This window comes from Nocardia sp. 2TAF39 (assembly GCF_052114905.1).
Lineage (GTDB): Bacteria > Actinomycetota > Actinomycetes > Mycobacteriales > Mycobacteriaceae > Nocardia.
The window spans coordinates 1-51,845 of sequence record NZ_JBFRFQ010000050.1; the positions used below are offsets into that span (position 1 = coordinate 1).

37 protein-coding genes are annotated in these 51,845 nt (G+C 67.6%); 19 read left to right on the forward strand and 18 right to left on the reverse strand.

Features of this window, described 5'->3' with window-relative positions; genetic code table 11:
• Positions 1-279 precede the first annotated feature (279 nt).
• The 3 genes from AB4Z47_RS25320 to AB4Z47_RS25330 are packed head-to-tail and all read left to right on the forward strand — an operon-like array spanning position 280 to position 3,499.
• Entirely contained in the window at positions 280-957 is a 678-nt protein-coding gene (locus AB4Z47_RS25320) for a TetR family transcriptional regulator (protein WP_441954226.1), read from the forward strand.
• Entirely contained in the window at positions 954-1,865 is a 912-nt protein-coding gene (locus AB4Z47_RS25325) for an ABC transporter ATP-binding protein (protein ID WP_441954228.1), read from the forward strand. The genes AB4Z47_RS25320 and AB4Z47_RS25325 overlap by 4 nt, the downstream gene beginning before the upstream one ends.
• Positions 1,862-3,499 carry an ABC transporter permease gene (locus tag AB4Z47_RS25330; protein WP_441954230.1) on the forward strand — a complete coding sequence of 546 codons (1,638 nt, stop codon included), beginning with the start codon at positions 1,862-1,864 and terminating at the stop codon, positions 3,497-3,499. The genes AB4Z47_RS25325 and AB4Z47_RS25330 overlap by 4 nt, the downstream gene beginning before the upstream one ends.
• A 101-nt stretch (positions 3,500-3,600) precedes the next feature.
• Here AB4Z47_RS25330 and AB4Z47_RS25335 read toward each other — a convergent pair whose 3' ends face one another.
• Positions 3,601-4,278 (reverse strand): phosphatase PAP2 family protein, encoded by a 678-nt coding sequence (locus AB4Z47_RS25335; protein WP_441954232.1) that lies wholly within the window; start codon positions 4,276-4,278, stop codon positions 3,601-3,603.
• A gap of 129 nt (positions 4,279-4,407) precedes the next feature.
• On the opposite strand from AB4Z47_RS25335, the gene dcd reads away from it, so the two are divergent.
• Complete coding sequence (gene dcd / locus AB4Z47_RS25340) at positions 4,408-5,007, forward strand: dCTP deaminase (protein WP_441954234.1); 600 nt, start codon at positions 4,408-4,410, stop codon at positions 5,005-5,007.
• A gap of 116 nt (positions 5,008-5,123) precedes the next feature.
• Here the strand turns inward: dcd and AB4Z47_RS25345 are convergent, their stop codons facing one another.
• Positions 5,124-5,681, reverse strand: a complete 558-nt coding sequence (locus tag AB4Z47_RS25345) for a hypothetical protein (RefSeq protein ID WP_441954236.1) — start codon at positions 5,679-5,681, stop codon at positions 5,124-5,126.
• Between the two features lie 125 nt (positions 5,682-5,806).
• Between AB4Z47_RS25345 and AB4Z47_RS25350 the strand changes: the two genes are divergently transcribed.
• The 3 genes from AB4Z47_RS25350 to AB4Z47_RS25360 all read left to right on the forward strand — a co-directional run bounded on the left by AB4Z47_RS25350 (position 5,807) and on the right by AB4Z47_RS25360 (position 10,125).
• Positions 5,807-7,147, forward strand: coding sequence for an XRE family transcriptional regulator (locus tag AB4Z47_RS25350; RefSeq protein ID WP_441954237.1), 1,341 nt, complete (start codon positions 5,807-5,809; stop codon positions 7,145-7,147).
• A gap of 88 nt (positions 7,148-7,235) precedes the next feature.
• Positions 7,236-8,492 (forward strand): pyridoxal phosphate-dependent aminotransferase, encoded by a 1,257-nt coding sequence (locus AB4Z47_RS25355; RefSeq protein ID WP_441954239.1) that lies wholly within the window; start codon positions 7,236-7,238, stop codon positions 8,490-8,492.
• 361 nt (positions 8,493-8,853) lie between these two features.
• Complete coding sequence (locus tag AB4Z47_RS25360) at positions 8,854-10,125, forward strand: YibE/F family protein (protein ID WP_441954241.1); 1,272 nt, start codon at positions 8,854-8,856, stop codon at positions 10,123-10,125.
• Between the two features lie 77 nt (positions 10,126-10,202).
• Here AB4Z47_RS25360 and AB4Z47_RS25365 read toward each other — a convergent pair whose 3' ends face one another.
• Both AB4Z47_RS25365 and AB4Z47_RS25370 read right to left on the reverse strand, forming a co-directional pair.
• The gene (locus AB4Z47_RS25365; protein ID WP_441954243.1) at positions 10,203-11,513 is read right to left on the reverse strand and encodes an Hsp70 family protein; all 1,311 of its coding nucleotides are present in this window, start codon (positions 11,511-11,513) and stop codon (positions 10,203-10,205) included.
• 150 nt (positions 11,514-11,663) lie between these two features.
• Positions 11,664-12,986 carry a UDP-glucose dehydrogenase family protein gene (locus AB4Z47_RS25370; RefSeq protein WP_441954245.1) on the reverse strand — a complete coding sequence of 441 codons (1,323 nt, stop codon included), beginning with the start codon at positions 12,984-12,986 and terminating at the stop codon, positions 11,664-11,666.
• Positions 12,987-13,129: 143 nt separating this feature from the next.
• Here AB4Z47_RS25370 and AB4Z47_RS25375 point away from each other — a divergent pair, with 143 nt between their 5' ends.
• Entirely contained in the window at positions 13,130-13,669 is a 540-nt protein-coding gene (locus AB4Z47_RS25375) for a YdcF family protein (protein ID WP_441954247.1), read from the forward strand.
• A 265-nt stretch (positions 13,670-13,934) separates the two neighbouring features.
• Here the strand turns inward: AB4Z47_RS25375 and AB4Z47_RS25380 are convergent, their stop codons facing one another.
• Positions 13,935-17,012, reverse strand: a complete 3,078-nt coding sequence (locus tag AB4Z47_RS25380) for a heterodisulfide reductase-related iron-sulfur binding cluster (protein ID WP_441954249.1) — start codon at positions 17,010-17,012, stop codon at positions 13,935-13,937.
• 448 nt (positions 17,013-17,460) lie between these two features.
• On the opposite strand from AB4Z47_RS25380, the gene AB4Z47_RS25385 reads away from it, so the two are divergent.
• Positions 17,461-18,198, forward strand: a complete 738-nt coding sequence (locus tag AB4Z47_RS25385; protein ID WP_441954251.1) for a hypothetical protein — start codon at positions 17,461-17,463, stop codon at positions 18,196-18,198.
• A 68-nt stretch (positions 18,199-18,266) separates the two neighbouring features.
• Here AB4Z47_RS25385 and AB4Z47_RS25390 read toward each other — a convergent pair whose 3' ends face one another.
• From AB4Z47_RS25390 to AB4Z47_RS25415, 6 genes are all read right to left on the reverse strand, one after another.
• Positions 18,267-19,154: an NRDE family protein gene (locus AB4Z47_RS25390; protein WP_441954253.1), complete on the reverse strand. Its 888-nt coding sequence runs from the start codon at positions 19,152-19,154 to the stop codon at positions 18,267-18,269.
• A 138-nt stretch (positions 19,155-19,292) separates the two neighbouring features.
• Positions 19,293-20,558 carry a S1 family peptidase gene (locus tag AB4Z47_RS25395; protein WP_441954255.1) on the reverse strand — a complete coding sequence of 422 codons (1,266 nt, stop codon included), beginning with the start codon at positions 20,556-20,558 and terminating at the stop codon, positions 19,293-19,295.
• 174 nt (positions 20,559-20,732) lie between these two features.
• Positions 20,733-22,091 carry a S1 family peptidase gene (locus AB4Z47_RS25400; protein ID WP_441954256.1) on the reverse strand — a complete coding sequence of 453 codons (1,359 nt, stop codon included), beginning with the start codon at positions 22,089-22,091 and terminating at the stop codon, positions 20,733-20,735.
• Between the two features lie 171 nt (positions 22,092-22,262).
• A complete protein-coding gene (locus AB4Z47_RS25405; RefSeq protein ID WP_441954258.1) occupies positions 22,263-23,360 on the reverse strand; it encodes a hypothetical protein in 1,098 nt (365 codons plus the stop codon).
• 47 nt (positions 23,361-23,407) lie between these two features.
• A complete protein-coding gene (locus AB4Z47_RS25410) occupies positions 23,408-25,999 on the reverse strand; it encodes a LuxR C-terminal-related transcriptional regulator (RefSeq protein WP_441954260.1) in 2,592 nt (863 codons plus the stop codon).
• Complete coding sequence (locus AB4Z47_RS25415) at positions 25,992-27,764, reverse strand: Hsp70 family protein (RefSeq protein WP_441954262.1); 1,773 nt, start codon at positions 27,762-27,764, stop codon at positions 25,992-25,994. The genes AB4Z47_RS25410 and AB4Z47_RS25415 overlap by 8 nt, the downstream gene beginning before the upstream one ends.
• A gap of 298 nt (positions 27,765-28,062) precedes the next feature.
• Between AB4Z47_RS25415 and AB4Z47_RS25420 the strand changes: the two genes are divergently transcribed.
• The 3 genes from AB4Z47_RS25420 to AB4Z47_RS25430 are packed head-to-tail and all read left to right on the forward strand — an operon-like array spanning position 28,063 to position 33,756.
• Positions 28,063-30,312: an IniB N-terminal domain-containing protein gene (locus AB4Z47_RS25420; protein WP_441954264.1), complete on the forward strand. Its 2,250-nt coding sequence runs from the start codon at positions 28,063-28,065 to the stop codon at positions 30,310-30,312.
• Between the two features lie 37 nt (positions 30,313-30,349).
• Entirely contained in the window at positions 30,350-32,212 is a 1,863-nt protein-coding gene (locus tag AB4Z47_RS25425; protein ID WP_441954266.1) for a dynamin family protein, read from the forward strand.
• Positions 32,209-33,756 carry a dynamin family protein gene (locus tag AB4Z47_RS25430; protein WP_441954268.1) on the forward strand — a complete coding sequence of 516 codons (1,548 nt, stop codon included), beginning with the start codon at positions 32,209-32,211 and terminating at the stop codon, positions 33,754-33,756. Before AB4Z47_RS25425 ends, AB4Z47_RS25430 begins: the two co-directional genes overlap by 4 nt.
• 174 nt (positions 33,757-33,930) lie before the next feature.
• Here AB4Z47_RS25430 and AB4Z47_RS25435 read toward each other — a convergent pair whose 3' ends face one another.
• On the reverse strand, positions 33,931-34,833 hold the full coding sequence (locus AB4Z47_RS25435) for a hypothetical protein (protein WP_441954270.1): 903 nt from the start codon (positions 34,831-34,833) through the stop codon (positions 33,931-33,933).
• A gap of 770 nt (positions 34,834-35,603) precedes the next feature.
• Between AB4Z47_RS25435 and AB4Z47_RS25440 the strand changes: the two genes are divergently transcribed.
• On the forward strand, positions 35,604-36,245 hold the full coding sequence (locus AB4Z47_RS25440) for an endonuclease (protein ID WP_441954272.1): 642 nt from the start codon (positions 35,604-35,606) through the stop codon (positions 36,243-36,245).
• Positions 36,246-36,264: 19 nt separating this feature from the next.
• Here AB4Z47_RS25440 and AB4Z47_RS25445 read toward each other — a convergent pair whose 3' ends face one another.
• Positions 36,265-37,428: a zinc-binding dehydrogenase gene (locus tag AB4Z47_RS25445; RefSeq protein WP_441954274.1), complete on the reverse strand. Its 1,164-nt coding sequence runs from the start codon at positions 37,426-37,428 to the stop codon at positions 36,265-36,267.
• Between the two features lie 481 nt (positions 37,429-37,909).
• Here AB4Z47_RS25445 and dnaK point away from each other — a divergent pair, with 481 nt between their 5' ends.
• The 5 genes from dnaK to AB4Z47_RS25470 all read left to right on the forward strand — a co-directional run bounded on the left by dnaK (position 37,910) and on the right by AB4Z47_RS25470 (position 43,699).
• Entirely contained in the window at positions 37,910-39,757 is a 1,848-nt protein-coding gene (gene dnaK / locus AB4Z47_RS25450) for a molecular chaperone DnaK (protein ID WP_441954276.1), read from the forward strand.
• Positions 39,754-40,407: a nucleotide exchange factor GrpE gene (grpE, locus tag AB4Z47_RS25455; RefSeq protein WP_441954278.1), complete on the forward strand. Its 654-nt coding sequence runs from the start codon at positions 39,754-39,756 to the stop codon at positions 40,405-40,407. Before dnaK ends, grpE begins: the two co-directional genes overlap by 4 nt.
• Before the next feature lie 24 nt (positions 40,408-40,431).
• Complete coding sequence (dnaJ, locus tag AB4Z47_RS25460; RefSeq protein ID WP_441954280.1) at positions 40,432-41,589, forward strand: molecular chaperone DnaJ; 1,158 nt, start codon at positions 40,432-40,434, stop codon at positions 41,587-41,589.
• Entirely contained in the window at positions 41,589-41,987 is a 399-nt protein-coding gene (locus AB4Z47_RS25465; protein WP_327110715.1) for a heat shock protein transcriptional repressor HspR, read from the forward strand. The genes dnaJ and AB4Z47_RS25465 overlap by 1 nt, the downstream gene beginning before the upstream one ends.
• Positions 41,988-42,529: 542 nt before the next feature.
• The gene (locus AB4Z47_RS25470) at positions 42,530-43,699 is read left to right on the forward strand and encodes an FAD-binding oxidoreductase (protein WP_441954282.1); all 1,170 of its coding nucleotides are present in this window, start codon (positions 42,530-42,532) and stop codon (positions 43,697-43,699) included.
• A 102-nt stretch (positions 43,700-43,801) separates the two neighbouring features.
• Here AB4Z47_RS25470 and AB4Z47_RS25475 read toward each other — a convergent pair whose 3' ends face one another.
• The 5 genes from AB4Z47_RS25475 to AB4Z47_RS25495 form a co-directional block, all read right to left on the reverse strand.
• Complete coding sequence (locus tag AB4Z47_RS25475) at positions 43,802-44,476, reverse strand: hypothetical protein (protein WP_441954284.1); 675 nt, start codon at positions 44,474-44,476, stop codon at positions 43,802-43,804.
• 222 nt (positions 44,477-44,698) lie between these two features.
• Positions 44,699-45,472, reverse strand: a complete 774-nt coding sequence (locus AB4Z47_RS25480; protein ID WP_441954294.1) for an FAD-binding oxidoreductase — start codon at positions 45,470-45,472, stop codon at positions 44,699-44,701.
• 30 nt (positions 45,473-45,502) lie between these two features.
• Positions 45,503-46,660 (reverse strand): FAD-binding oxidoreductase, encoded by a 1,158-nt coding sequence (locus AB4Z47_RS25485; RefSeq protein ID WP_441954286.1) that lies wholly within the window; start codon positions 46,658-46,660, stop codon positions 45,503-45,505.
• A gap of 220 nt (positions 46,661-46,880) precedes the next feature.
• Positions 46,881-47,765, reverse strand: a complete 885-nt coding sequence (locus AB4Z47_RS25490; protein WP_441954288.1) for an LLM class flavin-dependent oxidoreductase — start codon at positions 47,763-47,765, stop codon at positions 46,881-46,883.
• A 63-nt stretch (positions 47,766-47,828) separates the two neighbouring features.
• Positions 47,829-48,764 carry an NADP-dependent oxidoreductase gene (locus tag AB4Z47_RS25495; RefSeq protein ID WP_441954290.1) on the reverse strand — a complete coding sequence of 312 codons (936 nt, stop codon included), beginning with the start codon at positions 48,762-48,764 and terminating at the stop codon, positions 47,829-47,831.
• A 300-nt stretch (positions 48,765-49,064) separates the two neighbouring features.
• Here AB4Z47_RS25495 and clpB point away from each other — a divergent pair, with 300 nt between their 5' ends.
• Complete coding sequence (clpB, locus tag AB4Z47_RS25500) at positions 49,065-51,620, forward strand: ATP-dependent chaperone ClpB (protein WP_441954292.1); 2,556 nt, start codon at positions 49,065-49,067, stop codon at positions 51,618-51,620.
• Positions 51,621-51,845: the final 225 nt, after the last annotated feature.

Below are 51,845 nucleotides of genomic sequence, written 5' to 3' on the forward strand. Positions count from 1 at the left end.
TGCACAGTCGTCATCACCGACGGCGACTCCTACCGCATGAAAAACCGCACCAAGCGAGGTGAACGCCCCTGACCTAACACCCCACCCCCTGCAAGAGGGTGGGGACTTCACCCGGCCACCAGCGGCGACCCACAAATGGCCATTGACAGGCCCCCGGGGTGTGCGCCCTCGCCTGCCTGCGGAAATGTGTAATCCACTGCGCGACCTGTCTTTCCGGCGCAGGGTCCCGCACGGATCACGCCTTGCATCGCGACTGAACACTTGTTTAGTATGTTGAACATGCGTTTAGAACGAACCTGCGATGCCGACCTGACCGCGCGAGCCCGGATCCGGGACACGGCGATCGTGATATTCGGTGAGGAAGGGTTTTCCGTCGGGGTTCGCGCTATCGCAGCTGCTGCCGGGGTATCGCCAGCCCTGGTGAACCACCATTTCGGGTCCAAGAAGAGTCTGCGTGCGGAGTGCGACGCGTACGTGCTCGAAGTCGTCCGCAAAGCGAAGTCGGAGTACATACGCGACCCCACTCCGGCAGGACTGCTCACCTCGCTCGCCGAGATCGAGGAGTTCGCGCCGCTGATCGCTTACATCGCACGCAGCTATCAAGCCGGAGGCGAGCTTGCCAAATCGCTGTTCGAGCGTTCGGTCGCCGATGCCGAGCAGTACATGGCAGAGGGCGTCGCGGCGGGCACGATTCGGCCCAGTCGGGATCCGAAAGCCAGGGCTCGCTATCTGGCGACGGTCGGCAGCGGTGGCTTGATGCTGTTCTTGCGGCTACGCCAGGATGCCGACGGCAAGATCGACTATCGCGAAGCGCTGCGTGCCTATGCGGATCAGATGATGCTGCCCACAGTGGAGCTCTACACCGAGGGTCTGTTGACCGACCGGATGGCCTTGGACACCATGCTCGCCGAGCGCGAGCGAATCGCATCCCCCGATTCACCTGAGGAGAATCAATGAGCAATGTGATCGAAGTGCGCGACCTTCGCAAGCAGTTCGGCCAGGTACATGCACTGGATGGGCTGAATCTCGTAGTGGCCCAAGGGGAAATCCACGGCTTCCTCGGCCCGAACGGTGCGGGCAAGTCCACAACCGTTCGGGTACTGCTCGGCATCCTACGGAAAACGTCAGGGACGGCTACGTTGCTGGGTCGTGACCCGTGGGCAGACGCAGTCGAACTGCATCGCCACATTGCCTATGTGCCGGGAGATGTGACGTTATGGCCTTCGCTGACCGGCGGGGAAACGATTGATCTGCTGGCGCGGATGCGCGGCGGTATCGACGAGACACGCCGCACCGAGCTGATCGAACGCTTCGATCTCGATCCGAGGAAGAAGGCGCGCACCTACTCCAAGGGAAATCGGCAGAAGGTGGCGTTGGTTTCCGCGTTCTCGTCCTTCGCCGACCTGATCCTGCTGGATGAGCCGACGTCCGGTCTGGATCCGCTGATGGAACAGGTATTCCAAGAATGCGTCGCCGAAGCACGCGACCGCGGCGCCACCGTGCTGCTGTCGAGTCACATCCTGTCGGAAGTGGAACAGCTGTGCCAGCGCGTCACGATCATTCGAGCGGGTAGGACGGTCGAGAGCGGCACGCTGGAATCGATGCGCCATCTGAGCCGCACCTCGATCAAAGCCGAACTCACCCACGATCCTGGCGATCTCGGCAGGATCCCTGGTGTGCAGGATGTCTCGATCGATGGGAATGTGCTGCACGCTCAAGTGGATAGTGAAAGCCTTGGCGAGCTGATCCGGGTATTGGGTGCGGCCGGAGTGCGTAGCCTGGTGAGTCAGCCGCCCACGCTGGAAGAGCTCTTCCTGCGACACTACGAGGCCGACGGACGCGAGCCGCAGCGGGTGACGGCATGACGACCGCAGTGCTTGCGCGTCCGCAGCACTCCGCTACGTCGGCGAGTTCATCCGAACTTTCCGGGACCGGACAGTTGCTGCGTCTGTATCTGCGGCGCGACCGGATCATCCTGCCGCTGTGGGTGCTGCTGCTGTCCGTACCACTGTCCTCGGCCTATGTGAGCAGCGTCGAAAGCGTCTACCCCACCGCGGCCGATCGCGCCTCGTTCCTGGACTCGATCATGGGCAGTCCCGCCCAGCGAGCGATGTACGGGGTCATCTACAACGACAGTCTCGGCGCGGTGGGCATCTGGAAAGCTGGGATGTTCCACACCCTGATCGCTGTCGCGGTGATACTCAGCGTCATTCGGCATACCCGTGCGGAGGAGGAGACCGGCCGCGCCGAATTGCTCGAATCCACCTCCGTCGGACGCTACGCAAGCCTCACGGCGACGTTGATCCTGGGCTTCGGTGCCTCCTTGGCCACCGGATTGATCGGCACGGCGGGGTTGCTCACCACCGACGTGACCAAGGCTGGTTCGGTGGCGTTCGGGCTCGCGTTGGCAGGCTCGGGCATTGTGTTCGCCGCGGTCGCCGCCGTCGCCGCGCAACTCAGCGCTGGTGCGCGCATCGCCCGCATGATCGCGTTCGCCGCCCTCGGCGCCACGTTTGCGCTGCGTGCGGTCGGTGACGCCGGAAACGGTGTGCTGACCTGGCTCGCCCCACAAGGATGGTCGCTACAGGTGCGCCCCTACGCTGGGGAACGCTGGTGGGTGCTGTTGCTGCACCTGGCAACCGCGGTCGCGTTCACGATTGTCGCCTACCTGCTGCTGCACCGCCGCGACGTAGGTGCGGGGCTTATCGCCGAACGTCCAGGAAAGCCGATGGCTGCAGTCACGCTCAGCGGCGTATTCGGGCTGGGGTGGCGATTGCATCGCGGCGTGCTCATCGCGGCGACGATCGGGTTGTGTCTGTATGCGCTGCTCATCGGCAGTGTCGTCAACGGCATCGGCGATGAGCTCGGCGACAGTGACGCCATCGCGGACATGGTCAACCGGATGGGCGGCTCACAGGCGCTGGAGGACTCGTTCATCACGATCGCGTTCACTATGCTCGCGGTCGGCGCCGGCGCGTTGGCAATCTCGGCTGCCCTGCGGCTCTACAACGAGGAGAGCGCGCTGCGCTTGGAGTCGGTGCTGACCGGCTCGGTCAGCCGGATCCGCTGGGCCGCAAGCCATATCGTGTTCGCGCTGGTCGGTCCCGCGGTGGCGATGACGGCCGCCGGGCTTGTCGCCGGACTTGTCTACGGCCTGGCCGCCGACGATATCGGCGCGAAGCTGCCCGGCGTGCTCGGTGCGGCACTGGTGCAACTGCCTGCGATCTGGATGCTCGCCGGGATCACGGTCCTGTTGTTCGGCCTCGTCCCGCGATTCACCCCGGTCGTCTGGGGTGTGCTGGTCGGGTTCATCACGTTGTTCCTGCTCGGTTCGATCTCCGGGTTCCCCGAGTGGCTGCTCGACCTCGAGCCGTTCACCCACACACCTCGGGTTCCCGGTCAGGAATTCCAGGCCGCGCCGGTGGTCTGGATGCTGCTCATCGACGTGGCACTGCTCACGGTCGGTCTGTACGCCTTCCACCGCCGCGACCTGCGCTGAACATCGCCCGGCCATGACCGCTCGCTCCGGAGGCTTGCCGACTCCCGGAGCGAGCGACAGGTCTTGGGTACTCGCCTCGCAGCGCCGCCCAGGTCAGGGCGTCAGTGGTGTGTGTCGATGAGCCTGGTCGCCGGCGCGCGGGTTTTGCGGCGGGTGAGGTAGCGGTAGGCGGTCAGGCAGGCGAGGAGCCAGAGCGCGCCGAGGCACCAGCCGCCGAGTACGTCGGTGATCCAGTGGACGCCCAGGTAGATCCGGGAGAGGCCCACCGCGGCAACGAATATCGCGGCGAGAGTTGCGGCGAGAGTGCGCAGGGCGGTGTGGCGCAGGTGGGGGATGAGGACGACGGCGACAACGCCGACCACGACGAACGAACCGAGGCTGTGCCCGGATGGATAGGACTGGTTGGTCACGGTTACGAGGTGCTCCTCGACGGGCGGACGGGCCCGGCCGATCACGCTCTTGCCGCCGCGGACCAGAAGCCCGGCCCCGAGCCCGGCGATCGCGATGAGTGCTGCCTCGGACCAGCGGCGGCGCCAGGACAGGCCCAGGCACACCAGGGTGGCGAGCGCAGTCATGGTGAGGGTGCCGCCGAGCGCGCTGACCGTCACGGCAGTCGGAGTCAGCACACCGTCGCGGTGCGCGGTGGCCCAGTCCGTGACATTGCGATCGAGCCCTGTGCGGCCGTTGTCGTCGAGCGCATGGCGGGAGAGACCGGCGGTGAGCACCACAAGAAGCGCGGCGAACACCGCGATCGCGGTCCGAATCCGATGCGGCGTCACCCCTCCACCGTTCCATCCCGGAAAGTCGGACGTGAGCCGAGGTGCCCAGGACACGCGGTACCCGCTGTCGACGAGCAGGGTGTCTGTGCGCGTGCAGAGCTGCGGCGAGCAGGCGCTACGCTCGTCGGCGTGCTGCTTTCCGATCGTGACATCCGTGCGGAGATCGCCGCTGGGCGTCTCGGCGTCGAGCCGCTCCTGGAGAACCTGATCCAGCCATCGAGTATCGATGTGCGCCTGGATCGAATGTTCCGGGTGTTCAACAACACCCGCTACACCCACATCGACCCCGCACAGCGGCAGGACGAGCTGACCAGCCCGGTCGAGCCCGCGGAGGGCGAGCCATTCGTGCTGCACCCCGGCGAGTTCGTGCTCGGCTCCACGCTCGAGGTGTGCACGCTGCCGGACGATCTGGCCGGGCGGCTCGAGGGCAAGTCGAGCCTGGGCAGGCTCGGCCTGCTGACCCACTCGACTGCGGGCTTCATCGATCCCGGCTTCAGCGGCCACATCACGTTGGAGCTGTCCAACGTGGCGAATCTGCCGATAACCCTGTGGCCCGGTATGAAGATCGGCCAACTCTGTCTGATCAAACTGACCAGTCCCGCCGAGCACCCGTACGGCAGCGCCGTCGCGGGCTCCAAGTATCAGGGCCAGCGCGGGCCGACCCCGTCACGCTCCTACCTCAACTTTCCGCTCCCCACCGCTGCCATCGACGCCGCCGAATCACGCTGAGCAAGAATGCCCTGTGCCGCATACGCATAGGCGGCACCGGACCGAGTCCGCCACGTCGACTGTGGGAAAGAGGCAGACCCGGCCCGGGCGGCAGCGGGAACCGATCGCGGAGGTGATCAGTCCCCGCCGCCCGCTCCCACCGCCAGTGCCGTAGTGAGGATGGCGGACAATGGTGGGAGCGCGTCGCCGCGGTTCGGCGGGTTGACCCAGAAGCACCCTTCCCGGGTCCAGCGGCCGAGACCGGTCGGCAACATCACGGCACTACCGATGGCGGGAAGGCCGATATCCAAACGGTTGAGCACTTCCAATACCTGCGTCCCCGGCCTGCTGTCCGGCTCGGCGAGGAAGCTCCACCGGATCTGTCTGGCCAACATGGGACCCCTCGACCCTTGTTGCTCCAGTGCGGTACTTACCCTTTCGGCGCGTGCGGTCGGCAGGTGGACGACGCAGACCCGGCCGGTGATCGGCAGCATGGCGAAACCGCCACGCTCGACGACCGGTAGCCCGAACTCGTGCTGGTAGAACGCCACCCAATCGTCCACGGTCCTGAGTTTCTCCACATTCACGGCGAACTCCTTGCCTTCCGTCTCAAGGGTCCCCGGTCCGTCCGGCGATTCGGTATTGCCCGCACGCCCGCCTTCCGCTGCCCTTCCGCTGCCTTTGATACGAGCCATGTTTCACATGTGGCTCTGCTCACAATCGGCTCGTACTCTGGACAAGAAGTTCGTTCGGAAGGGGTGACATCTTGGTCAGACGGTGGTCGGGGAGAGAGGCTCGAGCCCTTCGCGATGCCAAGCGGATGAGCATCAGAGAGTTCGCGGCCCACCTGGGTGTGCACGAACGACTCGTGTCCAAGTGGGAGGCCGGGGGCACCCGAGTCCATCCACGGCCGATCAACCAAGCCGCTCTGGATACCTCCCTGGCCAGGTCCGACGATGTTGTGCGGGCGCGGTTCGCGGCAATGATCGATGAGCTCGTGGTCGATCGACCCGTCCCGCCGGGATTCGATGCGCGTGCCGACGGCTCGGCGCGCACTCGATATTCGAGCGACGCGGACCTTTTGGCTCTCATAGACGCCGGTGCGATGAGAGGTGATGCGTTAGTAGCTATTTCGGAGAGGGATCTGATCATGGCGGCTGCCCACGAGGCCAGCGAACACGCCGGCAAAGCCGAGAGCACCAATGTGGGTGCGACCACGCTGGAACAACTCGACGCCGACGTGGCGCGCATCGCGAACGACTACGTACACATTCCGCCGGTACCGATGATGGTGGAGATGCTGCGGGTGCGCCGCCGGGTTTATCGCCTGCTGGAGGGCCATCAGCGGCCCGCGGACACCAGCCACCTGTACCTGCTCGCGGGCACCCTCTCGGGTTTGCTCGCCAACGTGAGTACCGATCTGGGCTATTACGACGCGGCGGGCGAGCAGGCCAGAGCAGCGTGGGCCTACGCGGAACTGTGCGGGCACAACGGACTTCGCGCCTGGACCCGCGGCATGCACGCGCTGATCGAATACTGGTCGCATCGACCACGCCGAGCCCTGCTGCTGGCGCGGAGCGGGCAACAGTTCGCCGAGTCCGCGACGGCGCAGGTGCGACTGCTCAATATCGAAGCAAGGATCTGGTCAGCGCTGGGCAGCGCCGCCGACGCCGAACGGTGCATCCGGGCCGCCGACGACGTCCGCGAATTCGCCGGAACCGACACCCTGCACGACGAGGTGGGCGGCGTCTTCGGGTTCAACGACCCCAAGGCCCAGTACTACGCGGGTGCCACCTACATCCACCTCGGCCAGGCCGCGCCGGCGCTCCGCGCCACCCAGCGGGCCATCGAGCTGTATTCGAAGGGCCCGTCCGAGCAGCGCTCCTACGGCGCCGAGGCACTGGCCCGGGTGGACTGCGCTGCCGCTCACCTGATCAACGGCAGCCTGGACGGCGCGGCCGAGGCACTGCATCCAGTGCTCGGGCTCGACGAGGACAAGCGCATCGCGCAACTCGAGGAGCGGCTGACCGGTGTGCGCAGGCGAATCGCCACCCCGGCCTTTCGCGATGCGGTCGAGGCGCGGTTCCTGGACGAGCGGATCGAGGAGTTCTGCGGCTCCACCGCGGCGCGGAGCATCCCGCCGGGAAGCCCGGCTTGCTGAGGGACTCGTCACACCGCGGGCGGTGCCGGAGCCGAGACGGCCGATCGAACCTCGCACCGGCATTTATCCGCTTGCGACGGATGGCACCATGGGACGGGTGAGTCCGAGTCATCTACCGCACCGCCCGCCGCGCGTCCTCGAGCAGTCCACGAAGCTGCAGGACGTCGTCTACGAAATCCGTGGACCGGTATACGCGCAGGCGGCACGGCTGGAGGCCGAGGGTCATCGCATTCTCAAGCTCAATATCGGCAACCCCGCTCCGTTCGGGTTCGAGGCGCCGGATGTGATCATGCGCGACATCATCGCCGCGCTCCCGTACGCCCAGGGCTACTCCGAATCCAAGGGCATTCTGTCCGCGCGGCGCGCGATCGTGACCCGCTACGAGCTCGTGCCCGGCTTCCCCGAACTCGACGTAAACGACGTCTACTTGGGCAACGGCGTTTCCGAGCTGATCACCATCACCATGCAGGCGCTGCTGGACAACGGCGACGAGGTGCTGATCCCGGCGCCGGACTATCCGCTGTGGACCGCCATGACCAGCCTGGGGGGCGGCACCCCGGTGCACTACCTGTGCGACGAAGCCAACGGGTGGCAGCCCGACGTCGCCGACATCGAATCGAAGATCACCGACAAGACCAAGGCCCTGCTGGTGATCAACCCGAACAACCCGACCGGCGCGGTGTACTCCGCGGAGGTTCTTCAGCAGTTGGTCGACGTCGCGCGCAAGCATCAGCTGTTGCTGCTCGCCGACGAGATCTACGACAAGATCCTCTACGACGACGCCAAGCACATCTCGCTGGCGACGATGGCGCCCGATCAACTATGTCTGACCTTCAACGGGCTGTCCAAGGCGTATCGGGTCGCGGGCTACCGGTCGGGCTGGCTGGCGATCACCGGTCCGAAGGAGCACGCGGCCGGTTTCCTGGAGGGCATCGACCTGCTTGCCTCGTCCAGGTTGTGTCCGAATGTGCCTGCGCAGCATGCGATTCAGGTGGCACTCGGCGGGCATCAGAGCATCGAGGATCTGATCCTGCCCGGTGGCCGACTACTCGAACAGCGTGATGTCGCCTGGGAACGGTTGAACATGATCCCCGGTGTGACCTGTGTGAAGCCGAAAGGCGCGCTCTACACATTCCCCAGGCTGGATCCGAACGTGTACGAGATCTACGACGACTCGAAGCTCGTCCTAGATCTGCTACTCCAGGAGAAGATCCTGATGGTGCAGGGCACCGGCTTCAACTGGCCCCACCACGATCATCTGCGGATCGTGACGCTGCCCTGGGCGAGGGATCTAGCGGTCGCGATCGAACGCTTCGGCAACTTCTTGTCCAGCTATCGCCAGTAGCGGAAAAGCCGGCACGGCCATATAATCGCCCCGCTTCCAGCTCTGAAACAAACTCGATGTTTGGATATTCGCCAGATTTGAATACTAGCTAGCGCAAAAGAAGTACTTTTGTGTACAGTAGTCCTCGGCACCTAGAGTGCCTGGTCGGATGGCCTACCCCCCTGGGCACATCCGATCTCGGGTTCGGCCGCCTACCCCCCTGGGCCGCCTGCCCGCGGGCGGCGGAGACATCCCCCTGCTCTCCGCCGCCCCCTCAAAAACCTCTTCTCGCCGTTGGCTGTGTTATGCCGCGCCGCACCAATCTTGAAAATGAAATCCTTTAAGCTCGCTCCGGGTAGACACTCTGACAAGTAGGAGCGCGGTGAGCGACCACCACCATCACCACGATCACTCGGAACCGATCGCGATCGGCGCGACCGCGGCTCGCGTGGTCGTCGGGTTACTCACCGCCGTCGGCATTCTCGTCGCGATCGGCGCGATCATGTTGTGGCCGAGCAAGCAGCATGTGGACATCCCCTTGCCGATGCAGAACGCGGGCGGCGGGGCGGTGCAGACCGAAGCAGGCACCGTGATGATGCAGGACGTCGGGCCGTGCGGCAGTTCGTCGCTGGGCAAGGTTTTCGTCGACAAGCCGGAGGCGCCGCGCAGCAACGCCTACATCTGCCAGCGCAGCCTGATCGCGATCGAGTCCGGGCCGCACAAGGGTAACCACACGCTGTTCGAAATCGCGCCCGGTCCAGGACAACCCGATCTACGCGCGGGCGACAGGATCCGGCTGGTCCGCCAGACCGATCCGAGCGGGACGCCGCTGTACTCGTTCGAGGACTACGCGCGCGGTCTGCCGCTGACGCTGATCGTGCTGGTGTTCGTGGTGGTGATCATCGTGGTGGCGCGCTGGCGTGGTCTGCGCGCGCTGCTCGGTCTGGTGTTCGCGTTCGCGGTGCTCGTGCTGTTCCTGCTGCCCGCCCTGCTGGACGGCAAACCGGCGATCCCGGTCGCGTTGGTCGCGGGCTCGCTGATCCTGTACGCGGTGCTTTATCTCGCGCACGGGGTGAATCTGCGCACCAGTTCAGCGCTACTCGGCACACTGACCTCGATGCTGGTCGCGGCGGCGCTGTCCTGGCTCTCGATCGAGCTGACCCACCTGACCGGGCTGTCCGAAGAGCAGAACACCAACGTCGCCACCTACCTCCAGCACGTCAGCATCACCGGACTGCTGCTCGCCGGCTTCATCATCGGTTCGCTCGGCGTGCTCAACGACGTCACGATCACTCAGGCGTCGGCCGCGTTCGAGCTGGCGGCCATCGATCAATCGGCCTCGCGGCGCGAGGTTTTCACCGCTGCCATGCGGGTGGGGCGCGACCACATCGCCAGCACTGTGTACACCCTGGTGCTCGCCTACGCCGGTGGGGCGCTGCCGCTCCTGCTGCTGTTCAGCGTGGCGGGGCGGTCTATTCGCGATGTACTGACCGGTGACGCGGTCGCGATCGAGATCGCGCGCTCCGCGGTCGGCGGTATCGCGCTCGCGCTCTCGGTCCCGCTGACCACCGGCATCGCGGTCCTGCTCGCCCGTCCGTTCGGCAGCAAGGAGACCACTCCACCGGCGCGCCGCGCCCGGCACGCGCGGACCTGAGTTCGGAGCGTCCGAAGCTGGGCCTCGGCACTCCTACATGGTGAGGTTTACTGCGAATCGAGTAGGCGTGCAGGTGATCAGCGCGGCGGTGGCGGCGGGAAAGGGAAGATCTCCGATGGAATCGTGGGGACCACAATCGGCGGAAGGCCGGGCACCACGATGGTGTTCGGGCCGGGCGTCGGTGGCGCTTCGGTGGTGGTCTGGCGCCGGTTCGGTGGGGGCGCGGCGACCGATTCGTGCGCTGATTCCGCCGTCGTGCCCGGTGCGACCGCGATCTGTGGATCGAGCACGGTGGTGCGCGGAACGGTGGTCGGTGACACCGAGGGCGACCCCTCGCTGCTGTGCGAATCATGTTCCAGCACCTGCGGACCGTAGCCGAGACCGAGACCGATCGCGGCGATCACGGCGAGTGCGCTTACCGTCAGCACGGCGCCGCTGATCTCGCGTTTGCCGGTCGCGGCAGGTGCGGATAACCAGGCGGGCGACAGTTCGTCGTCGCCGAGCGTCGGTGTCGCGGCAGGGGTCTCCTTGCGGACCGGCCGGGCCAGCAACGCGGCGCCACGGGCCATCACGGTCTCGGGGCTGTCCGGGACGATGACCGGCACGCCCATCCAGCGTTCGAGAACCTTGGCAACCAGCGGGATTCGCGCGCAGCCGCCGATGGCGAGTACCCCGTGTACGGGACGGTCCGAACGCACGATCACGTCCCGGGTCATCCGCGCCGATGATTCGATCGCCAGCATGATCAGTGAGTCGAAGTTCTCCTGCGCCAGCAGCACCAAGCCTTGCGCACTGGGTAGTGCGACCGCGGTGTTGGAGGTCAGCTGCTCCTTGGCCTCCCGGCACAGCGCGTCCAGCGCGACGAGACCTGCGGCGTTCGGCGGGTGTGCGATCCGGCCCGATGCGATCTGCTGTTCCCTGATGAGCGAATCGAGGTAGTCGCCGCTGATGTCGCTGGTGCGTTCGCTGTGGCGGACTTCGCGGGTCTGGGTGTCGACCACGCTCACTGAGAGGCCCGAGCTGCCGAGGTCGTAGACCACCAGCGACGAGATGCCACGGATGTCGCCGGTGGACTGCGCGAACTCCAATGCCGCCACGATCTCCGGAACGAGTTCGTAGTTGGTCAGCTGCTGGCGCGCCATCGCCGCGCGGATCGCGCGGGCATGCTGTTCACTGCGATAGGCGATCGCAGTGGCGCCGATACCCGGGGTGGCTTCCAACGTGACCCCGATGGCTTCGGCCACCAGCTCTTCAACGCTCTGGTCGAGCACCGGAATGCTCTGCAGGTCGAATGAATGGGGTGCGACATGACCGTGGGGGTTCCCGGCATGTGGCCGCGCCATACGGACAGCGCCGGCCCCCACCGAAACTCCCAGTACCGAACTCATTCAGCTGCCCATCTCGTTCATGCGTCACGACATGCGAGCCTGCGCCGTCCGTTCGGCGGAGGTCCGCTGGACGGACCCTACCGTCGACGATCAGCTGTGCTTGAGGCAGGACTGGTCATCCGGCCAGTAGTCCCGCCTTGCCTCGCAACTCTACGGTGTGCCGAGTCCCGCGTACACCCATCCGGCGGTTCTCCAGGTGGCACGATTGAGACAGTTGCGGCCGTCGATGATGCTGCGGGCTCGTACTACTCGGTCCAGGTTCTCCGGACGCAGTGCCGTGAACTCGGTCCACTCGGTGAGGACGAGCACCACGTCGGCGCGTTCGCACGCCTCGGTGATCGAGGTCGCGTAGTTCAGGGTCGGGAACACCCCGCGCGAATTCTCCAGTGCCTTCGGGTCATAGACGGTCACCACCGCGCCGTGCAGCTGGATCATGCCCGCGACGTTCAGCGCGGGTGAGTCGCGGACGTCGTCGGATTCCGGCTTGAACGCCGCGCCGAGCACCGCGACGTTGGCGCCCAGCAGCGAGCCGCCGCAGGCGCGGGCGGCCATGTCCACCACCTTGGTTCGGCGGCGCATGTTGATGTTGTCCACCTCGCGCAGAAGAGCCACCGCGTGGTCGGCGCCCAGTTCGCCGGAGCGGGCCATGAACGCGCGGATGTCCTTCGGCAGACAGCCGCCGCCGAATCCCAAGCCTGCGTTGAGGAATCGGCGGCCGATGCGTGCGTCGTAGCCGAGGGCGTCGGCCAGCATTGTCACGTCGGCGCCGGTCGCATCGCACACTTCCGACACCGCATTGATGAACGAAATCTTCGTCGCCAGAAAGGCGTTCGCGGAGACCTTGACCAATTCGGCTGTGGCCAGATCGGTCAGCAGGAATGGGACCTCGGCGGCGATCAGATCGTCGTAGATCTCGCGGACCACCTCCTCGACCCATCCCGTGGCGTCGCGGTCGTGGTCGACGCCGAGTACCAGCCGGTTCGGGCGCAAGGTGTCCTTGACCGCGAAGCCCTCGCGCAGGAATTCCGGATTCCACGCCACCTCGACCTCGGTCGCGCTCAACGCGCGGGCACGGGCGCCGAGTGCTGCGGCCGTGCCGACCGGCACCGTCGACTTGCCGACGATCACCGACGGACGCTCCAGCATCGGGGCAAGTGAGTCCACCACGGCGTGCACGTGCTTCAGGTCTGCGGCGTACTCCCCCTTCTTCTGCGGGGTACCAACCCCGAGAAAATGTACCTCGGCGTGGGCGGCGGCCTCGGCGTAGGAGGTCGTGAACCGCAGCTTGCCCGCGTCGAGGTTGCGTCGCAGCACCTCCTCCAGGCCCGGCTCGTAGAACGGCACTACCCCGTCGGATAGCTTCGCGACCTTGCCAGGGTCCACGTCCACCCCGATGACGTCATGCCCGAGTTCGGCCATGCATGCCGCGTGCGTGGCCCCGAGATACCCGGTTCCGAAGACTGTGCATCGCATGATCGATTGGTAAACCCCGCCGGTGGCCGCACCACGTCACCGAGGCAAGGGTCCGGGCAACAGCAGATGTACAGGCGGCGACGCCGGTCGGCGAAACGCCCTGACCTGCGGGATCGTTCCGCTGCCCGGCTAGCATCGGCGTGGTGCGACGACATCATCGGTGGCCCTGGACCCTGCTCGGCGTGGTCCTCGTGGTTGCCGTTGCCGGGGTGGCGCTGTGGCCGGTCTACGTGCGCCCACGCACCGACACGCCCGCCGCGGCGGACGCCGTTCTCGTCCTGGGCGGCGCCCACGACGGGCGCGAACAACTCGGACTCCGCCTGGCGCACGAGGGATACGCACCGCGTGTGCTGTTCTCCAATCCCTATGAGAACAGCGTGCTGGTGAACCGGATCTGTCACGGCGGCTACAGCTTCGAGGTCACCTGCTTCGACCCCGCCCCGCGCACCACCCGCGGCGAGGGCCGCGAACTCGCCCGCCTCGCCCGCGCCGGGAACTGGCACCGCGTCATCGTCGTCACCTTCACCCCGCACATCTCTCGAGCTCGCTTCATCCTCGAAAAGTGCTGGGACGGAGAACTTCTCTTCACCGACCCCGAACCCGACCTCTCGGTCCTCCGTTGGGGATACGACTACGTCTACCAGTCGGTGGGTTACATCAAAGCCTTCTTCGAGGACTGTTAGTCGGCGGTCCCAGCTCCCGAACAATTACTGGTGATGTCGCCTGTGGATGAGTGGCAGCGGCACCGTTGACAGCTCATTTCGAAAGGTTAGAGGCTCACATTCCGCACGTGAATCGGGCGCGCGGTCTCGGCGGCGAAGGTCGCCGTCGCGCGGGTTGCGCGGTTCGTGGGCGCAAAGAAATACTCCCCAGGGATAGAAGGAACTGAGTTCACAGTCCAACTTCTGGGGAGCACTTCAGCGCGGGACCCGGGCACTTTCGCTGTGCTCAGTTCTTCCGGCCGGGCGCCTTGGCGCCGGACTTGAAGCCGAGGCCACCCGGTTTGGCGGCGGGCGGTGTGACCTCGGGTGCGCCGTTGCCGCTGGTGCCGTTGGTGGCCTGCTCGGGCTCGGAGGCGGATTCGGCTGCCGCGGTGGTTGCCGTGGCGGACGCTTCCTCTGCCGCGGCGGGCTCGGCCGCCGGAGCCATTGCGCCCGGCGCCTTGGCACCGGGGCGCTTGAAGCCGGACTTCATGGCCAGACCCTTGGCGGGCACCGTCGGCTTCGTTTCCGTCGGCTTTTCCGTCGGAGCCGCGTCGGCCGCAGCAGCCGCGTCGGTGGCGGCCTCGGCCGGTGCGGTGTCGGCAGGAGCCGCGGCCGCTTTCGCGCCGGGCGCCTTGGCCGCACCCTTCATGGCGAGTCCGGGTGCCTTGGCACCGCCCTTCATCCCCAAGCCCTTGACCGGCGGGGCGGCGGGAGCCTTGGCCGTGGGCGCGGATTCGGCCGACTCGGCGGCGGGAGCCGCCGAAGCCTTGGCGCCGGGTGCCTTGGCTCCGCCCTTCATGCCCAGGCCACCGGGTGCTTTCGCCGGGCCCTTCATGGCCAGGCCTTTGACTGGCGCGGCGGGCGCCGATGTGGTCTCGGTCGCCCCGGGTGCCTTGGCGCCGGGTGCCTTGGCTCCGCCCTTCATGCCCAGGCCACCGGGTGCTTTCGCCGGACCCTTCATCGCCAGACCGCCACCGGTCGGCGCGGCCTTGGCGGGCGTGGGCGTCTCGGCGGTTGGGGCGGGCTCCTTCTCCTGCTCGGGCTCAGGTGCCTTCGGTTCCTGGATGACGGTGAGGTTCTCGGTCAGCTTCGCGGGCTCGACGCGTTCGATGGCGTCCAGCATCAGCTGGGCGACGTCGACGACCTCGACGCCTTCGCCCTCGCCCTTCTCCTGGCGCGCGGTGACGCCGTCGGTGAGCATCACGCGGCAGAACGGGCAGCCGGTCGCGATCTTCGACGCAGCGGAGCTTCCGGAGCGGCCATCAGACGCAGTGAGCGTATCCAGTGCCTCGTCCACCCGATCGATGTTGATGCGCTTGCCGAGTTGCTCTTCCATCCACATCCGCGCGCCACCGGCGCCACAGCACATGGACCGTTCGCCGTGCCGAGGCATCTCGACCAGGTTCGAGCCGGATGCCGCCATCAACTCACGGGGCGCGTTGTAGACCTTGTTGTGCCTGCCCAAGTAGCAGGGGTCGTGATAGGTGACGCTCTGTGACAATGAGGCCACCGGAATCAGCTGCTTCTGGCGCACGAGGCGGTTGAGCAGCTGGGTGTGGTGCACGACCTCGTAACTGCCGCCGACCTGCGGGTACTCGTTATTGAGCGCGTTGAAGCAGTGCGCACAAGTGACGACGATCTTCTTCTTGCGATCCTCGACGCCCTCGAACACCGAGTCGAGCAGTTCGATATTCTGCTGCGCCAGCTGCTGGAACAGGAACTCGTTGCCCGCGCGGCGGGCCGAGTCGCCTGTGCACGTCTCGTCGGCGCCGAGCACCATGAACGTCACACCGGCGGTGGCGAGCAGCTCGGCGACGGCTTTGGTGGTCTTCTTGGCGCGGTCTTCGTAGGCGCCCGCGCAGCCGACCCAGAACAAGTAGTCGTAGCCGTCGAAGCTGTCGGCATCCTGACCGAAGACCGGGATCTGGAAGTCCAGCTCGTTGATCCAGTTGAGCCGGTCCTTGGCGTTCTGACCCCAGGGGTTGCCCTTGTTCTCCAGGTTCTTGAACAGGCCCGCGAGCTCGGACGGGAACTCCGACTCGATCAGCACCTGGTAGCGGCGCATGTCGATGATGTGGTCGACGTGCTCGATGTCCACCGGGCACTGCTCGACGCACGCGCCACAGGTGGTGCAGCTCCACAGCACCTCGGGATCGATGATGCCGTTCACGTCCTCGCCGCCGACCAGCGGACGTTCGGCCTCTGCCTTCGCGGCCTCGGAGATCCGGGCCAGCTTCGCCTCGTTCGGATTGCCCTCGGCGTCGACCAGGCCGATCTCGTCGCCGGCCATGTCTTTGCGGCCGCCGGCCAGCAGGTAGGGCGCCTTGGCGTAGCCGTGATCACGCAGCGACATGATCAGCAGCTTGGGCGAGAGCGGCTTGCCGGTGTTCCACGCCGGGCACTGCGACTGGCAGCGACCACACTCGGTGCAGGTGGTGAAGTCCAGCCAGCCCTTCCAGGAGAAGTCCTCGATCCGGCCGGCACCGAAGGTGTCGGTGTCCGGATCGGCGGTCTCCATGTCGACCGGCTTGCCCTTCGACATCATCGGCTTGGCCGCACCCAGGGCGACGCCGCCGTCGTCCTCACGTTTGAAGTAGATGTTCGGAAACGCGGAGAACCGGTGCCAGGCCACCCCCCAGGTGACGTTGCGGCCGACCAGCAGCAGGAACAGCATGCCGGACATCAGCTTGACGAACGCGAACAGCGCCACCAGGGTCGCGCTTGCGGGCAGCAGTTCGGCCACCCGCATGGTGAAGAAGTCGGTGGCCGCGTTGGAGTGGCCGTAGGCCGCGATCTTGCCCGCCTTCACGAAGATCATGCCGAGGCCCTCGATCAGCACGATCGCCTCGATCACGTAGGCGGGGCCGAACTTCGAGCCGCTGAACCGGGACAGCCGCTCGGGCAGTCGTGGGTGGTTCAGCTGACGCAGGATGATCAGGGTGGTGATGCCGAGCACCGTGCCGATGCCGAGGATCTCGTCCCACAGGTGGTAGATCGCCCAGTTGCCGATGATCGGCCAGTGGAATTCGGGGTCGAATGTCTGCCCGTATGCCTCGAACCACAGGATCGCGCCGCCGATGAAGCCGATCATCACCAGCCAGTGCGCCCAGCCGACGGTGCGGAATTTGTTCATGCGCGTGTGCGCGAGGAACTCCACGATCATCTGCTGGAGCCGGGGAAAGAACGGCCGCCAGCGATCCGGCGCGGGCTGTCCGACCATGATGGCGCGCGCGATGTTGCGCACGCCGCCGATGAACGACGCCCAACACAGGAGGCTGAGCGTCGCCCCAATCGTGCCCAGCGTCATTGTCAGGGCATTCATGTCGCGACCTTTCTTTAGAGGCAACACGAGAGAGGGCGGTTCTGGCGCCACCCCTTTGGCTCGTATCCTAACTGGCGGTAAGTTACCCGCCAGTAATAGCTGGTGTCCATCGTAGTATCGGTCTTTGGGCGGTAGCCCGCGGGGCGGGGCTCGACTCAACCCTTTCCTGTGATCAACATCACGATTTGTCGATTTGAGCGGGCGTTCAGGTGATAGCCACCGTAACCACCGACGGATCAGGGCCGATCGGATTGGTTTGGTCCCCATGCGTGATAAGGGATCTCGCTTAAAACGGGACGTTCTATTAGGCTCACGACGTTCTGTTTGCTGTGCCTGTCTGCACGCTGCTCGGGGAGGATCCGGATTTGCCACCGGATTTGATGAGAAAAGAGCTCGCGTGTGCAGATCCGCTGGTAGACGACGACCTGATGCATGGATTGGAAACTGAATGAAACTCCGCAGAACCACCGCGGCCGCCGCGATGGTCATCGGCGCGATGACCATCGGCCTGGGGACCGCACATGCCGACGAGCCGGCGGCTACACCTGACCAACAGCCCATCCGGTACTCGGTCAAGCTGGTGGACAAGACCGTCGTGACGACGCTCAAGGGGGGCACGTTCGAACTCGCGAAGTCCTCGGAGGACGTCAAGGAGGACGACGTCTACAAGATCAAGGACGGGCAGGGCAACGAGGTTCTGACGCTCCCGGTCGCCTTCAAGGTCGCCGAGACCCTCGTCCCGGTGAAGCCGGTTGTCAAGGACGACGCCACGGTGCTCGAGCTGACCCCTGAACAGGGTGTCACCGTGCCTAAGGACAAGCCGATCAACGCCGTCAATGTCGTCGCGCAGCCGATCGCTTCGCCGCTCGAGAACACGCGCGCACAGAACGAGTTCGCCAACCAGTTCGGCATCGCCACCGCCGTCGGCGGCTTCCTCGGTACCGCCGTCGGTGTCGTCGCAGGCGGCGTGATCGGCTGCATCCTCGGCCTGCCGCTCCTCGGTGTCGGCTGCATCCCCGCCGCCATCGCCGGCGCAGGCATCGGTGGCATCCTCGGCACCGTGGCCGTCGGTGGACCCGCGCTGGCTATCGCGGGCATGGACTTGATCAACACGCTGCAGGCGCCGGACGGCACCACGAAGTGGGCGGAAGGGAACTATTCGGCGACGGCGGTCGCTCCGAAGTAATTCGCCTCGAACGCATCTCGCTCGATCACCACGCGGCCCGCTCTCTTCGGAGGGCGGGCCGCGGGTCGTTATCCGGGTAGGTCGAGCGTGCTACGGAAGGACACCACGCCGATCTCGCGGCCGAGTCTGCCGAAGGAGCGTTCGGCCATCGAGAACGTTCCGTCCTCACGCACGAGCAGCACCGTGCTGGCCCTGGTGCCGTGTAGGGTGTGCCCGATGAACCTGGCCGACAGCGTCCGCTCCATCTCCTGGGGAACACCGGTGTGCGGCAGGTGGTCGTCCGGGGCCTCGGTGCGGTCGGCGAGCACTGCGAAATAGCGCTCCACCGCATCGGGATCGGACTGCGCGAGCTGTCGCAGTTCGGTCAGGCCGGCGCGTACCTTGGGCCAGATGGGCTGGGGCGCGGTCGGATCCGGGTCCCCCTCGGTCAGACCCGCGGAGCTGACGAACGTGCCGTTGGAGAGCCCGTGGAAGCCGGGAGCGAGTTCCTTGGGCTGGGCGGCGCTGCGGTTGGAGTGCCACCACAGCGTCTCCAGGTCGGAGACCACCAGGTTATAGCCGTTGTAGTCGTCGGGCGCGGCCGCGACGTCGAGCACATACTTTTCCGGCCCGGGGAAGGCTTCGGCCGGATGACGGTCGGAGGCGCCGCGCAGGAAGTCCATCAGCAGCGCGCCACGGGAGCGGGCGTCGGCGCGTTCGTCGTTCGGATTGCGCACGTTCGTCACCGTGGCGAATCGGCTGCGGCCCGGTGGTCGAGTGGTGAGCCCGAGCCAGGTGCCGGGAGGCTCGCCCTCGACCCTGCTCTCGGCGCCGGTGTCGCGCCCGGCCAGCAGCCCGGGCACCTCCGGCCACCACCGCATGGACTCGGCCGGCCGAGTGTAGTACTCGTCCCGGTTAGCGGCGACGATCAACCGGTAGTCCGGATGCGCGCGCCAGCCGATCAATACCAAACACATGCAGTCAGAATGCCGGAACAGCGCGGGTCCACGCGCCGGGTTTCCCGCCGGAGGCCGCGCAAGGGCAGGGGAAGAGGGGCCCGAGACGGCGAAAAGGCCGACAGCGCAATGCTGTCGGCCTTTTTCGTGTCCGCCTGGTCAGTTGGTGCGGACGCGAAGCCCCGGGTTGTCCGAGAGCACCACGTGCACCGGCTGCGCGAACAGCTGCGGCGCGTTGCCGGTGAGGGCGCCGATCAGGTTCGGGATCTCGCACACGGGGTAGTCGGCCACCGACGAGGCGCTGGAGATGCCGAGCGCCAGCCGGCCGGTCACGATCGGGCCGCCACTGTCGCCGGGCAGCGCACAGATGTTGGCCGAGAAGCTCTGGGTGAGCTCACGCTCGCCGACCTGCACGGTCTGGTCGACCGCGTTGACAACGCCGCAGCTGAAGCCGGTGCGCGCACCGGACTTGCAGACCGGAGCGCCGACGACCGGGGTCGCCACGCCGTCGACCGCGATCGGGGCCGCCCCGGGCGCCCGAACGCTGTTGTTGGCGAAGCGATCCTTGGCCTGGTCGTTGATCCGCACGATCGAGTAGTCCTGCTCGCCCAGCACCGACTTCTGGAACACGCCGAGCTGCGCGCCGAGCCGGTCGCCGTTCAGCTCGTAGACGCCCGCGGCGTTGCCGCTGCCCGCCGACGCGATGTCCGGGTTGCAGTGGCCGGCGGTGATGTTCACTGTGTTGCCGTTGCGGTCGGTGCCGTTGAAACCGAGCGAGCAGCGCAGCGAGCTGCGTCCGGCGACCGAGGCGAAGCCGTCGCCGCCTGCGAGGGCGCCGCGCTGCGCCTCACCGGCGATGTCGCCTGCCTGCAGGGTGTTTTCCTCACCGGCCACCGGCGGGGCCATCACGATGATCCGCGCCGGATCGATGAAGTTCGGCATCGGCAAGCCCGCCTGGTCGACGCGCACCGCGATGGAGTTGTTGACGGTGTCGATCACCGCGCCACGCACCAGTGACCGCACCGCATCCGGTTGGCCCTCCAGCCACCGCTCGAACGCGGTCTTCTCGCCACGCAGCGAGGCCTCACTCTTGGCGACGTTGCGCACCTCGAAACCAGCCGACTCCGCGGCCTTCTTGGCCTCGTCGGCGCCGGGCCCCTGGGCCAGCGCTACGACCGCCTTGCCCGCCTCGTCGAGCCAGGAGCCTGCGAAGACGGCCGGGTACTGCCGTTGCGCGTTGGTGGCGAATGCGGCCACCTGTTGCGCGACATCCGCACGGTGCAGGTACTCGTCGGGCGAGATCTTCAGATCGCGAGTCACCGCTGCCACCAGTTCGGCGGGCAGATTCGGTGCCTGGTCGGGTTCAGCCGTCGCTACTGCCGCCGTGGGGCCGAACAGCAGGATCGCCGCCGAGGCGGCGATCACTGTTTTTCGGATTCCGGTCTGTCGCGCAGCTGATCGGAGAGGACCTATACGTGGCAGGAGCATGTCCAGACTATATGGGCTCGAGCGCGGTATGCCTACTCATCGAGGAAAGCCGCTTGGTTCGATAGCCGATCAACCGATCGTATGTCGGTCGCCACAGTCTCTTCGAGCAGCTCACCCGGCGTTCGGGTGGGTGCGCACGGTGATACCGCTGCCGAGCCCGCCGCCGGAAGAGGCGTCGATATCGGCCAGGATCGGCCGGATCGGAATGCCCAACGTGGCCGTGCCGCCGTACTGCGCGAGCGCGATGTTGGCCTCGTTGCAATTCGGTGCGTCCGCGGCGTTGGAACCACTGGTGATGCCGAGCGCCAGCGTGCCGGACACGATCGCGCCGCCGCTGTCGCCGCCGAGCGTGCACGCCGAGTTGGCGAAGCCGCGCACGATCTTGCTCTCACCCTCCGCGGTGTACAGCTGGGTCTCCACCCGGTCGGCCACGACGAAGCCACAGGTGAAGGTGGACGACTGGCCCGACTTGCAGACCGGGGCGCCGGTGATCGGTTCGGCGGTACCTGTGATGGACAGCGTTGTGCCGTTGGCGGCTCGCACCGAGGGCTGGTCCATGCCCGCCCGTACCGCGCGGTCATTCAGCTTGATCACCGAGTAGTCCAGCGCGGTCTGGCCGCCGAGGGTTGCTCGCACAAAAGTGCCCAGTTCGGGGCTGGCCGGTATGTCTCGGACATCGGGCAGGTAGACCGTGGCCTCCTGGTTGCCCTTACCCAGATTCGGATCACAGTGGCCCGCACTGATATTCAGCGCGTTGCCCGCCGCGTCGACGCTGTTGAAACCGAACGAGCAGACGTCGACGCCCTTCAGCGAGGTGTCCTTCAGCGAAATCGGAGCGCTGATGTAGGTGTCGCCGCCCATCGGACGCCGCTCGACCGGACCTCCGCCGTTCGGCGACAGGATGACCTTGATGTTGGCGAGCAGGGTCGGCAGGTTGAGCATGTGGCCCGCGGCTGTGTTGGCGACGCTGAGCACCAGCTGACTGTTCAGGAAGTCGATGGCAACGGAGTTGATCCCCTGCGAAATCTCCCGCGGCAGGCCGGTGATCCACTGGTTCAGCTGGACCAGCGAGCCCTCCAGACTGTCCGCGGAAACCGGGGCGAGCCTGGTCTGGTAGCCATCGGCCGCGGCGACATGGGCGGCGTCCACCGAGGTGACCGCGACGACGGGCTTGCCGTCGGCACCCATCCAGGCGCCCGCGTAGGCATCCGGCCGCTCCGAGCGGAAGTCGCGGGCATAGTCGCGCAACTGCTGGGCGCGGGCCGCGCGGTCCAGATACTCCGCCGGGGTCATCTTCAGATCGCGCGCGATGGCCTGCACCAGCTCCGGTGGCAGGGTATCCGCTTCGAGCTGCGCGGGAGCCTCGGGCGCCGCCGATGCGGTTGCCGTGCCGAACAAGGGAGCCAGGAGAACGGTCGAAGCGATGGCGACAGCTTTGACCGCGGCGCGACGCGCCACCAACTTGCGCATGAAGTCCCTTCGTCGGCACGCACGTGCCAGCTAAATCCGTGGCCACAGGCGGAATCCGTTGGCACACAGCCGTCGTCCAGCAACAGACCCGTTGTCCGAAACTCATCCGACAACACCGGTCAGCGGATCACTCTAGGGCACAAACCCCGGAAGGTCGCTACTAATCACCTACTACCCGGTGTTCCAGTTGGGGAATGTCATCGGCGGCATCGACGGGAACGTGTAGGGGTAGGGGTAGGGGTTTGTCGTCGTTGTCCGTGTGGGACGTGTGGTGGTGGTCGGCGGCTCGGTGGTGGTCGGCGGCGGGGGCGTCGTGGTCTCCGGCGTCGTGGTCTCCGGCGACGTGGTCTGCGTGATCACCGGGGGTTCGGGCGACGGAGTCGTGACAGGCACCGTGGGGGACTCGACCGGCGGCGCGGGCGGAGTGAGGCTCACCGACGACTGCTCGGACTTGGCGTCCCGTAGCGGCGGCACCGGTGTGTCGCTGTCGTCGCGGAACAGCGCGGCCACCGCGATACCGCCCAGCATGAGCCCGATCAGCGCGGCCGCGGCGATCAGCAGCGGCGTTCGCTTGCTGTCCTTCGCGGGAGTGGTTGCCGGTACGGGCTTTTCGGGTGCGGCCGGTTCGGTCGCCCCGACCGACGCCGCGATCGGAATGGCCGCGGAATATGCCTGTGGCTGGGCGGCGGGAACCGCCGGGATGACGATAGTGTCCAACAACGAGTTCTCGGCGGTGGAGGGGTCCGGCGGGGTCGCGCCGGCCGGCGTCGCCAGCACAGCCGCCAGCGCCGCACGCGCCGCGTCGTAGGCGAACGAGCCGCCGTTCGCGCCGGTTCCGGCGCTGGGCAGGTCGCCCTCGCTGACCAGCAGCACCGAGCGGAGACCGAGGTAGTCCAATGCCTCACGCAGCGAGCCCACGTGCTCGGCGGGCCAGTCCCCAGGGTGCGTCGCGTAGAACTCCGCCGGACCGTTGAGATGCTCGGCGGTCAGATTGATCAGGCAGAACAACGCGGTTGCGACCAGATCTTCGGCGCGATAGGCCTCGCCATCATCGACCGAAATGCCCGCGGGATCGCCGACGGCAGGAACGAAGCCGGTGATCGAGTGAGAATGCCCCGCGGGTACGGGTCCGCCGAGCACCGCGTCACCGTCGTCGGACATATGCAAGGCCGACTCGCGGACGATGTACTGCGGCTCCTCGTCGCCGTCGGTGACGATTACCGCCGTGCACTCGTCCTCGGCGATGCGCAGGCCCACCCCAGTGGCCATCCTCAGTACCTCGCTTCGGCAGTCCCGCTGACACGGAACCGCAAAGGTTACACCAGCAGCGAGCCGTGTCCCATGGCGCGCAGCATCGACAACAACTCCGAACGCGAGCCGGCACCGATTCGGCGTCGGATGCGGGCGACGTGGTGCTCGACCGTCTTGGCCGAGATGTACAGCCGCGCTCCGACCTCCCGGTAGGTCAGCCCGAGCAGCACCAGTTCGGCCACTTCGCGTTCGCGTTCGCTGAGGATCGCGGCCGGTGCCTGTGCAGGAGCCGCCGGCGTTGCCTGGCTCCCTTCGCGTGCGGCCGGTGCGGGCGGCCGGGCCTGCGGTTCCTGCGGACGGGCGTCGGCGCGGACCGTGCGTGCCAGTTTGAGCAGTGCGGTCGCTGCCGCGGAGTCGGGCGCGGCGAGTGCCGCCTCGCTGGCCAGCCGAGCACCGTCCCAGGTCATGCCGATTTCGGTCAGCGCGGCGACGGCGGCCTGAACCGGTGCGGCGGCGACCTGACCGCGCAGCACCAGCACCCAGGTGCGGCCCGCGTCCGCGAGCACCGCGGCGTGCCGGTCGCCCGCCTCGGCCGCCGCCTTCAGCGCATGCGCGTGTGGCAGCAGCTCCTCCGGGCTTTCGTGGGCGATCGCGGACTGTACGCCATACCAGTGGAAGGCGTTGGACCAGGCCGGTGGCTCGTCCAGGCGGCGAAGTAGTGCCAGCGCGGCGTCCACCAGCGGCGCGATGCGGCGTTCGTCGCGCAGGCGGATGCCCGCCAGCCACAGCTCGCCGATCGGCAGCACCGACAGGAGATCTGCCTGCACGTCGTCGAACAATGGATAGGCCGCTTGCCACGCGCGGGTCAGCGCGGTGTGGTCGCCGCTGCGTCGGGCGAGGCCGACCGCGACGCCGTGTGCGAGCAGACGGTCGCGGACGTCGAGCGACTCGTGGTCCAGCGCGGCCACGATGGCCGCGGCGGCGCGCTCGTCGCCGCCGAGCATCGCGGTCCATGCCGAAAGCACGTCGAGCTGATGGCAGCGCAATCCGGTGGCCGCGGCGCGCCGCAACGCATCTCCGGCGCGGCGCGGCTCACCGGTGCCGAGCGAGAGCAGCGTGGCGATCGACACCGCCGTGCACGGCAGGAAGCGGTCGACGCCTGCCTCGGCGTGCGCGGCCCGCACCAGTGCGGACACCGCTGCGGCTGTACCGTTCGCACGCTCGGCGATGGAGTCCGCCAGCGCGGTCGCGAGCAGCCTGGCGTGCGCGTCGGCCTCGGTCGGTGGCCACTGCGTCGACGACGCGGACAGCTCCGCGGCGCCCGCCACGTCACCCGCCAGATACAGCACGGTGGCGCCGACCGCCCAGTCCGGGCCCACCCGGTGCGCGCCGAGCCAGGAGTACAACTGCGCCGCGCGGCCGACCATGCCGCGACGGGTCAGCACTGCCGCGCAAATCCGCACGGCGGTAGCGAGCTCCGCGCCGGTGCTGCCCGGCCGCGCGAGCATCGGCTCGGCCAGGCGCATGGCCGTCGCACCGTCGCCGGTGCGCGCGGCCGCCTCGGCCCAGCGCAGCGCGATCAGATCGAGGTCGGCGCCGCCGGCCGCCGCGGCGGCGTAGTAACGGACCGCCTCGCGACCGGCCTTCCCCGCCGCGGCGATCAGGAATTCGGCGAGGCGCGGGTCGCGGACGCCGGATTCGGCGAGTTGCAGGGCGGTGTGGTCGCGCAGCAGGCCAGCGTCCAGCCGGGCGTCGAGCAGCCTGCGCTGGACCGCGACGAACCTGCGGTCGCCGAGCAGCGTGCGCAGCGGGCCGACGGCGGGTTCGAGCAGCAGGTCGGCGTCGGTTACCAGCGCGCATGCTCTGGCCCGGTCGATGAGATCATGGGCGGCCGCGGGCTCCACGCCGAGTACTTCGGCGAGCTCGCTGGAGTCGAGTCCGGTCCCGGTGGTGGCGACAACGAGGGTCTCCAGCAGGTCGGGCTCGAGGTTGTCCAGCAGTGCACGCGCCCATGCGGTGACGGCGGTGTCGACGACGCCGATGCCCGCGTCCAGCCGAGCCGAGCAGGCGGCGGTCAGCGCGGCGACCACGCCGCCGCGGATACCCGCGGTCTGCAGGTGGATGTGCTGAGCGACCTGGCGCGGGACCATCATGCCGAGTTCTCTGGCGAACGGCGCCATGTCGGCGACGCCGAGCGGGCGCAGATCGACGACCCGACCGCGGCGGGCGACCGCGTCGGCGAGCATCCGCAACCGCGGGTCGTGCGGGCGCGGCTGCGCCGCCACGATCACCGTGTACCGGCCGGATTCGATGACGGCGCAGAGATATTCGAGGTCGAAGCGGCCAAGGGTATGCGCGTTGTCGATGATCAGGGCCGGTCGCGTCGCGGCGTCGGTCGCCACGGCTCCGGTCGCGCTGTGCGTCCGCGCCACCGTGTTCGAACCGTTGCTTGCGTGCACATGCTGGAGTGCGGCGGTGTCGTCCCGCAGCAGGACGCCATCGGCGCGCAGGCGGGCCCGGATCTCCGTGAGCAGTGTGGACTTACCGGTTTGCGAGCGGCCGCGGATGAGATAGACCATCGGCTGCCGGTCGGTGGAGTCCAGCTCCCGGAAGATTTCGCGCGCACACGGCAGGGTGTCGAGGGCGGTATCAGCCACCTGAGCCTCCGAGGATCTGGCCGGGAGCGCGTAGCACGGTGCCGACGGTGCCGCCGACGCCGTCGATGGTGTCGTTCAGCACCCCGGTCGGCAGGCTCGGCACCGGACGCTGCGGCTGCGGTATGGGCTGGGTCGTGCCGGGGGCCGGTGCCGGGGAAGGGGACGGCTGTGGTTGCGGAGCCGGTTGCGACGCACCAGAGTCTGCGGGCGCAGGCTGGCCAGGGGCCTGCTCGCTGTTCACTACGGCGACGGTGGTGCCCTGGGCCGCGGACGAGGAGGAACCGGCCTCGGTCGTTCCGGCTTTCGGTCGACCCGCGGAGGTGGTCGCGTCCGGTGCCGCGACGCCCGCCACGGGCACGGACGATTCACTCGGCCGCACGACGGTCGTCGCGGCGATCTCCACCGCACTACCGGCCGTCGGCGGCTCGGTCGAGGCGGGATGGTTCGAGCTGGACTGGATGCCGGTGCCGATGGCGACGGTGCCGGTGGCCAGCAGGCCGATGGCGACCGCCGCACCGGCGACGATGGCGGCACGCTGCCTGCCGGTGAGCGCACGGCGGCGGGATGGGCGTTCGTCGGGCAGGGGTGGAAGGCCCAGCGCGGGAAGCGCTGTGGTCGATGGCGCCGTCGCGATCTCGGCGACCGGGGCGGCCACGGGTAGGTATTCCGCCTCGGCGGCAAGCAGGTCGGTGGCCAGCAACGCGGCGCCGCGCGCGCAGGTGTGCTCCGGCTCGGGGGCGGCCACCACCGGCAGGCCGAACTCGGACGAGATCAGCTCCGCGACCAGGGGGATCGCGCCGCCGCCACCCGTGAGCAGGACGCGGCCGATGTCGCCGATGTCGAGCCCGGCCCGGTGCACCGCGTCGCGGATCAGGTCGATCGAGCTCAGTAGCGGCCCGCGCAGCAGATCCTCCAGCTCGCCGCGCACCAGCCGCACGTTGCTTCCGCCCGGATCGTCCGGATCCAGCCGCACCGGAACGACCGTCGCGGTATTGATGGAAAGCTCTTCTTTCGCATTCCTGCAGCGCTCGCGCAAAGCCGATAATTCGCGTTCCACCAGCGGGTCGAACGGATCGAAATCAGTCACGAGCGCTGCGTTTGCCAGGACATAGCGCATGGTCAGCAGATCGAATTCCGCGCCAGCGATGTCCGTGCTTCGCAGCGGTGTACCGAGCAGGCCCGCGTGATCCCCGGTGCGGACCACCGAGACGGTCAGCCCGGATCCACCGAGGTCGTAGACCACCACAGCGCCGTCCGCGAGCGGACCGTGTGCGGCGTCCAGCCAGCGGACCGCGGCGGTCGGCTCGGGGACGAGCGTCACCTCGCCCAGTCCGGCCTGGTCGAGGGCGGCTCGTTGGATGTCCACGGTGTGCCGCGACCACGAGGCCGGATGGCAGGCGACCACGGTCTCGGCGACGTAGCGGCCTGCCTCCCAGGTGATCTCGTCGAGCAGGCATCCGATCGCGGTGGCGACCAGGTCGGCGGCAGAATGCGCCGAGCCGTCCTCGGCGAGCATCGCCACCGGGTCGCCGACCCTGGCGAGGAAGCCCTCCAGCAGTATGTCGCTGGAATGGCGACCGGTGGCGCGTGCGCCCGCTCCGAAAGTGGGCGCCGCGCCGGGGGACAGCCGCAACACGCTCGGGTGGGTGAGTACCGCACCGCCGCCCGAGAGAATGGTGTCGTCGTCGCTGCCATCCTCCGCTGCCGCCACGGCGACCGAATTCGACGCGCCGACCGTGATGCCGAGCGCCAGGCGCTGTGTCATTCGAGAACCCCGTTCGAAAACTGTCCGGTCCGATGTCCGGTCCAGTGTCTGGTCCGATGGTGCGCAGGTCAGTGCGGTCACGCCGACGCAACAGATCTGTCGGTTGCTGGCACTCCGCCGTTACCGGGCGGGGAGGGTTCCGGGAAATTCCCCTATTCCTCCGGCCGCCCCTAATGGGTGCGGGGGACCGGGTGTAGGGGTTCGCCCCGTTTCGGAGTAACGGGCGGTGTCCCTAGCGTGAAATTCATTCCAACGACTGCGGATCATGAGGTCCGCCGGATCTCAGGAGATGTTTCTGATGACACCCAACGCGATTTTGGAGTTCATCCTCGATCTGCTGCGGAACCACGAGGCCGCAGCCGGCTACTGCGCGAACCCGACCCAGGCGCTGGCCGCGGCAGGCCTTTCCGCGGTAACCCCGGAGGACATCGCGGCCTGTGCCCCGATGGTCGCGGAGTCGGCACTGGTAGTGGGCGGTTCCCAGCTGCAGGCGATCGTGGCGGCCGGTGCGCAGACGGGTGCGGTTGCCGCGGTGAACGCGGCAGCCACCGTGGGTGCCGCCGCCGCGGCGGACGCCGGGCTCGACCTCGGCGCCGACCTCGGCGTTGATCTCGGTGTGGGTGCGGGCACCGGTCTCGGGGTAGACCTCGGCGCGGGTCTGGACACAGCGATCGACGCCGGCCTACAGGTCGGCGCCGACCTGGGCGCCGGGCTGACGGCGGGTCTCGGCACCGTGGTGAACGCCGGGGCGGATCTGTCCGCCGCAGTGGGGGGCCTGCTCGGAGCGGGCGCCCAGTTGATCACCGGCATCGGGACGAATACCGACCTCAGCACCGAGCTGTCCGCGGGCTTGCAGGGTGTGGCGAACGTCGGAACCGGACTCGAGACGGGCCTGTCCACCGGTATCGACGCGGCACTGGACGCGGGCGCGGATCTCGGTGCCGGATTGACCACAGGCATCGACGGCGCCGTTGCTGCGGCCGCGGGGTTGACGACGGGTCTCGGCGTGGGTCTGCAGGGGGCGGTGGATGCGGTGACCGGTCTGACTGCGGGTCTGGACACAGCACTGGGATCCGGTGCGCAGGCCGGTGCCGACTTGGGTGCGGGTTTGCAAGGGGCGGTGAATGCGGTGACCGGTCTGACTGCGGGTCTGGACACGGCGTTGGGTGCGCAGGCCGGTGCCGGTCTGGAAGGTGCAATAGGCGCGGCGACTGGTTTGACGACCGGTTTGGATGCAACGCTGGGTACTGGTGCGCAGACCGGCGCCGATCTGGGTGCCGGTCTGGGCGGTGCGATGGAGGCAACAGGCGGCTTGACCTCAGGTCTCGGTGCGGCGCTTGGTGCGGGCGGTGGCCTCGGTGTCGGGCTGTCGACCGGATTGCAGGCAGCGGGCGAGGCCGTGGGTACCGGACTCGAGACCGGCCTGTCGACCGGTCTCGGCAGTGCGCTCGACGCCACCGGCGAGGTCGCGACCGGGCTGACCGGCGGAATCGACGGCGCAGCACAGGGTGCGGGCGATCTGACCACCGGACTCGGTGGCGGTATTTCCTCGGCCGTCGGTGGGGCCGCGAACATCGGCGCGCAGGCGGCGGCGGGCCTGGAAACCGGTCTCGCGACGGGGCTCGGTGCGGCCCTCGGCGCGGGCGCTGACCTCGGCGGCGGTCTGTCCACGAGCTTGGACGGCACATTGGTCACCGGAGCACAGATCGGTTCGGGTCTGGAAACCGGAGTCGGTGCGGTGCTCGGTGGGGGCGCCGACGCCACGACCGGTCTGGAAACGGGAGCGTCCGGCGGGCTCGGGGTGGGACTGTCCACAGGTGTGGACGGCGCGGTACAGGCCGGTACCGGCCTCGAGACCGGGGTCACCGGTGCTATCGACGCGGGAGCGCAGGCTGCGGCCGGACTCGGCTCGGGCCTGTCGACCGGAATCGAGGCGGGTGCTGGGCTCGGAACCAGTCTGACCACGGGGATCGACGGTGCGATCGGTGCGGGTGCGCACGCCGGTGCCGGTCTGGAGACCGGCTTGTCCTCGACCGTGGGTGGAGCCTTCGGTGCGGGTGCTGACGCGACGACCGGTTTGGAAACCGGTCTCGGTGCTGCGGGCAATGCCGGTGCGGGCCTGTCGAGCGGTTTCGAAGGCGCGGCAAGCGCGGGGGGACAGCTGGGATCGAGCCTGGACAGTGGCATCGGTGCACACGGGACGACCGGTCTGGAGAGCGGCCTCTCCACGGGCCTGGGCACCACGGCAGATCTCGGCGGCGGACTGAATTCGACCGTCGGTGGCGCGGTGGACACCGCCGCCGGTCTCGGCGGATCGGTGGGTGGCGCCACGCATGGCGCGGTGGATACCGGGGTGGGTCTCGGCGGCAGCGTCGGATCGACCGCGCACACTTGGTCCGCGCTGGACGTGTCGAGCGCCTTCGGTTCGGGTCTGGACAGCACGACAGGTGCGCAGACCGACACGGGTCTCTTCACGGACACACACGCGGGCGCCGATCTCACCGGTTCGGCAGGCGCCGACCTGACCGGCGACGCCCTCCTGCACTGACAGTTGCCCTGCGCTACGGAAAGAGGTCGATGCCGCGATGGGGACGCCCGAGCCGAACGCCACGCCGCCGACGGTACCGCTGCTTTCGGCACTTGATGAAACCATCGCGGCGGCGCGTGCCGCAGGCCGCAACGACCTGGTCGGCCGCTTGGCAGCGGCGGCCGACCGGGTCCGCGACCCGCGCAGGCGCATCGTCGTCGCCGGGCTTCTGGACCAGGGCAAGAGCCGCTTCGTCAACGCGCTGCTGAACCTCGACATCTGCCCGGTCGGCGACGACGCGACCACCACGGTGCCGATGTTGCTGTCGCACGGCCCCGAGCCGACGGCGGAGTTGGTGCTCGCGGCGCACGGCGATTCCAGCGGTGCGGAGACCAGGGTCGCGGTGCCGCTCGAGGAGATCGGCGGGATCGACGCGCGCTCCCCGCTCGCCCAGGGGCGGCACATCGTGCGCCTGGAGATCCGGGTGCCCAATGCGCTGCTCGCCGACGGGATCGTGCTGATCGACACTCCAGGCGTCGGCGCACACGGGAGTTCCTATGCCGCGAACGTGCTCGGCCTGGTGCCCGCGGCGGACGCGGTGCTGGTGCTCTCGGACGCGTCCACCGAACTCACCGAGCCGGAACTCGCCTTCCTCCGGCAGGTGCGGGAGCTGTGCCCGACGGTCGCGTTGCTGCTCACCAAGACCGACCTGTACCCGCACTGGCGTCAAGTGCACGAGGCCGACCGGTGTCATCTCGAGCGGGCCGGTCTCGACGTGCCGATGATCGTCATCTCGTCACTGCTGCGCAGCCACGCGCTGCGTTTGCAGGACCCGCAGCTGGGTAGGGAATCCGGTTTCGGCGTGCTCTATCAATTCCTGCGCGACCAGGTTGTTGCCCGCGATCAGCTTGCGACGCGTGCTGCCGTAGCCCGCGACATCCGTTCCGCGGCGGAACATCTGGCGCTCGCGCTGGGCAGCGAGCTGGTCGCGGTGCGTGATCCGGCGCAGGGTGAGGCGGCAGTTCGCGAATTGCAGTCCGCCCGCGCGGCGGCCGAGGAACTTCACCGCCGCACCGCGGCGTGGCAGCAGACCCTCGCCGACGGCATCACCGACCTGGCCGGCGACGTCGACCATGATCTGCGGGACCGGCTGCGCACCATCGCACGGACCACCGAGGAGTGGATCGACGAGCACGATCCCGGCAGGCACTGGGATCGCATCGCCGAACACCTCACCGGCACCATCGACACCGCGATCGGCGACAACCTGTTGTGGACCCATGCGCGGGCGCTCTACCTCGCCGAGCGGGTCGCGGAGCATTTCGCTGAGATAGGCGCTGTCGACCTACCGGACGTGCGACCCGGACTGCAGGCCGATACCGGCTACACCAATTCCGGTACGCTCGCCGACCTGGAGCCCGACATCGGCTTCGGCAGCAAGCTGCTCGTCAGCATGCGCGGCTCCTACGGCGGTGTGCTCATGGTCGGGCTGGCCAGCACGTTCGCCGGGCTCGCCCTGCTCAACCCGATCTCGATCGGCGCGGGAGTCCTGGTGGGCGGCAAGGCATTCCGTGACGACAAGCAGGCAAGGCTGGCCAAGCGCCGCAACGAGGCGAAGGCGGCGGTGCGCAGGTTCGTCGACGACGTGGCGTTCCAGGCGGGCAAGGAGTCGAAGGACCGGTTGCACCGCATCCACCGCGCGCTGCGCGACCATTACGCTGGTGTCGCCCAGCGGAGCCTGCGCTCGCTCGACGACTCGCTGCGTGCGGCGCAGGAGGCGGCGACGATGGCCACCACCCGGCGTGCCGAGCGTGGCGCGCTGCTCGAACAGCAGCTGCGCGTGGTCGCCGAGCTGCGCCGGTATGCCGACGCCCTGCAGGCCGCACTATCGAACGGACCCGCCGGTACGGTGGCCACGTGACACATGAAGGTGGCGCGGCGCCGGCGATCGTGGCCGAGGCGCATCGGCTGGTCGGCGCGGCGCGGGCAGCGCTGGCGAGCGAACCGCGACCTCGGGCGCTGCTGGCCGACTGCGCCCGCAGATTGGACCAGCCCCTGCGCGTCGCACTGGCGGGTTCGCTCAAGGCGGGCAAGTCGACCCTGCTGAATTCCCTTGTCGGGCAGGATATCGCCCCGACCGACGCGACCGAGTGCACCAGGGTGGTCACCTGGTACCGGTACGGTTCGACGCCGAGCGTGACGGCGCACGCCTACGACGGCGCTCGCGCGAACGTGGTGGTCCGGCGCGGCAGCGGAGCGCACGGTCTGTCCTTCGATCTGGACCGGCTGCACTGGGACGCGCCGACACCGCGCGAGGTCGATCACCTGGAGGTCGAGTGGCCCGCGGCGGCGCTCGCACACACGACGATCATCGACACACCGGGTACGTCGTCGCTGTCCCGCGAGGTGTCGCGGCGCACCGCGCGGCTGTTGACGCCGGAAGAGGACGAGGAGCGGGTCCAGGAGAACCTCGCCGTTCCGGGCGCCGACGCGATCGTGTACCTACTGCGCAGACTGGACGCCGAGGACGTGCGCTTCCTGGAGCGGGTCGGCGCCGGAAACGCCCAGGAAACATCGGGATTGCCGGGCCCGCTCGGCGTCGTCGGTGTGGTGTCGCGGGCGGACGAAATCGGCGCAGGACGTATCGACGCGCTGCATTCCGCGCGCGATGTCGCGGTGCGTTTCGCCGGGGAGCTCGAGCGAACCGGGCTGTGCCAGGCCGTGATTCCGGTTGCCGGGCTGCTCGCATTCGCCGCCGCCACGCTGCGCCAGCAGGAATTCGCGGCGTTCGAGGCGCTGGCGCGCATTTCTGTCGATGACCTGAGCACGGCGCTGCTGTCGGCGGATCGGTTCGCACGCGCCGACATTCGGCTTCCGGTGCAGCCGGAGCTGCGCGCGCAGCTCGCCGAGCGATTCGGCATGTTCGGTATTCGCTTGGCGATCACGTTGATCAGACTCGGCGTGCGTGATTCGGCGAGGCTCGCCGCCGAATTGACCATCCGCAGCGGTGTCGACGAGTTGCGCTCGGTACTGGACGTGCAGTTCGGCCAACGCGCCGACCAACTCAAGGCGCATTCCGCGCTCACCGCGCTGGCCAAGGTGCTCACCGCCTACCCTGGCACCAGGGCCGATAGTCTGCTGCCTCAGGTGCGCACCCTGCTCGCCGACGTCCACGGCTTCGCCGAGCTGCGTTTGCTCGGCCGATTGCGCACCGACGAATTGACGCTGCCCGCCACCGATCTCGCCGAACTGCACCGCATCATCGGCGGCTCCGGTATCGCCCCGCATCTGCGCCTTGGCCTCCCGGTCGACGCGGCGCCTTCGGTGCAGCGCGCCCAGGCGGTCGCCGCGGTCCGGAAGTGGCGCGCCCGCGCCCGCCACCCCCTCGCCGACCAGTTCACCGCCACCGCCTGCCTCACCGCGGCCCGCAGCGCGGAGGGAACCCTGAGCCTGCTGCCCGAGTAGGTAGTTTGGCTGGGCAACAGGCTATGTCGGAGCAATCGGATCCGCGCCAGTGTTCCCGATGTTGGAAGCGTGTCACGACCATGAACTCCCGAAGCTGTCACCCGTGCAAGGTGCCAGCGTGTCGATGTGGCGTGTCGGTTTCAGAGCCGATGGCAGCCCCAGGCCGCGGTGTCCTCATGGGTGGCGCGCGATGTCGATTCGGATGCTGTCGTTGTTGTTGATCACGAACACTCGGTCTCGCTTGGCTTTCCATTCGTGCGGAATCAAGAAGTAGCGATCAGCTGTGCGCGCGAGCAGCAGCAGCCCGCTGTAGGCATAGCGGTACTTTTCGCCAGGTGCGGTGATTTCTCCTACTTGCGAGCCGCCGCCTTCGATAGCGAGCCGGTCGACGCTGAGCAGCAGAATCAGCGGTCGATCGCTGAACCTGGCCGCCTCGGCGGACTCGACATCCTTGCCCGCTCGTATTTCCGCGTAGGAGCCGACGGCCCACATTCCGCCGAGAAACCCGAGCAGCAGCAAGGCCAGTATCGGCAGCCACGCAGGTGCGTGACCTCGCGAGGCGTGACGCCAACCGAGCAGAGTGGGATATGCCGAACGCAAGGCCATCGCGTATCCCAGAAGAGTCGCGCCGATCACGATCATGATCGGCAGATACAGGCTCATCGCCCGCGGCAGATCGTCGCGGATCAGAATCCCGACCGCCACCGCGACCTCGAGGATTGTGCCGCAGGCAAATACGGCAGCGACCCAGAACCGGAGGGTGCGCCGTGGTCGTCGGCTCCGCGCCGCGACGATCAGCGGAAACCGCCGGACACCGAACAACGCGACGACGACGAGCAGCGTCAGCACAGCAGGCCAGTACGCGGCACCGATACTGCGCACGACATAGTCGGGGACTGAGAAGCCGAGCATGGCGGCGTCGATCCCGAAATGCGCGAACCAGCTGCGCGTGTACACCAATCCGAAGTAGTACAGAACGGCGGTGACCAGCACAGCTTGCGACGTCACCGTCCCAGCCGCCGACAATGCGATGCGAAGCCCTTGCGAGCCGGTCTGATCCAACTGTTCCGCGGTCACCGGGCAGGCCTCGTGGCGGTCGGAGTCGGGGATGGCGCGGTCGTGGTCGTCGGGGCCGTGGTTGACGGAGTCGTCGTCGATACCCGGGTGAGTGGGCCGGTTCCTGGAATATTGACGCCGCCGCTCGCCGTAGGCCCACTGGGCACCTGTGCGGTCGGCGGAATGCCGCGTGGCTGGGTTACCGGGCCTGACTCATCTCTCTGTCCCGTGGGCAGTCCTGCGGTTGTCGGAATGACGAGAGCGTTTTCCGGTGTCGCACCAGTGGTTTGCTCTGTGCCGTTCCCGGTCGGAACAGGGACATCAGGCGGCGACGAGTCCGGCGCCGCGCACGCGACCACTACGGAGAACACGGCAGCCAAAAGCAGCCCGTCGCCTGGCGTTCCGAATCGCACCCGACCCCCTTTGCCTGGCTTCCAGTCACGCAATTTTTCCACGGATCGCAAGCGGCAGATGGCAACTCGGGAACTATGGTCCAGCTCGAGTTACATTCGACCAGCGGGCGGAGTCTCGTCAGGGGCGGCGGACCTGTCATGTGCACGGCCCGAATATGGCACGAGGGTAATCACGATTGGGCGGGCCGTTTCCTTGTCACCTGATCAGGGCCTCGGCGGATGGCACGCATACTCGGCCAGGGATCGGACCGAGGTATGCCCGCTTATCGCATCGGTATCGGCGCCGGTGCTGTCTCGGTGCGCGTAGGTACACACCCACCGACATGGTGTATCGCACGACCTCCTGGGTACGCAGCCGGTAAACGAGAGGAGGTCGCAATGAGTCAGCAGGATGTGGTGCACGCGTTGCTCGACCGGGCGGGCAAGGGATACGCGGTGGAAGCGGGCATCAAGCTGGACGACAAACCCGCTCCGCTGTTCCAGCTGCTCATGCTCGCCGTGTTGCTCAGCGCCCGGATCTCCGCCGATATCGCGGTGGCGGCCGCGCGGGAACTGGTCCACAGCGGCTACCGCACGCCGCAGCGCGTCGCCGACGCGGACTGGCAGGACCTGGTGGACGCGCTCGGCAGGGCGCACTATCGCCGCTACGACGAGAGCACCGCGACGAAGCTGCGCGCCAGTGCCGCACACGTGCTCGACCGGTACCACGGTGACCTGCGGAAACTCGGCGAGGAGGCGCGAAACGACCCGAAGCGCGCGGCCGAACTACTACGCGAATTCCAGGGCATCGGGCCGACTGGAAGCGATATCTTCTTGCGTGAGGTCCAGGACATCTGGACCTGGGTCCGGCCGCATTTCGACGAACGCGCCCTCCGCGGCGCCAAACGTGTCCGGCTTCCGGATGATCCCGATCGGCTGGCCGATCTCGCGCGCGACCACGCCGCGGATCTCGCCGCGGCGCTGGTGCGGGTGACGCTGGACGAGAAGATCGCCGACGAGGTACTCGCCACCGGGCGGTGACGTCGACCCTGGTAACCCGTCAGACCGGGGTGGCAGCGGAACTGCTCGGATCCACCAGGATCTTCGCGTGCTGCTCCGGATTGCCGAGGGCGGTGAAGGCGTTCTCCACACCGGCCAGCCCGACGGTGCCGGTGATCAGTGGTGTCGGATCGACCTTTCCTTCGGCGAGCATGTGTAGGGTGTCGCGGAACTCGCCGGGGTCGTAGCCGAGCACGAACCGCAGTTCGATTTCCTTGTTGATCGCTATCGCGGGCTGGAAGCGGTCGGTTTGCATACATACGCCGACTACGACAACCCGCGACAGCGGCGGCGCCGCGGTGAGGATCTGATCGATGATCCCCGGCACACCCACGCATTCGAAGATCACCGGTCCGGCCGGTCCCGCGTTCAGCGTGTGCGCCAGCCGGAAGACGTACCACCACGGTAGGTTCGGGACGCGCCGCAGCCGCTCCATGGTGTCGAAGCCGAGGCCGAGGATGTCGGCGACGCCGTTGATCCTGCTCTTCTTCGGTGCGGCCGTCCACGGTGACTCGGTGGCCGGGTCGACCACGACGTCGGCGCCGCACGCGGTCGCGAGTTCCCTTCGGCGCGGTGAGAAGTCGCTGGCCACCACGGTACGCACGCCTGCGGCCTTCAGCATGCTGATCACCGCGAGGCCGATGGGGCCGCAGCCGATGACGAACGCGGTTTGCCCCTTCCCGACCTTGCCTCTGCGCACGGCGTGCCAGGCGACCGCCATCGGCTCGGTGAGTGCGGCGTGTTCGGCGGACAATCCGTTCGGCACCGGCATGGTCATCGATTCCTGGACAACCACCTGCTCGGCGTAGCCGCCGGGCGCCGCGGTCGACAGGCCGACCAGGTGTGGCTGCCTGCCGTGCCGCACGATCGGCAGGGCTACCACCGGTGTGCTCGCCTTCCATCGTTTGCGACAGCCAGGCCCGTAATCGAGTATCGCTCCGCTGAATTCGTGTCCGAGCACCACACTCTGATCCGACCGCATGAAGTGGTCGTACCCGGTGGCAACGGCCAGATCCGCCATCTCGTCGGCATGTGTCCGGGCGTGCAGGTCGGAACCGCAGATGCCGCAGCGGGACACCCTGATCAACAGCTGGCCAGGGCCGGGACTCGGCGTCGGCAGGTCGGCGACCTCGAACTTCGTGTCGGTGACGACGGCGGCCCTCATGGCGACTCCTCGGATCGGCGGCGTACGCCGGGCGCCTGGTCCGGTCACCCTGTCGCCACCCTACTGCCCGGTAATGGGCACGAGGGCGAAACGGAAACACGGGCGTCGACGGCTCCGCGGGTTCGACGCTCGTGCGGCTGCCGCGGAAGCTTGCGACGGCCAATGCGCTCGAGCCGGACATCCATCCCGGCGGCACTCGCTGAAGTCTCTCGGGTTCGCGCCGCCCTGTTTTTTCGGATCGCGGGAATCAATCGCGCCGGTCGCGCGTTGAGCTGTTCGGTAATGTTGAGTGGGTCCGACTCAAGTTTGGGTTGACTCCCGGTGTCCGGTGGGTGCAAGATTGAGCCGACCACGCTCAGCGTTGCTGGGACCGTGCTCCGTGAGGTGCTGGGGCGAGGTCTCGCGGCGCCCGTCGGGCGCCGTTGGGCGGCTGTTCGCCCGGCACCGGCACAAATAAGTACGTCAACTAGGAGGAACCATCATGGCTCGTGCGGTCGGAATCGACCTCGGGACCACGAACTCGGTCGTCGCCGTTCTCGAAGGCGGCGAGCCGGTCGTCGTCGCCAACTCGGAAGGATCGCGCACCACCCCGTCGATCGTCGCGTTCGCGAAGAATGGCGAGGTACTGGTCGGTCAGCCGGCCAAGAACCAGGCCGTCACCAACGTCGACCGCACCATCCGCTCGGTCAAGCGGCACATCGGCACCGACTGGTCCGTGGCCATCGACGACAAGAAGTACACCGCGCAGGAGATCAGCGCCCGTGTGCTGATGAAGTTGAAGCGCGACGCCGAGGCCTACCTCGGTGAGGAGATCACCGACGCGGTCATTACCGTTCCCGCGTACTTCGAGGACTCCCAGCGGCAGGCCACCAAGGAAGCCGGTCAGATCGCGGGCATGAACGTCCTGCGCATCGTCAACGAGCCCACCGCGGCCGCGCTCGCGTACGGCCTGGACAAGGGTGACAAGGAACAGACCATCCTGGTCTTCGACCTCGGTGGCGGCACCTTCGACGTCTCGCTGCTGGAAATCGGCGAGGGCGTCGTCGAGGTCCGCGCCACCTCCGGCGACAACCACCTCGGTGGTGACGACTGGGACGAGCGGGTCGTGCAGTGGCTGGTCGACAAGTTCAAGGGCAGCTCGGGCATCGACCTGACCAAGGACAAGATGGCGATGCAGCGGCTTCGCGAGGCCGCTGAGAAGGCCAAGATCGAGCTGAGCTCCTCGCAGAGCACCTCGATCAACCTGCCCTACATCACCGTCGACGCGGACAAGAACCCTCTGTTCCTCGACGAGCAGCTGACCCGCGCCGAGTTCCAGAAGATCACCTCGGACCTGCTCGACCGCACCCGTGCGCCGTTCCAGTCCGTGATCAAGGACGCGGGCATCAAGGTGTCCGACATCGACCACGTCGTGCTCGTCGGTGGCTCCACCCGGATGCCCGCCGTTTCCGATCTGGTCAAGGAACTGACCGGCGGCAAGGAGCCCAACAAGGGCGTGAACCCGGACGAGGTCGTCGCCGTCGGCGCCGCCTTGCAGGCCGGTGTGCTCAAGGGCGAGGTCAAGGACGTCCTGCTGCTCGATGTGACCCCGCTGTCGCTGGGTATCGAGACCAAGGGTGGCGTGATGACCAAGCTCATCGAGCGCAACACCACCATCCCGACGAAGCGTTCGGAGACCTTCACCACGGCCGACGACAACCAGCCGTCGGTGCAGATCCAGGTGTTCCAGGGTGAGCGCGAGATCGCCTCGCACAACAAGCTGCTCGGCTCCTTCGAGCTGACCGGCATCCCGCCCGCCCCGCGCGGAGTGCCGCAGATCGAGGTCACCTTCGACATCGACGCCAACGGCATCGTGCACGTGACCGCGAAGGACAAGGGCACCGGCAAGGAGAACAGGATCAAGATCCAGGACGGCTCCGGTCTGTCCAAGGAGGAGATCGACCGGATGGTCAGGGACGCCGAGGCACACGCCGCCGAGGACAAGGCCCGCCGCGAGGAGGCCGAGACCCGCAACCAGGCCGAGTCGCTGGTACACCAGACCGAGAAGTTCATCAAAGACAACGAGGACAAGGTCCCCGCGGACGTCAAGTCCAAGGTCGAGGCAGCCATCGCCGAGGCGAACGAGGCGCTGAAGGGTACCGACATCGCCGCGGTCAAGGCGGCCGTCGAGAAGCTGGCGACCGAATCGCAAGCGCTCGGCCAGGCGATCTACGAGGCGTCCGCCGCGGACGCCGCCGCGTCCGGCAACGGCGCGTCGAGCTCCGCGGACGATGATCAGGTCGTGGACGCCGAGGTCGTGGACGAGCCGGTCGACACGGAGAAGAAGTGACACAGGGCAACTCCGAACAGGAGCCGATCACCTTCGTCGACAACCGGAAGGTCGACCCGGAGACCGGGGAGATCCGGGAGCAGGCCGCGGACAACGGCGCCGCGGCCGAACCCGCCCCGGCCGCGGGCAATGGTGCGCAGCAGTCCGAGGCGCTCGCCGACACCATCGGTGGTGAGCTTGCCGAGCGGACCGCCGATCTGCAGCGGCTGACCGCCGAGTATGCCAACTACCGGCGCCGCGTCGAGCGCGACCGCAAGGCTGCCATCGACGCCGCCAAGGCGTCGGTGGTCACCGAACTGCTCGGCGTGGTCGACGATCTCGACCGGGCGCGGGCGCACGGTGACCTGGAATCCGGGCCGCTGAAGTCGGTCGCCGACAAGCTGGCGGCCGCGCTGCAGAAGCAGGGTCTCGAGGAGTTCGGTTCGGAGGGTGAGCCTTTCGATCCGACCCTGCACGAGGCCGTGCAGCACGAGGGCTCCGGACATGACCCGGTGATCGGCATAGTTATGCGCAAGGGCTATCGGTTCGGCGATAGGGTGCTTCGGCACGCGCTCGTCGGGGTAACCGATGGCGTAGCCGATCTGGCGGAGACCGCCGATCGGCCGCCGGAAGAGGCATCGGACGTTGATGCCGACACGAACGACCGATAAGAACGCGAGAGGAGGAGATGCTCGGTGAGCCAACGGGAGTGGATCGAAAAGGACTTCTACAAGGAGCTGGGTGTTTCCTCCGCCGCCTCGCAGGATGAGATCAAGAAGGCGTACCGCAAGCTCGCGCGCGACTTGCATCCGGACGCCAATCCCGGCGACACCAAGGCCGAGGAGCGGTTCAAGACCGTCAGTGAGGCGCATGCCGTGCTGTCGGATCCGGCCAAGCGCAAGGAGTACGACGACACCCGCAAGCTTTTCGCGGGTGGCGGTTACGGTCGCGGTGGGTTCAGTCCCGGTGCCGGTGGGGGTTTCTCGCAGGAATTCAACATCGGGGATATCTTCGGCGGCGTGAACGCGGGCGAGGGTGGCCTCGGTGACCTGTTCGGTGGTCTGTTCAACCGGGGCGGCACACGGACCGCGAGCCGCCCGCGGCGCGGCGCCGACGTGGAGACCGAGACGACGCTCGGTTTCCGCGAAGCGGCACAGGGCGTCACGGTTCCGCTGCGGATGACAAGCCCGTCGCCGTGCACTACCTGCCACGGCAGCGGCGCAAAGCCGGGGACCAGTCCACGAGTCTGCCCCATCTGCAACGGAACCGGCATCGTCAGCCGCAACCAGGGTGCGTTCGGCTTCAGTGAGCCGTGCGACGATTGCCGCGGGACCGGCTCGATCATCGACGACCCCTGCGCCGACTGCCGTGGCAGCGGGATCCAGAACCGCACGCGCACGATTACGGTGCGGATTCCCCCGGGAGTCGGTGACGGTCAGCGGATCCGGTTGGCCGGCCAAGGTGAGGCGGGACTGCGCGGTGCGCCGTCTGGTGACCTGTTTGTCACCGTGCACGTCAGCCAGGACAAGGTCTTCGGCCGCAACGGCGACGACCTGACCCTGGTGCTTCCGGTCAGTTACAGTGAATTGGTATTGGGTACAACGGTTTCCGTGCCCACACTGGAGGGTCGAGTCGGCGTGAAGGTGCCTCCTGGTACTGCCGACGGTCGCATCCTGCGGGTGCGTGGCCGTGGCGTGCCCAAGCGCGGCGGCGGCGCCGGTGACCTTTTGGTCACCGTCAAGGTCGCAGTGCCACAGAAGCTGGACAGCGATGCCATCGACGCGATGAAGAGCTATCAGGAGGCGGAGAAGGCCAGCGGATTCGATCCACGTGCGGGATGGGCAGGTGCGTGATGTCGTCAGATCCGAAGAAGGCGTCCGCTGGTTCGCGTGCCGAGTTCTTCATGATCTCGGTGGCGGCCCAACTCGCGGGCATGCACGCGCAGACACTGCGCACGTATGACCGGCTGGGATTGGTGACGCCGCAGCGCACTTCGGGCGGTGGACGCCGTTACTCCGCGCGGGACGTGGAGCTGCTGCGCGAGGTGCAGCGGCTGTCCCAGGACGAGGGCGTCAACCTAGCGGGCATCAAACGCATCATCGAACTGACCAATCAGGTGGAGGAACTGCGCCAGCACGTCGCCGAACTGTCGGCCGAGCTGGAGCGGCTGCGGGCTGGCTATCGGCCCGATCTCTCGCCGCCGCAACGCAGCACGGCGTTGGTCGTCTGGAAGCCGCGCAACCGGCGCTGACGACAACGAATACCGTCGGGCCCCCGGCCACGGGTCGTGAAGCGCGATTCGGGACCGGGGGCCCGCTGTCGTTTCCAGACGCCGGGCCTCGAGAATAGCCGACAGTAAACCAGAACATGTTCCGCGGAAGTCGTTTGCATCCCGCTATTTCGATATAGAGCCGAAGGGGCGAATCCACCGCCGTTCGGTCGCCGGCGCCCTTGTCGTTTACTTGTTCGGACCTCGGCTCGCCTACCGCGCATGTTGCCCCAGGGTCGCTACAGCAGACCGATCGGGATGGAATTTCCCAAGGCAGCCTTGCTGATTCGGCGAGTGCGCGACTGATTTTTCGCCAGATCAACCGTCTTCCAGTCGGTTTCTATGGCGTGTCTTGTTTCCTATCCTCGTTTCGACGGAATTACATACGAGATATTCGAGCGGATTACTCCGTAGCTGGCAAACCTCGCCTACACTTCGTTACCATCGACTGCTGTCGAGTGTCCCGCAGCACCGCACTCGTCGGCACGGTTTGTGTTCGAGTGCGAAATGGGGTTGTGACACAAATGGATTCGCGCACTGTCGCTTTGATCAGAACAACTTTCAAGGCGGTTGCTGCGGAGGAAGGGGGGTCGGAGAAACTGGCAAGATCGTTCTACGCGATCTTGTTCACCGACTACCCGCACGTCCGCGATTTCTTTCCGGCCGCCATGGACGCACAGCGAGATCGCCTCGTCAAGGCGATCGGCTACACCCTTGATCGGCTGGAGGAGCCGAACAAGCTGCTCCCCTTCCTCGCCCAATTGGGCAGGGACCACCGCAAATACGGCGTGCAAGCCGAGCACTACCTCGCGGTGGCCTCCTCGTTGAAGGCGGCCGTGCAGGTGTCCGCCGGCACCGAGATGTGGACCGACGAGGTCGACCGGGCGTGGGACGAGGGTCTGAAGATCATCGCCGACACCATGATCGGCGCGGCGGAGAAGGAGACGACTCCGCCCGTCTGGACCGGCACCGTGATCGAACGCCGCGAGGTGCTGTGCAACCTGACCATCGTCCGGCTGCAACTCGACCAGCCCATGCAATACGCCGCCGGCCAATACGTGAGCGTGCAGATTCCGTCCCGGCCGCGCATGTGGCGCTATCTCTCGCCCGCCGTGCCCGCGAACACCGACGGTGAGATCGAATTCCACGTGCGCGGCGTGCTCGGTGGCTGGGTCAGTTCGGCCATCGTCGGCCAGACTGCCGTCGGCGACCAGTGGCTACTCGGCTCGCCGCTCGGCGGCCTCGGCGTCCCGCGCAACCTCAAGCGCAAGATGCTGATGATCGGCTGCGGCACCGGTATCGCGCCGCTGCGCGCACAGCTCATGGCGATGGCTCAGCGACGGGCTAATCCGAAGGTTCACCTGTTCGTCGGCGGTCACAACCCGTGCGACCTCTACGACCTGGAGACGTTGAGCAACCTGGCGGTGGCCAATCGCTGGCTCACCGTCACGCCGGTCACCGAGCACGAAGAAAACCCTTGGTGGCACCTTGAACCCGAGGGGCCACACCCGCCTATGCCCGTCCTCGAACCGCGAATCACAGGCCAGATCGGCAAGGTTGTCGCGAGCTTCGGTGCCTGGGCCGACCGGGACGTGCAGATCTCCGGCTCGCCGTCGATGGTGCAGACTACGAAGTTCCGTCTGATGGCGGCGGGGGTGCCCGCGAAGAACATCCGCCACGACCCGCTGTTCTAGGGGTGCTGGTGAGGTTCGGGTCGCCAACCGCAGACGAGGTAGCCGACGCCGAAATCCGCGCCGCACGAGGCCGTCACGACCCTGGTCGCCCGTAGGCACAGCTCACCAGTGACGGTTGCAGCATTCGATGTGCAGTTCCGAGTACGGATTGCGGCGGTCCGGGGTCACCGGGTTGCGGCGTCCGATCCCGATCTCTGCGCAGCAGTGCGTGTCGGGGGAGGTGGCGAGGTGCGCCGGACACTCCTCGGCGAGTCCGCGTATCTGGTTACCCGCGAGGTCGTAGGCGTGACGACTGCCGATGAGGAAAAGGGTGTCGGCGGCGATGGCCCAGCGCAGGTGGTCCCGGAACTCGCGGTGGGCCCATTTCAGGTGATCCTCGAAGCCGAACGCGCGGAATGCCCGGGGCGGGAGCTTCACTTTGTGGACGGCCGGATTGGACAGGCGCATGCGGACCTGCTTCCACCTGGATACCGGGAACGCGAGGCTGTGGTGCAGCAGTACCAAATCGAGCTTGTTGTTGCCGTATTCCGCACCGCAGGAGGAATCACTGGAACGCAGTGGCAGGTAGACCAGGCTGTGCGGGGAGCGTGCGGCCAGCCACCATGCAATCGCGAGGTTCACGGTCGCGGCCTTGTCCACGGAGAGCTGTGCCCCGAGCCGTCCCTTGTGCAGCGACGCGTGGTCGATCGGGCGTGCGGGACGGATGACCCGGTAGTGGTCGCTGCCCAACCGCACAGCGCTGACCAACGTTCGCCACTCCCGTCCTTCCAGTCTCACCGGTCACCCCCCGCTCCTTCCTGATCGGCGATGACAGTGTAGGCAGCGGCACCGACGGCCACCAGCGAATTGTGGACCGTGCGAAACGGTGGCCGGGCTCGACGATCCGGCCACCGATGAGTGCCCGCGACAAGGTCGAGCACGCGGACCACAGGGCAGGTGGAACGGACACGATCGGCTGGGAACACCCAGGCCCGTGCCGCCCAGGCCCCCTCTGCTGCGTTAGTAGAGCTGGCCGCCCTCCGCCTGGATCACCTCGGCCGGGGTGCCGGTTTCGAGCAGCCGGTCGACAGTCGCGCGCGTCATAGCAGGCGAGCCGCAGACCAGCACCTGGTGATTCAGGAACGCGCCATGCGACCCGAGAACGTCGGCGAGCGTGCCGTGCAGCATGTCGTCCGGCGGGAAACCGATGTCGACGCGGGACTGCTCGTACCACTCGTCCACCCAGCCGGGATCCTCCGGACTCTCCACTACGGGAATCACGGTGAGCCATGGCAATTCACCGGCCAGCAGGGTCAGCATGTCCGTGGCATAGAGGTCGCGCGGCGACCGCCCGCCGATGAACAGATAGGTGGGCGGCGGGTCCGGCCTGCGGGCCAGGTCGAGGATCTGCGCGCGCATCGGCGCCAATCCCGTGCCGCCCGCGATCATCACCACCTCGTCGCCGTCCGGGTCGACCGCGAACCCGCCGAGCGGGGCGCCGATCCGCCACTCGTCGCCCGGCTGGGTGTCGGCCACGATCGCGCCGCTGCACCATCCGCCCGGCACGGTGCGCACGTGGAACTCCAGCTTGCCGTCCAGTGAGGGCGGCAATGCCGGCGAGAGCCTGCGCCGCACGCCGGGCTGCTGCGGCACCTGCACCTCGACGGACTGGCCCGCGGCGAATGGCACGAACTCGCCGATCAAACGGATCACCGCGAGGTCGTGGCGCAGCCGATGATGGCCGACGACGGTCGAGGTCCATTCGGGCGCCTGATGCGCACCGTTACCGAGCATGCCCGGGTCCCCCAACGGGGCCTCCTTCACTCACACAGGGTCGCAGCTGATGATCTGCTCCGGCGTACCGACCGCGATCAGCGCGCGGCGGGTGTCCGCGATCATTCGCGCCGATCCGGCGATCTGGATCTGCCGATCCGCCCACGCGCCGAAGCTCGCGACTACGGCGCCAAGGTTACCGATCAGGCGCCGGTGCATGCCGTACGGTGCGTCTTGGGGCGGGTGCGGGTACCACCACGGGTTGGTCTTCTGCTCGCACACGGGAACGATGGTGAGCCACGGATTGCTCTGCGAGAGCTGCCACATGTTCTCCACGTCGTACAGGTCGCAGGGGTAGCGGCCGCCGATGAAGAAGTGCACCCGCGGGTTGATGCCACGCTGGCCCATCTCGATCAACTGGGCCCGCAACGGGGCGATGCCGGTACCCGCGCCGATCATCAGCACGTCACGGCCGCTGTCCCGGTCGACGTGCAGGCCGCCGAGCGGGCCCGCGATCTGCCACCGGTCGCCGACCCTGGTCTCGTTGACGATCGCCGGGCTCACCCACCCGCCGCGGATCTTGCGCACGTGGAACTCGATCTCGCCGTACGGGTTGGCCGGGATCGCCGGCGAGAAGTAGCGCCACATCTTCGGGCGCTGCGGCACGGTGACCGGCAGGTATTGCCCGGCCTGGTAGGGAATCGGGCCATCGGACTGCAGGCGAACGATGGCCAGGTCCTCGAGCACGCGGCGATGACCGACCACGGTCGCCGCCCAGTACGGTTGGGACTTGTCGGAGTTGGCGCCGATGGCCATGGACGCGGAGATCAGGATGGTGATGTCACGCCAACCCTCTTCCAGGCCGCGGTGCCAGGCGGGGCCGTTGTACACGCGGAACGCGGCAAGCAGTGCACGGCCCGCCACGTCGTAGTGTTCCGCCTGGACGCCGTACTTGCGGTGATCGCGGGCGAGCTGTTCCAGGAAACTCTGTGCCCGGTCCCAGTCCTCCAGGTGATCGAGCACGTACTGGATGGCGGTGACGACCCGCTTGGCCTGCATATCCATCGCCGGTGGGAACAGTTCGCGCAGCCGGGGGGCCTCGACGAACATATGACCGTAGAACGCACTGATCAACCGCTCGGGTCCATTCGGCGACTCGATCACCGAACGGAAATTGGCGCGGACCAGCGCAGCCGAACGCGCATCCACGACGTCGAGCTTCCTTTCCCTCAGTTCTGCCCGGGGACTTTATCCGTTACCGGCGGTCCTCCGCCGAACAAGTATCCCCGAAAATCCCGTGGTCGTGTGCGTATGGTCGGCAAGACCCGGCCGAACGGTAATCGGTCGGGAGGTTGCTGACCCATGATGTACCAGGCCGCGGCCGATCACCGCACGGCGCCATGGGGAATGAAAGGCTCGTTCCGGCCGGTCAACCCTCGGTGCCGACACGGACCGCGGGCACGACCTGCTCGGTATAACGACGGATCTGCTCGACCGGTTCCCCCTCGGTAGGCCAGAAGACGAATCCGTCGATGCGCTGGTCGCGATGCAGCGCGAGCAGGTCATCGACCCAGCGCTGGGGCGGGCCCTCCAGAAAGCCTTGATCGGAACCGTCCGCGGTGATGGTCCCGGACACGTTGTAGATCCGGCGCACCGACAGCGGGTCTCGGTCCGCCGCTACGGCAGCGTCGTCGATCCGCCTGCCGGCCTCGCTGAGGAACTCCGGCGGCGCCCATGCGGCCGAGGGCAGCCAGCCGTCGGCGCGCCGGCCGGTCAGCTCCAGCATGCGCGGGCCCTTCGCGCCGAGCCAGATGCCAGGGTGGTGCCGTGGGCGGGGGCCGGGGTGCGCGCCGGCGAGCGAGTAGAAGGCGCCCGGCACACGGACCGATCGTTCCTCGCTCCACATCGCGCGGATCACCGCGATCGCCTCGGCCAGGGCTCGGACCGACTCGCCGCCGGTCCGGCGGGGTCCGCCCATACCGGCGATGGCATCCCAGAACGCACCTGCGCCCAAGCCGAGCTGGATTCGACCGTTGCTGATGAGGTCGAGGGAAGCGACGGATTTCGCGAGCATGGCCGGATTGCGCAGCGGGAGGTTCGCGACGTCGGGGAAAAGGCTCACTCGCGTGGTCTGTGCCGCCAGGGCGGTGATCAGCGTCCAGGTGTCCAGGAAACGGCGCTGGTAGGGATGGTCCTGGATGCCGATCAGTTCGAGTCCGGTCGCGTCGGCGTACGCGGTCAGTTCGGCGATTTGTCGATAGTTGTCGGCCTCCGGGATCAGGAACAGGCCGAATTCTGCGGGGCGGGTGCTCATCACACACCTCCGGGCGTTTGCGCGGAAAGCTATCTTTCCCCGACGCGGGGTGGTCCGGGTTTCTCAGATGGCGAGCACGGTCTTGCCGCGCGCGCCGTGCGCGCCGATCACCGCGGGACCGTCCGCGAGCGGGACCGTCGCGTCGATCGGCACCACCACGTCGCCGTCGGCGACGCGCTGCATGAGCCGGGACAATTCCAGTGCGCGGCCCTTGGACTCCATGTTGCCGCCCTTGATGTCCCTGGCGCGCAACGCGTGCTCGGAGGCGGACCCGATGGTGGAGTAGACGGTCCCGCCGTCGCGGACCAGCGTGGTCAGCTCGGTCAGGGCCTCGGGCGGGCTCACCAGATCGAACAGGATGTCTATGCCACCGGGGTGCGTGGCGGCGACCTGGTCACGGACCGGCCCCACGGTGTAGTCGACGGTCTCGGCCGCGCCGAGCCTGGTCATCTGGTCGGCGGCCGGACCGCGCGCGGTCGCGATGACGTGCGCGCCCGCGATGTTGGCCAGTTGCACGAGGAACGAGCCGACGCCACCGGTGGCGCCGACGATCAGCACGGTCTGGCCGGGTTCGATCCGGGTGGCGTCCACGAGGTCCTGCGCGGTGACGCCCGCGGTCGGCAGTGCCGCTGCCGTGACGGTCGGGACGCCGTCGGGGATCGACACGAGAGTGGCGCCTTCGGGAAGCACCGCGTACTCGGCGAAGCTGCCGTGGCCTGCGGGCGGCGTGAGGAACTTGCCGACCACCCGGTCACCGACGGTGAACCGGCTGACGCCGCGGCCGAGCGAGGCGATGGTGCCCGCGCCGTCCACCCCGAGAATCATCGGAAAGTCGTGCGGCAGTTTGCCGTCCAGGTATCCGGTGGCCATGCGCTGGTCGAACGGATTGACCCCGGCCGCCTCGAGCTGGACCCGCACGCTCCCCGGCCCGGATTCGGGCATCGGCATGTCGGCCACCTCTGGCGTGGCTCCGAACTTCCGTACCACGATCGCGCGCATCCATTCGCTCCTTGATTCGGGCTGAAGAGTGATGCATCAACTGACGGCCGTGGTCATCGTAGGCATCCCGAGGGCGCCGACGCGGTGATTCGTCGCATTCGGCCACGTCGCGGCGTAGCGTTCGACCTGATCCTGCGGCGTGGGAGCGGCTTGACCGAGAACGTCAAACTTGAGCGGAACAGACTCAACCTTTCCAACGTTGAACGGTAAGGAACGGCGCCCGGCCGCGACGGCTTCGATCGGTGATCGCACCCGGAATCCGCTCGGCGCCGTGGGAATCGACCAGTAGGAAGGTGACTTGTGGACTCGTTCAATCCCACCACCAAGACTCAGGCGGCCCTGACCGCCGCACTGCAGGCGGCCTCCGCCGCGGGCAACCCGGAGATTCGTCCGGCGCACTTGCTGGTGGCGTTGCTGGATCAGACCGACGGCATAGCCGCACCCTTGCTGAAAGCCGTCGGAACAGATCCGGCGACCGTGCGGCGCGAGGCACAGGACATCGTGGACCGGCTGCCGAGCGCGACGGGCGCCACCACCACCCCCCAACTCGGCCGCGAGGCCCTTGCCGCGATCACCGCCGGCCAGCGTCTGGCCACCGAGCTCGGCGACGAGTACGTCTCCACCGAGCACGTCATGGTCGGCCTCGCCGAGGGCGACTCGGACGTGACGATGCTGCTCAGCAAGTACGGCGCCACCGCGGACGCGCTGCGCCAGGCGTTCACCGCCGTGCGCGGCAGCGCCCGGGTGACCAGCCCCGATCCGGAGGGCAGCTACCAGGCACTGGAGAAGTACTCCACCGACCTCACCGAGGCCGCCCGCTCCGGCAAGCTCGACCCGGTGATCGGCCGGGACACCGAAATCCGCCGTGTGGTCCAGGTTTTGAGCCGCCGCACCAAGAACAATCCGGTGCTGATCGGCGAGCCGGGCGTCGGCAAGACCGCGATCGTCGAGGGCCTCGCCCAGCGCATCGTGGCCGGCGACGTCCCGGAGTCGTTGCGCGGCAAGTCAGTCGTCGCACTCGACCTCGGCGCGATGGTCGCCGGCGCGAAGTACCGCGGTGAATTCGAGGAGCGGCTCAAGGCCGTGCTGGAGGACATCAAGAACAGCGCGGGCCAGATCATCACATTCATCGACGAGTTGCACACCATCGTCGGCGCGGGGGCCACCGGTGAATCGGCGATGGACGCGGGCAACATGATCAAGCCCATGCTGGCGCGCGGTGAGCTGCGCATGGTCGGCGCGACCACGCTGGAGGAGTACCGCAAGCACATCGAGAAGGACGCCGCCCTGGAGCGGCGCTTCCAGCAGGTGCTGGTCGGGGAGCCGTCGGTGGAGGACACCGTCGGCATACTGCGCGGCATCAAGGAGCGCTACGAGGTGCACCACGGCGTGCGGATCACCGATTCGGCGCTGGTGGCCGCGGCCACGCTGTCCGACCGCTACATCACCTCTCGTTTCCTGCCGGACAAGGCGATCGACCTGGTCGACGAGTCGGCCTCGCGGCTGCGCATGGAGATCGACTCGCGCCCGGTGGAGATCGACGAGGTCGAGCGCGCCGTGCGCCGCCTGGAAATCGAAGAGGTCGCACTGAGCAAGGAGACCGACGAGGCCTCCAAGCAGCGTCTGGAGAAGCTGCGCCAGGAGCTCGCCGACGACCGCGAGAAGCTGAACCAGCTGATGACCCGCTGGCAGAACGAGAAGAGCGCGATCGATCAGGTCCGCGTGTTGAAAGAGGAGCTGGAATCGCTGCGCGGTGCCTCCGAGCGGGCCGAGCGCGACGGCGATCTGGGCAAAGCGGCCGAGCTGCGGTACGGCCGGATCCCGGCGCTGGAGAAGCAGCTCGCCGAGGCCGAAAAGGCTTCCGCGACAGCAGGAGACGGCGAGGTGATGCTCAAGGAGGAGGTCGGCCCGGACGACATCGCCGAGGTGGTGTCCTCGTGGACCGGCATCCCGGTGGGCCGGATGATGGAAGGCGAGACGCAGAAGCTGCTGCGGATGGAGCAGGAGCTGGGCCGACGCGTGGTCGGGCAGTCCGAGGCGGTGCAGACGGTGGCCGACGCGGTGCGCAGGGCGCGCGCCGGTGTCGCCGACCCGAACCGGCCGACCGGCTCGTTCATGTTCCTCGGCCCGACCGGTGTCGGCAAGACCGAGCTGGCCAAGGCGTTGGCGGACTTTCTGTTCGACGACGAACGCGCCATGGTCCGGATCGACATGAGCGAGTACAGCGAGAAGCACGCGGTCGCCAGGCTGGTCGGCGCCCCGCCAGGCTACGTCGGCTACGACCAAGGCGGTCAGCTCACCGAGGCAGTGCGGCGCAGGCCGTACACGGTGGTGCTGTTCGACGAGATCGAGAAGGCGCACCCGGACGTGTTCGACATCCTGCTGCAGGTGCTCGACGAGGGCAGGCTGACCGACGGACAGGGCCGCACGGTCGACTTCCGCAACACCATCCTGATCCTCACCTCCAACCTGGGCGCGGGCGGTGATCGTGAGCACGTCATGAACGCGGTGCGTTCGGCGTTCAAACCGGAGTTCCTCAACCGCCTCGATGACGTTGTCGTGTTCCACGCGCTCGACGAGGAACAGTTGGAGAGCATCGTCGACATCCAGCTCGACCAGCTGCAGAAGCGGCTCGCGCAGCGCAGGCTGCGGCTGGACGTCAGCGACTCGGCCAGGTTCTGGCTCGCAGTGCGCGGCTACGACCCGGTCTACGGCGCGCGTCCGCTGCGCAGGCTCATCCAGCAGGCCATCGGCGACACCCTGGCCAAGGAGCTGTTGGCGGGCGAAATCACCGACGGCGACGCGGTCAAGGTGACCGTCAGCCCCGACGGCGATGGCCTGATCGTCGGCCGCTGACGAAACGGGATCGGCTGCGAGGAATGTCCAGCCCGCATCGGCCGCAGCCGGCGCGTCCACAACGAAGGCGCCGGCGGCGGTCGCTCGGACTCCAACTCCAGCGGGGCCGCGAACGCACAGCACTACAGAGGCAGCCGAACAACACCGCAATCGCACCCATCGCGACCACATCGGCCCGACCCCCGGTTCCGAGCGGAGCGAGAGCGAGCATTCTCTGTTCGCGGC

Excerpts from the sequence above, each read along its gene's own strand:
- AB4Z47_RS25380 (WP_441954249.1), bottom strand. The coding sequence starts at position 17,012 with ATGAATGCCCTGACAATGACGCTGGGCACGATTGGGGCGACGCTCAGC.
- AB4Z47_RS25480 (WP_441954294.1), bottom strand. The coding sequence starts at position 45,472 with ATGCTCGGTAACGGTGCGCATCAGGCGCCCGAATGGACCTCGACCGTC.
- AB4Z47_RS25320 (WP_441954226.1), top strand. The coding sequence starts at position 280 with ATGCGTTTAGAACGAACCTGCGATGCCGACCTGACCGCGCGAGCCCGG.
- AB4Z47_RS25465 (WP_327110715.1), top strand. The coding sequence starts at position 41,589 with ATGTCGTCAGATCCGAAGAAGGCGTCCGCTGGTTCGCGTGCCGAGTTC.
- AB4Z47_RS25405 (WP_441954258.1), bottom strand. The coding sequence starts at position 23,360 with ATGGCCACTGGGGTGGGCCTGCGCATCGCCGAGGACGAGTGCACGGCG.
- AB4Z47_RS25415 (WP_441954262.1), bottom strand. The coding sequence starts at position 27,764 with ATGACACAGCGCCTGGCGCTCGGCATCACGGTCGGCGCGTCGAATTCG.
- AB4Z47_RS25400 (WP_441954256.1), bottom strand. The coding sequence starts at position 22,091 with ATGCGCAAGTTGGTGGCGCGTCGCGCCGCGGTCAAAGCTGTCGCCATC.
- AB4Z47_RS25345 (WP_441954236.1), bottom strand. The coding sequence starts at position 5,681 with ATGGCTCGTATCAAAGGCAGCGGAAGGGCAGCGGAAGGCGGGCGTGCG.
- AB4Z47_RS25445 (WP_441954274.1), bottom strand. The coding sequence starts at position 37,428 with ATGAGGGCCGCCGTCGTCACCGACACGAAGTTCGAGGTCGCCGACCTG.
- AB4Z47_RS25350 (WP_441954237.1), top strand. The coding sequence starts at position 5,807 with ATGAGCATCAGAGAGTTCGCGGCCCACCTGGGTGTGCACGAACGACTC.
- AB4Z47_RS25365 (WP_441954243.1), bottom strand. The coding sequence starts at position 11,513 with ATGAGTTCGGTACTGGGAGTTTCGGTGGGGGCCGGCGCTGTCCGTATG.
- AB4Z47_RS25495 (WP_441954290.1), bottom strand. The coding sequence starts at position 48,764 with ATGCGCGCGATCGTGGTACGGAAGTTCGGAGCCACGCCAGAGGTGGCC.
- AB4Z47_RS25425 (WP_441954266.1), top strand. The coding sequence starts at position 30,350 with ATGGGGACGCCCGAGCCGAACGCCACGCCGCCGACGGTACCGCTGCTT.
- AB4Z47_RS25330 (WP_441954230.1), top strand. The coding sequence starts at position 1,862 with ATGACGACCGCAGTGCTTGCGCGTCCGCAGCACTCCGCTACGTCGGCG.
- dnaK (WP_441954276.1), top strand. The coding sequence starts at position 37,910 with ATGGCTCGTGCGGTCGGAATCGACCTCGGGACCACGAACTCGGTCGTC.
- AB4Z47_RS25390 (WP_441954253.1), bottom strand. The coding sequence starts at position 19,154 with ATGTGTTTGGTATTGATCGGCTGGCGCGCGCATCCGGACTACCGGTTG.
- AB4Z47_RS25370 (WP_441954245.1), bottom strand. The coding sequence starts at position 12,986 with ATGCGATGCACAGTCTTCGGAACCGGGTATCTCGGGGCCACGCACGCG.
- AB4Z47_RS25420 (WP_441954264.1), top strand. The coding sequence starts at position 28,063 with ATGACACCCAACGCGATTTTGGAGTTCATCCTCGATCTGCTGCGGAAC.
- AB4Z47_RS25490 (WP_441954288.1), bottom strand. The coding sequence starts at position 47,765 with ATGAGCACCCGCCCCGCAGAATTCGGCCTGTTCCTGATCCCGGAGGCC.
- AB4Z47_RS25355 (WP_441954239.1), top strand. The coding sequence starts at position 7,236 with ATGGGACGGGTGAGTCCGAGTCATCTACCGCACCGCCCGCCGCGCGTC.
- AB4Z47_RS25385 (WP_441954251.1), top strand. The coding sequence starts at position 17,461 with ATGAAACTCCGCAGAACCACCGCGGCCGCCGCGATGGTCATCGGCGCG.
- AB4Z47_RS25470 (WP_441954282.1), top strand. The coding sequence starts at position 42,530 with ATGGATTCGCGCACTGTCGCTTTGATCAGAACAACTTTCAAGGCGGTT.
- AB4Z47_RS25325 (WP_441954228.1), top strand. The coding sequence starts at position 954 with ATGAGCAATGTGATCGAAGTGCGCGACCTTCGCAAGCAGTTCGGCCAG.
- AB4Z47_RS25440 (WP_441954272.1), top strand. The coding sequence starts at position 35,604 with ATGAGTCAGCAGGATGTGGTGCACGCGTTGCTCGACCGGGCGGGCAAG.